The sequence below is a fragment of the Paenibacillus herberti genome, from assembly GCF_002233675.1.
In the GTDB taxonomy this organism is placed as follows: Bacteria; Bacillota; Bacilli; order Paenibacillales; family Paenibacillaceae; genus Paenibacillus_O; species Paenibacillus_O herberti.
This window is the reverse complement of sequence record NZ_NMUQ01000001.1, coordinates 444,680-502,350: the sequence shown is the minus strand read 5'-3', so window position 1 is coordinate 502,350 and position 57,671 is coordinate 444,680. Positions and strand designations below refer to the sequence as shown.

Below are 57,671 nucleotides of genomic sequence, written 5' to 3'. Positions count from 1 at the left end.
GACTCTCGCGATATGATGAGCGTCCTCACCGCTAAGGATGACGCCATTGTCGCCGAACTGTTCCGGCGTTATAAAGTAACGCTGCATATTGGGTCAAACTCCTGTTTTTTAAAAGTCATCCTCCATCATACACGTTTTGAGGCGGGAAATCTATTCGAATACCCCGCATTCGGTATGCAGACGGCATTAAAAAAGCCCGCGCCATGGGAGCGCGGACCCCAGTTCATCCAAAGAATGTCGCCATCAGCCTCTACCTTCGTGATATTCACCGAATGTCACAAAAACAGGAACATTCCAGTCTTAAGAGTAAACAAGAAAGGATGATGGAGAGATGGAAATGGAAAGGTATGAAATCATCATTGTCGGTGGAGGAATCGCCGGCCTGACAGCCGCAGCATTTGCGGCGCGGGAAGGGCGCCGGACTCTGCTTCTGGAACAGCAAAGCCACCTAGGAGGCCGGGCGTCCACCCGGCATGAAAACGGAATTTATTTCAACCTTGGCGCACACGCCTTGTACAACGGATATGCTCATGAGTCGTTTCGAGAGCTGGGGCTCAAGCTCCAAGGAGGAGTCCCTTCCATCGGGGCACGCGGCCTGTGGAAAGGCCGACTACATGTCATGCCAACAAGCCTTGCTTCCCTGCTCCAAACACCGCTTCTTACACGAAAAGGCAAGCTGGAGATGGCGTTCTGGCTGTCGAAACTCGGCAAGCTGGATACCAGCAGACTGAACGGAATTAGCCTCTCCGATTGGATCGAAGCGAATCTGAAGGATCCGCTGCTGCGCCATTTGTTCCACTCCATCATGCGTACGGCGACCTACAGCGCCTTGCCTCACCTGCATGTCGCAGGCCCGGCACTTAAGCAGCTCCAGAGCGCACTCAAAGGCGTTTTTTACCTCGACAAGGGCTGGGGTTCGCTAGTAGAGGAGCTGCGCTCGGTCGCTGCAGCACATGGAGCCGAAATCCGAACCGGTTGGAAGACCGCCGCCGTCCGGCATGAAAACGGCCGGGTTATCGGCGTTGTGAACGACCAGGGAGAAGGCATCCATGCGGACATCGTCCTGCTGGCAGTCGCGCCTGCCACAGCCTGCAAGCTGGTCAACGGATGGGAGCACACAGCTCTGGAAACGTGGAAAAAGCAATCACGCCCCGCAACGGCCGCTTGTCTGGATGTCGGACTCAAGCGGTTGCCCAATCCGGATTGCACCTTCCTATATGGAGTAGATCAAGCAGTGTTCCTGACGGATCAATCCCGCTCGGGCACCCCTCGCGCCGCTGTAATGAGCGATAATGGCGAACACACCATCAGCCTAATCAAGTATCATGGAGATGACAACGATGCAAAGGAAGATGAGCGGGAGCTGGAAAACGTCCTTGACCTCGCTCAGCCCGGCTGGAGATCGGAGCTAGCTGCTCGGCAATATTTACCCCGGATGACGGTCACGCCCGATATTCCTCACATCAACCGGGTTGACTCCAAGCCCGGTCCAGCCGTTCCCGAGATCGGGGGGCTATACGTAGCTGGCGACTGGGCTTCGCATGGAGAGCTGCTGGCCGATGCGGCTGTCGCAAGCGCGCGCAGAGCCGTCCAGCATATCCTTCGCAAAGCACCTTCCATCATACATTAGAAGGAGAAGATGTCTCGTATGGAAGTCCCTTATGAAGGCTACCGGCCGCTTCTGTTTGCCCTTGCTTACCGGATGCTCGGCAGCGTTATGGATGCCGAAGACGTCGTTCAGGACTGCTTCCTCGCTTACAGTGGGATTGGGGACAACGGCAGGATCGCGAATGAGAAGGCATATCTATGCAAAATGGCGACGAACCGTTGTTTCGACCTGCTTCAGTCCTCCGCCCGCCAGCGAGAAGTTTATATCGGTCCTTGGCTTCCTGATCCGCTTCCTGGCGACAGTAACATCCACTCGGATCCGTCCGAATCGGCGGAACGCGCCGAATCGATATCAACAGCCTACCTGCTCCTTCTCCAGCAGCTTGGCGCTACGGAACGGGCCGTCTTTTTGCTGCGCGAGGTGTTCGCCTACTCCTATGACGAAATCGGGGAAATCGTAGGCAAGAGCGCCGCCAACTGCCGGCAAATCTTCCATCGAGCACGCAAAGGCATCCATTACGATCCCGCCCTGCGACCCTCCTACGCTGTCGCCGAGGCAAAACTCGGTGAATTTGTCCACCATATTCTGAGTGGCAACATCCCCCGCCTGCTGGAGCTGCTCACGGACGATGCGATCATGTACAGCGACGGCGGAGGAAAAGTGCTCGCTGCCCGCATTCCAATCCTCGGTCCTTCCAGCATTCTGCAAGTACTGCTTGGCCTGGTCGAGCGGTATGACGGTCAGTACGAAGCTTCGTTTCTTCCCGTCAACGGCATGCCCGGGATGATGTTTAACATGAACGACGGGCTGATCTACGTGTACTCCTTCGAATTCGAAGGTGATCGCATCAAAACGCTGTATGCCGTCGCGAATCCCGATAAGCTTCGGCATCTTCGCAAGGAGTAAACAAATAACCAGAGGGAACATCCTCCGGTTGTTGTGGCAGCCACGTCCATCAAAAAAACAGCGGATGCCTATTTTCAGGCGCCCGCTGTTTTGTCGTATGAGATATAGAGAAGTCCTTATTGGCCTATCAGAAAAACAGCGAGAAAAACGATCTGAGCATGTTATGCAAATCTCCCACCAAACTAAGATACGGCCCAATCGTCGCCCGATTTAGCGCAGGAATGAATACCAGCAGTAGGAAAATGAAGATCCCCCATTGCGAATACTGATCCAGTATGATGCGCGTCCGCTTTGGCAGCAGCTCATATACAATCCGGTAGCCATCAAGCGGCGGCAGCGGAAGCAGATTGAACAGGAACAGCATGCCATTCATGTAAATGAAATATTTGAAGAAAATATTCAGCGCATCAATGACCCGCTCCGGGGCGTCATGCAAAATCCCCGTTGAATTTAAGATATTCACCATCAATACACCAAACGCCATTAGCAGCAGGTTGCTGAGCGGGCCAACAACCGCCACGACGATGTTCATTAAGCGCGGCCGCTTGAAACGCAGCGGGTTGACCGGAACTGGCTTTGCCCAACCAAAACCGGCAATCAGAATCAGCAGCGTACCGAATACGTCCAGATGTACGGCTGGATTCAGCGTGACCCGGCCTAGCTTATAAGCCGTATCATCACCGAATTTATAAGCCGCATAAGCATGGGCAAATTCATGAAGCGTGAATGCGATAATGAGCACAAGTGCTAGAAACGGCAGCTCTTCCAGTGGATAGAGCAGAAAATCATTAAGTCCTTCCATGCTTGCTTATCTCTCCCCTTGAGGCTTCGCCGCAACGAAGGCGATCCACTTGTCTTCGCGAACGCGATCCACAATTTCGAAACCGGAGGCCAGCAGCGCCGAAGCGACCACCTCTTCCTTGTTCTCGTAGATGCCGCTGGCAACGTACATGCCACCCGGTTTCAGCGCTGCATACACATCGTCCAGGAATAACAGGATGATTTCGGCCAAAATATTCGCCACAATCACGTCACAAGGCACATTGACTCCAAGCGGTTCATTCACTGCCCGAGCCGCGAGATCAGCGCGCACTCTGGCTTCAATCGGATTGGAATTGTCGCTCCAGTTGGATGCTTCTCCGCTGCTTATTTTCAGCACGCCGAGCAGATCGCTTTGCAGGACTTGAATCTGGTCCTCAAGGCCGTTCAGCCTTGCATTCTCCAGCGCACTCGATACAGCTACAGGATCAAGATCAACTGCGAGAACATGACCCGCTCCCAGCTTCACCGCACCGATAGCGAGAATGCCGGAGCCCGTTCCAACGTCGATGACCTCGTCGCCTTCGCGAATGACCGACTCCAGCGCACGCAGACAGAGAGATGTCGTCGGATGCGTGCCGGTACCGAATGCCATGCCAGGATCGATTTCCAGAACGATCTCTTCCGCCGACGGCTCGTAAGCTTCCCAGGTCGGCTTAATCGTCATCCGCTCCGTGATGCGGATCGGCTTGAAGTACTGCTTCCACGCTGTCGCCCAGTCATTTTCATCTATCGTTACGACCGTAATCTCATAGTTGCCAACATTAATATCATAGTTCTTCAGCTCTTCAATCCGCGGACGAACTGCGGCAACATGCGCGTCCATATCCTCTTCTTCGGTGAAGTAACCTTTAATGACGGCGTTGCCTTCCGGAATATCGTTCAAGGCCACCTCATACCATTGGCCGAAGCTCAAATCCCGCCGACGGTCCAGCGATCCGGACTCCTCAATTGATACGCCACCCGCACCCTGCTCATGCAAAAAGTTCGAAATCATTTCCACCGCTTCCTCGGTGGTATTAATAGTAAGCTCATGGTATTTCATTAGAAGAAATCGACTCCCCTTTGCCGTTCGTTAACCATCCTTTCTATTCTACAACAGAACGGAGCTAGGACACAAAAACGCATTCCTTACAAGTATTAAATAAATAGATTCATTTCAAAAAGAAGGATAATCCGTTTGGTTCGAGAATAGTATAGTTCTATCATAAAACTATTTATCACTCATTTGATCGCCGTTCACATGACAAGGAGGAACGCTCATGGATTGGAATGTAACAGATCTTATTCCACTGGAAGCCTACCGCGAGAAAAGAAAGAACTCACCGGTTGAACCGGTCTATTACGAAGACCACGTTGGTGTAACCGGCTGGAGACTGTTCGGTTATGAGGAAGTTAAGCTAGCCTTCACTCGTCATGATCTATTTTCCTCCCAAAATCCTGAGCCCTCGGAAGATCCTATTGAGTCAAGTATTCTGCGTACGGACCCGCCGAAACATCGCCAGCTCCGTATGCTCGTGTCCAAAGCATTTACGCCTAAGATTATTGAAGCCATGGAAACTTCCATCCGCTCGCTGACCGAAGAATTATTCGATCGGGCCGAAGCGTCGGGACAAATGGAAGTTATGTCCGAGCTGGCAAGCCCACTGCCGATTTCGGTTATTGCGCGTATGCTCGGGGTACCAAGCGAGGACTTCAATCGTTTCAAGGTCTGGTCGGAGGATCTTGTCGGCAACAACGGCGAGCGTTTTCAGAACTGTCAGCAGGAAATGAGCGTTTATTTCAAAACGATCGCCGACGAGCGGCGCCTTCATCCGCAGGATGATCTTATTACGAGACTTGTTCAAGCTCAAGTCGATGACGAGAAACTGACAGAGCTTGAGCTGATCGGTTTCTGCATTCTGTTGCTCGTCGCGGGCAACGAAACCACGACCAATCTGATCGCGTCCTCCTTCCTCTGCCTGGACAGCATGCCTGAAGTACGCGCCGAGTTGTTGGCGGATCGCTCTCTCATTCCAGTTGCGCTGGAAGAAGTATTCCGTTATTACTCGCCTGTGCAGTTAACTTATCGAACGGTCAAGCAAGATATGGAGCTAAATGGCCATCAGCTTCGTGCAGGCGAACCGGTCTTCCTCCATATTGGCTCGGCTAACCATGACGAGAGCGTGTTCGAGCAGCCGGAAGTTTTTAATTTGCATCGCAACCCAAACCCTCATGTAGGTTTGGGTAGCGGCATTCACTATTGCCTCGGCGCCCAACTCGCCCGCCTGGAGGCTAGGGTTGTACTGGAAACGCTGCTGGAGCGCTTTCCGAATTTCAAGATCGATCATTCAGCTCCTTTGGAGCGGATCGAAAGCAATATGATGTTTGGATTGAAGGGGCTTCAGGTTGTGCTGGCGAGGGATGGGACGGCTGCAAGTCGGTACGCTTGACGAGGATAGTAAAAAGGACCCAAGCGGGTGATTTCGCTTGGGTCCTTAATCATTCAAAATTTAATCATTCAAAATCCACTTTTCCCCGTAATTACTATTACCGGGTTGTGGATCATGAATATTATTTACAACATTAACCCCGCAATACCAAGCTATTACGAGCCTAAGCTTTACCCACAGCACAGGAAATAAATTACAATAAATAGCGATAGCTTTCGAAGACAGTTTGGAAGGCTCGAATGCCGCGCCAGAGCACTTTGGCTCCGGGATCGCCGTCACCTTTGCGTCCCAAAAAGCCGCCGAGTTTGGCCAGTGCCATTACACTTTCGTGCAACGTAGGCGGATTCGGAGGGAGCTTACTAGTCTTATAAGCAATGCGGTGAAGCACCTTCCATTCCTCGTCGTTCATGATTTGAGTACACGGCGCGTCTGGCTGCTGACGAGCCAGATAGGTCAGATGCAGAAGTTGGGCGGCAATAATGGAATAGAACAAGATCAGTTTCTTCAGCCGATCCCCATCACGTGCTTGCATCTTTTCAATTTCACAACCGCTCTTTAAAATGTAATGGAATCGCTCGATCTTCCAGCGTTGGACGTACCACGCCACTTTTTCGCTCGCCTCGTCCATCGTCGTGATCGGGAGGTTGGTGAACAAAAACCATTCGATGGGCGCTTGTCCCTCAAGCGGTGTCGTTTCCACGGCATGAATGATGGTACAGGTGAGCGGTGAATACCCGGCGCGCTTTTGTTTCAAGTGGGCCGGTACCTGTACGGTATCGGTCAAGAAGCGGATTGCCAGAGTCGTTTCCCGAGTGGGCACCCCGCGGCGCGTATCTCGCGGAATGGATACGACAATCTCACCCGCTACCGGCTGCTTGCACACATCGTCCCACATGCGTCCTTCGGCTTCTGTGATGCGGTTTTGCATGGAACGAATCACATACGATTGGTTGTCCGCCTGCAACGTAGACAAGAACTCAAAGAAATCCGCTTCCCGGTCTCCCACATGAATGAGTCGCATGTCCGAAGGGAGACCCTGGGCGCTAGCTTGCGCGGTCTCGGTCCACTTGTAGTTTTCTTTTTCTTCGTAGGGACGACTGACTTTCCGCTCCGCTTTGAGCTTCAGATTACGCGCCCAAATCTTTTGATGGAGGAGGCCCATCGGGAGTCCGGATGGTGTAAGTACCAGTGAAGAATGCACCAGCAATCCTTTGGTTTGCTCACGGTTATACGCCCCAAGTCCGGGCGTCTTCTCCCGACTTCCAAACTTGATTTCGGTCGTGTCTTGCACGCACAAGAAGACAGACTCGCCTGTTTGCTCCATCTGACGTAGGGTTTCCACCCGATAGGCATCCATTACATTTTCTTCGTTTATCTCTGGATTCTGTAACAAACGAGAGATGGCTTTGGCTTCCGCTGCATCCTGACTGACCTCTGCAATGGATGCGCCAGGATTATGGGATAGCGTCTTCATGGTCTGAATGAATCGGTTCAGCGTCCGTCCGCAATGGATGTACATGCGACGAAAAAAGTCAAAGTCCGGTGTAAGTAAAGAGGAAGTTGCTCGTGTATTCGACATTTCATCCGCCTGCCCTTATTTTCTTTTTCACTTATCATACCGACTTTGTCTGCGAGGGGACACCCTTTTATGATTTTCAATTTCCTGGAAATGTTGTGGGTAAAGCTTAGATTACGAGCTTGTTGTTCTTATAATCCACGTAAGAGATCAGAGAGTCAGTCAAGAAAATTGTATAACTTTTTAACAAAAAAAAAGGCTAGGCTCTGAGACATTGAGCCTAAATGGACATGTATAGTGGATAACGGACGAAGGTGGTTAACTCTCCTCGCACCAGAAGAACAGCCTGCCATCCTCCCTCCATGACGATGGCATACACGTGTTGCGGGCTTGGTTTTTCCATTATTTAACCAGAGGAACAATGTGTATATGGACTAAGTTGCAAAGGAGAGCCGCTTTACAGGATTTCACAAAGGTTATTAGCTTGCTACAAGAGCTTCATCGATGCCACTGCCTTAATATGGACATGACTAGGGTTAAGTTCTTACTAGACAAGGCCGATCAATTCATTTGACACTGGTGGGATAAAAAAGACCTTGAAGGTTTTTGAATTGCCTCCAAGGTCGATTATTTAAATACTTGAATTTCTAATTAGAGTCAAGTATTTGTGCATTGCTTTTCTTAATTTCATCAAGCATTTTATTAATACTAAGCATATCGAAAATACCATTATTGCTCCCCATGAGAAAATACAACTTTAGCCAGTATGCCTCATTCGTTGCAAATGCTTCAACAGCACTTCTAATATTTTCTTCAGTTAGGCTTCTAACTACAACATTCGGTGGAGATGGTGGAATATAGTTAATCTCTTCTTTGTCCATATACCAATGGTAATTTTGTGGCGTAGATACAACTATTACATAAGATACGCCGTCCTCGAGAGTTACAACTACATCAATATTATCATTGTTTATGTCCTCTATTTTTTCTAATGAAGTTGGGTATTCAATGTTCATTATTCTCATTCATTCTCACCCCCAAACATTTATTTGTACAGTTCTGTAATTACTTTTATAACCGTTTGTTCATTAGCTTTATTTGATTTACCTAAAATCTCCATCTTCCCATCATTCATTCTATAAAATACTCGAGCTCCATTTTTCCCGCGTAGATAGTTAATATTCCCAAATAAATTTTTACTACCGAGTCCAGGGTTAGTGTTTCCTTCCAAAAATTTGGCTATTAATTCATCCGCTTCCTTTTGAATAGTAGTATCTTTCCCCATTTCTTCAGCAGCTCTAACTAATCGCTTGTCTTTGTTAATTGAAGAAAATATTCCGCAATTTGTATTATGAACCCAAATCCCAATATCCGTTACATAATACGTACGGAAATCAGCAACGGTAAAGTTATATACCGTAACCTTTTCGTCTAGCTTAACGAACTCAACTCTATCAATCGTCAGGTTGTTTCCGTCAGCCTTTTGGAGTTTATCGCCCATCTGAAGCTCATCCGCAAATACCCATCCTTTACCTTCAACCCAGAACGGATGGTTGTCTGTCGTTTCAATGACTTGCTTCCCAACATACAATTTAATTATATCATCACGTTGATTGCGGTAAAGATTCGTTACTTCCTTGTAAGCCAATTCCCCATCAGGGTTATTCTCATCTTTAGCGAGAACCATATCTCCGACTTCAATGTCTTCGATATTCTTCTCCCCTTCGTCTGTCAACACTTTGGTCCCTGCTGCAAAGCAGTTACATGCTTTTAGAAGTTTACCAGCTTTTAACCGACCTAAAGTGGCTAATTCTGCCCCCCACAGCACACCGTCAATAAAATCAGGAAAGCCAGCTTTTATTTGCCCCGCCATGTAGTTTTGTAATTGACGTTTTCTTAACCTTTCCTGGGTTTCCTTATTCAAGCCGTAGTAATAATCATTGTCTCCAGCAAGCCAACGAACATATGAGTAATCATCTTTATAAGACTTCCAGTAATTTGAGAAGTATCTTGAAGCGTTCATGGTAACTCCGTCAGCCTCTGACAGAAAGCCAATTACTTGTTCTTTCCAAATAACAGGTCTACCGATAAAACTAGAATCTTTTCCTAAATAAATGCTGTCAGGTGAGTCACATTCACCAGGTTGGGCATACTTTCCGTTCTGTGATACACAATAGTTCCCAGTAGGGTCAGTAAGGTTTATTGGATTGTTATTTACATATGAATATAAATTTAATGTTAATGGTGATGTACTGTCTCCCTCGTAAGTATCCGCGCTCGTAAATCGCCCCGCGTTGCTATCGTACCAGCGTGCTTTATAATCCATTAGCCCCGTTTTAGGATCGACTGTTTGACCGGTATATCCAATGGTATTGTACTCCGCCGTCATCGGCGTCATGAGACTGCCGAAAGCGTCATACCGGTACTGCTCCAGCGTTTCGCCGTTGCGGTCCGTCAGATGAGTAACGCTGCCCAAATGATCGTTTAAATAATACGTATAATCTCCGCGCAACATCCCCCTTACCGGAGCTTCGCTTTGTTTGATCGGCGATTCCTCGTCAAGCACGTTCCATCCGTTATAACGGTACGATTTGCGCGACAGCACCTGGCCGTTCGCTTCGTAATACTGTGCAATCGGCTCCAAATCCTCGCCGTATTCCTTCATGATCGTCAATCCGTCATTAAGGTAATACATTTGATCCTCTAGCAAAACCGGCTCTTCTAATAAAGCGTCCTTTTGAGAAACGGGTTCGCCGTAGGTGCTTTCCGTTACTCTCTCCGCCTCAAGCAGCCCAGGCTGCTGACGCGGGTCGGGATAACTTTCTTTACGACCGATTTTTTGCTGGAAAGCATCGTACTCGTAATCGACCTTGGAACCATCCGCATATAATGCCTGCTCCAACATGTCGTTACTGTTATACGAATATTGAATTAGCCCCTGCTTGCCTCTCTCTTGAATCAGGTTGCCGTTTGCATCATAGGTAAACGACTCTTCCCCAGCGCTCAGCATACGTCCGGCTGCGTCATAGTCGTAAGCGATCGTTTTGCCGTCCGCGGACATCGTGCTGCGATTGCCGTCCGTATCGTATGTGTAGCTGACCTCGCTAGCCGGATCAACCATGGAATCACGGTAAGAGAATTCAGAACCGTTGCGGTACTGCTGCTTAAATGGCAGATCATACGTGTCCAAAATATCCGCATCTTTGGCCTTCGGATATTGAACCTGCTTAATCCGGTTCAACATGTCGTAGCCATACGTTGTTATGGCTCCGTCTTCTTCTTTTTTCTCTACGATGTTGCCGGCTGCATCATATTTATAGTCCAATCGGCTTTGTGTACGCTCGCCCTTATGGTCAATGCTGACCAGCTGCAGATTTTCGTTGTACGCATATTCAGACTGAATTCCATTTGGACGGTCGACCTTAGTCATCGCTCCGCGCGGGTCGTATTCAAACGTCGTCTTGAAGCCGTCCGGATCGGTGAATTCCTTAATCTGATTGAGCAGATCGTAGACGTACTCCTGCGTATTCCCTTCGGGATCGGTTACTTTGGTGCGGTTGCCCCGCTCGTCGTATTGAAAACGAACCGTTTTGTCCCAGGTCGCATTCTGCATGCTGGAAACCCGGCCCATGGAATCGTAGTCAAACAATTGCTTGTTTTTTGTTGTAGACGCTTCATTCAACTGGCCGAGCGAATCGTAACGATAGGAAAAAACCTCGCCGTCCGGCATTCTTTTTTCGGTCATGAGTCCGCGTAAATCATAGTCGTAAGTCGTGCGTTTGCCTAGAGCATCCACACTTTCGGACATCATGCCCGTCTCGTCGTAACGGTAGATGCGTGTTTCGTTTTCGGCATTGGTCTTTTCCGTCAATCGGCCAAACGCATCGTAGCTCCAGGTAGTGACAGCTTCGCTGCCCGTTTTCATTTCTATTAGATTGCCGACAGAGTCGTAGCGGTAAACGGTTTTTTCAGCCAAAGCATTGTGAACTTCCTTCAAGCGGCCCAACAGATCGTATACGTACTCCGTTCTGTTTTTATTGGCATCCGTATAGGTTTTAATCCTTCCCATAGCGTCATAGGTAAAGGTTTCCACTCCGCCTTTAGGATCGGTTGTCGTGTGCACCCGGCCCATTTCGTCATAAGTAAACTTGATCTCGACTTTCAGCTCGTCTTTGTATCCGGTGACAAGTCCAGCGGAATTGCGCGTGTACTCCTCTGTATTGCCGTTCGGGTCGGTCGACTTTACCAGCAATCCGCGGGGATCATAGTCGGACTGCCATACGCCCCCTCCCGGTTCCTTCACCGTTTTCATCCGACCGGCTTTATCGTACGTGTAAGTCGTCTTATTACCGTCGGGAGAAGTGACTACCTCAACCCGTCCCAACTTGTCATACTCGTAAAAGGTGGAATGACCCTCGTCATTGGTCATACGAGTCAGGTTTCCGTTGCCATCATACTGGAATTCCGACTCTGCTCCCGCAGGGTCCTTCATCCATACGGGCAAATTTCTCGCGTCATAACGGATTTCCGTGACGGCCCCGTTAGAATCTTTTTGCCAAGTCAGATTGCCGTTTCCGTCATATCGGTACTCGGTCTTGTATTCCGTTCCGGTATTGGAATCCTTATTTTTTTCCTGAAGAACTCTTCCGTTTGAATCATTATGAAATTATACACTTATATTATTCAAAGCGAGTATTTTTTAGATTTCAATTCAAAACGAATCTTCATTTAAATCTATAAATGAGCAAATTCACTTCCAGTAAACTGTAAAACAAAAAAGAAGAGAGACAAAGCATTCTCCTTGTGGTAAAAAGTAGTCACCACAACTGATTTTCACCAAGGAGAAATTGCTATGTCTCATACTGCCATCCTACCCGATCATGCCGCGCTTCGCAATTACTTGTTACAACACCGGTTACCGCTGTATTTTTCTAAGCCGGTCGTGGCACATATCGAGACATACATGGCGGCGGCTGCAGCGAAAGGTTTTCGTGGCAAGGTAGTGGATCTAGCCGAGTATAGTAGCTGCCACCGTACGACACTTGGGCATTTTCTGGCCGAAGGCAAGTGGGATGAAGCGGTGTTGCAAAACAAAGTCAAGGTCGAATCACTTCGGTACGTGGTTCAAATAGCCAAGCAGACAGCAGAGCCGCTGTTTGTTATTCATGATGATACGATCTCCAAGAAGACAAAGCCTTCGTCACAGGCGCAATCTCCGATGGAGCAGACCGGGTTTCATCATTCTCACTTGGAAGGAAAAGTGGTTTGGGGCCATCAAGTTCAAGCGACGGTGGTCCAAAGTAACGACACTTCTTTGATCCATTCCATTGACTTGTACGACAAAACGAAAACGAATCCCGACGGCACGGTGTATACAAAAATAGATCATGTGTGCGATATAGCCGCTACGCTGCCTCTTCCGCCTCATGGCGGTTACGTGCTTGTGGATTCTTGGTTCACTTGCTCTCGCGTAATCGACAGCTACGCCTCTGCTGGCTACCATCTTATTGGTGGTCTTAAAACCAATCGGATTATCTACCCGCAAGGGATCCGTATCTCCCTAAAGGATTTTTCCGCCCATATCCGCAAAGAAGACGTTCGCCTTGTGACCGTGAACGGAACTTCATACTGGACATACCGATATGAAGGCGCCTTGAACGATATTGAAAATGCTGCCGTTCTGCTGTGCTGGCCGGAGCAAGCGTTTGGTGTGCCTAAAGCGCTACGCGCTTTTTTGTGCACGGATGTTTCCTTGGATACGGAAACGATTTCCATGTATTACAGCAAGCGTTGGCCCATTGAGATTTTTTTCCGCCAGTCCAAAAACAATCTTGGCTTCGATACCTACCAGGTTCGTTCAGCAACGGCATTTACCCGCCTGTGGGCGTTGCTGGCTTGGACACATTTGTACTGTACTACAGGGTTAGGGCAACCCTGCCCTTTTGGCGAAGGATTGCGTACGGTTCGGAAGCAAGTCCAACTGGACCGACTTCAGTTTGTCTACGATTGCGGCAAGAACGGTATTCCATTTCACGTAGTTCGTGAACAGTTCAAGTTGGCTTGACCTATTTTGGGATTTTTTGTATCCGTTTTTGCTCATTTATAATTTAAATATTACTTTTCCTTTTCAAAACAAAAATCCTCCCCCTAATGGGAGAGGAGAATAAATTATAGCCGGCATACTATTAATCAAATATTGGTATTAAGTGAACCGTTAAAAAGATATACGAAGCTCTCCGCTGAGATGTTTCCAGCCTTGCAGCTAAAGCTGATTCTGCCGCAACAGTACAAACGGGTTCGGCCCCAAACCTTTACCCGAAGGCATTGCCCCAGGAACCCCTTCCGCTTCCAGCAGCGGACGGACGATTTGCTTCACCGGCCATGACTTGCTCTCAAAAATAACTTCGCGAAGCAGCTCACGATCAGCTTGCGGCAGATCAACGGCATCCAGCGCATTTCTCCATGCACTCTCCGTTATTTCCCACAGCTCCCGGATCGGGATCTCGTAAGCTTCCGACAGCGATTCCATAATCGAAGCGAGATTGACCTGCGTGCCTAACGATTGGACATAAAAAATCAGTTTTTCAAGCGTCTCGTTGTACAGGCTGTTGGAGTAACCGGGACGAATATGATAACGAGGATCACCAATTCCATGTTTATCGAGATAAGGCTGATGCAGCCGTACGGAATCATGATCGCGAAGCAGCAGTGCGATTGGCCGATCGCCTGACAGGACGAGGCAGCAGTTTTGCCCGTGAATCTCAGGCACGACACCGACCTTGAATAGCCTCATGACAACGTCATAGAATAGAGCTGCCGCTTCCGCATAGAAGCTTAGAACCGATTCGCGGGTAATATTGCCTCCCAGAAGCTCGGTCAGAAAATGTCCCTCCTCCCGCAGCACGCCTAGAGAGGACATCGGAACAATCCGATAACCCGCTTGCAGCGCTTCACGCGGCAACATGCGAATCTGCGCGGCCAAGTGGCGAGGATGGTCGTCGAACAGTCCCATCGACTCCGGCATATAACCCCACCAGTTGTTCTCCTCGCACAGATAGATCTTGTCCGCTAGTGTCTCATCGCTGGCGATGGCTTGACGGAGCATTCGCTCTCCCGCCAACCCGTTCAATAGCTTGACGACTGGCAAATAACGCGCCGCACCAAGCGACAGAACGCTGAGCGGCAGCTTGAGCATCAGCTCCGATTGTTCCGAAGCCGCAAACGAACGAACCGATGATGTTGCTCGGAAGCTTCCTGTCTGGACATCAAGAACAACGAGAGTTCCATCCGTAAGCTCCCTTTGGAAATCAGGAATGATTTTATGCTCCAGCTGCCATGGATGAACGGGGAGTACAGTATAGCTAGCTTCAGAAAGCTTCTTCTGGGCTAGCTCTGACTCTACTTCCGCTCTTTCCCTGCCGTCCAAAATATCAAGCAGTTCGAGTTCCTCCAACTCACTTCCCCTGACGATACACTCATTCTTGATTGCAACCCATCTCATTGCGGTCGGCTGGCCGAATTCCGACATATAGGAAGCATAATCCTCGTCTGCTAAGCCGATTTTGGCTTTAGCCAGTGGATGGAAAGGGCGGTCGCGTAGGGAAGCGATCATTTCTCCCTTGAGCATCCATTCATGACCGTTGCTAGGCTTGAAGCGGAGCGGGACCGCCGATTGCTCCATGCTCAGCTGCAGCTGGCGCACCGCCACATCGAGTCCATCCAGAAAATCATTCACTCCCTGCGCGGCATAAGCCTCATCGGACAACATGCTGCGCAACACGACTTGGCATAGCTCGCGAGGTGAATAAACCTCCTGCCAACCCCGATCTCCATTAATATAAATCGGAGCGGAAGACACCCACTGATACTGCTGCCTCAGACTTGGTTCAATCAGAAATCTAATTTCCCCATCGTATGCCAGCGTCCCGGTTCGCCCGGCGAATAGCTGCCCCAGCTCCGGACGCTCCGCTAGTGGGATTACCGTAGTTTCATCGAACCGGAAAAACTGCTCGAACAGCAGAGCGTCCATCAGATCCTTCATGATCTGCCGCTGCGCTTTGCTGCCCTCCACAGGAATTATCGATGTCTGCATAGTCATTTCCTTCCGTAATGTAATGGAATTCAGGATGCGGGTGGCCTAAAAAATCATGATGGGATATCGTCCAGCAGTAAGCACCGGATTTGACAAAAACGACAACGTCACCAGCCCGAAGCCGCTCCACCGGAGCATCCGTATGTAGTCGGTCCTTCGGCGTGCACAGCTCGCCGGCAATCGTCACTTTATCCCCATGCACAGACGGTCGGGCGAATGGATACGACCAACGTTCCGAATCCACAATGTGAAACGGATGATCATGCCCCCATGAGGCCGGAAGGCGGTTATGATGTGTGCCACCGCGAACAACGGCAAAATACTGGCCATGCGATCGTTTAATATCGACCACCTCAACCGCGTAATAGCCGTAATCCGCAACGATAAATCTGCCGGGCTCAAAAAATAGCTCCGTGTCTCCTAGTCTCGCTTCGACACCGCGTTCCTTTAATAAAGCACTGAACCGCGCCCATTCAAACCCCGGTGTGCCATCGTAGGTTACACCGAAGCCGCCTCCCGCGTTGATGACGCGAACATCAAGGCCGCGCGCTCTCCACTCCTCCGCCTTCGCCAAATATAGATCAACCATATCGGCATGCAGCTCGGCGTTCACATTATTGGACAAGGAGTGGAAATGGAACCCCCTGCACTCCACGAATTCATTGTCCGAAGCGCCGAGGATTTTCATCGCTTCATCCAGATACGACTCATCGAGGCCGAACGGGGTCGGCCGGCCGCCCATGACGATTTTCGTCTGCGGTAGCTGTCCGGAACTCAAGTTAACCCGCAGCAGCACCTTAACCGGCCGCTTCAAGCGCGTCGTTATGCCGATCAGCTTGCGCAGCTCAAGCAGACTCTCCACATGAATATAAGCCACGCCGAGTTCCACGGCGGCCTCCAGCTCGGTATCCTTTTTGCCCGGACCTCCGAACAGGATCGGCACCTGCGCCGACACCTCTCTCACCCGCCGAAGCTCACCGATTGAAGCGACCTCGAAGCCAGCCACAACTGGTAGTAGCGCCTCGATAATCCGCTTGTCGGGATTAGCCTTGATCGCATAAAACAGCTTGCCTTGCCGGGGCAAACCAGGCAGCAGCGATGCGGCATGCCGCCGGATGCCTGCCAAATCGTACACATATGCGCACACAGGCTCATCGCTTGCCGCCTGCCACTCATGAATCCAGCGCTCTATTTGGCGATTCATTGTTTTACCTCCGTTGCGCTACTATAGTCAGCCCGCTTTTGCCGATAGGCCCGAAACGCCGTATTCCTGTCGTCGCCAAGCACAAAAATGCGCACGCCCCGCTCCGCCCACTGTCTGTGACCGTCCACGCTGCGCGACACAGTCGCATAGGGAACGCCGCAGGCGCCGGAAGCGGAGAAAACCACCTCAAGCGCTTTTAACACATCAGGATGCTCCGTCTGCCAAGGCACCGAGAGCGATTGCGATAGATCAGCCGCTCCCTCCAGCACAAAATCGATATGAGGCAGACTCAAAATCTCCATGCTGCGGCGGACTCCCTCCACACTCTCAATCATTGGAATGATCATCAGCTCTTCGTTTGCTTCCGCGATGTAGTCCACTAGCGAATGTTTCGCAAACGACGCCGGACGCCCGCTATTCAGACTGCGCATACCGATCGGATGATAAAAGGCGTGGCGCACTGCCTCTTCGACCTGCTCCTTAGCCTCCACGCTTGGAATGACAATGCCTTGAGCGCCACAGTCCAGCGCCTTGAGAATCTCGATGCGATCCACTTTGGAGATTCGAACCAGCGGCGTTAAATCATGCAGCTCAGCAGCACGCACCATCTCTTCCACGGTTTCCATATTCGTAGTGGCATGCTCGCAGTCGATGATGACAAAGTCAAATTCAGCCTGGGCAATCATCTCAATGATGATGGGATGCGGGATCGAGACGAACAAGCCATATACCGCTCGCCCTTCCCGCAGCTTGGCTTTAAGCTTGTTAGTTCTCATCCTTGGATCGCTTCCCTCGCCAGCCGCAGCGGATTGAGCGCACTCCGGAAATACAGCTCGCCATCGCCATAAATGCGCCGCTTCGTCATTTCCTCAATCAGCGCATCATCCGCGAACAGATCGAACATCTCGTACCGCTCCGCATATTCGGGATGCTGACGCTGGTAATCCAGAATGACTTCCGTGCATGTTTTCCAGAACTCGCCCTCACTCAGGCCGAAGTCTTCCAGTGCCCAGCAAATATCCGTCATGCAAATGAAGAAGAAAGCGTCGAACGTATAATCACGGACATCGTTCACGGATTCCGTCTGCAGGAACGAGTAACGGTTGAACTTGCGATGCGTTTCCGGCTCGGGATGCAGCTGAGGCTGCCACTCCGGGTGCAGCAGCTTGCTTGGAACGTAACGCACTCCATCATGCAGATCCTTCAAAATAATCCGTTTCGGCAGCAGATCCTCCACAACAAGAATGATATTCTGCGCGTGGGATTCCAGAGCGATGCCGTGGCCGTACAGCAGATGGACGATCGGCACAACGACGGTGCGAATCAGCTCGCGGCTCCATTTGGAGACACCATGCCGCTGGATCGCTTCCTGTAGGAACGGCTCGCCGTTCCTCTGGCGGAGCAGCAGCGCGTTGAGCGGCCAAGCCTCCTCGCTAGGCTGCAAATATTGGGACACATTTTGCCGAAAAATCGCTCCCAATGTTCCGTAAGCGGTGCGGTACTGCAATCCCGGCAAAGAATCGTAGCGGAACGATACACCTGCCTCCTCCTTCAGCAAGCGGAAGCCCGCCCCCTGGAGAACGGCATCGCTACTCACGATCCGCTCCAACCATTCGCTGACGAGCGGCGCGTTCTGCGTTGTATGATGCGCCAGAATGCGGCTCGTCGATGTGTTCGTAATGCTCAGCGCAAGCTTGATGTAAGGAGCCTCCGTGTTCGCACGGCTTGCCAGCGTGCGGATCGACTGCTGCGCCCGGTATTTGCCTTCCGCCGCGCCGAGCGGCACGATGTCCCCGTTTTCCAGCTGCTCCGCGAATACGTTCGGCAGTTTATTTTCCAGCTGCCAAGGATGCACCGGAACGTACACATACGTCTTGTCCGCATCCCCACGCTCGCTCAGCGTTTGGTGGAACCGGCGCATATCCTCCCGGCTCAAATGTTGGCTGTACAGCCCTTCCAGTGACAGTCCCGGCGAGAGTGACACATCGATCAATGATTGGTTGACGGCAACCCATGTCAGCTCAACCTCGCGGTTGAACTCGGGGCCGTACGCCTCATTGTCCGCCAGGCTGAAGCCAAGCCGCGATTTATAACTCGGATGGTAAGGATGTCCATCCGCCATATAACTTTCCAGCGCTTCATAATGCCGCTCGGAATGCGGAATCTGTTCGGGCTGCGCCGCGCGAGATTGGCTGTCTTTAACGAGCGTCTCCGTAAGCTCGTGGAGAAACGCGTTCAGTTGAGCGCCGTCCAAGCGGTTTTGCAGCACCTCTTCCAAAAAGGGATACAGACTGAATCCCGTTTCACCCTCACGGCGGATGGAATGCGGCACAAGCCGGACGCGGCCGAATGATTCCTTGACGGAAGCCTCGAACGTATACCGAACCGGCGAGCCGTCCTCCTTCCGGCCGAGCAGCATCCATTCTCCATCCGCCTGCTGCGCTTCCAGAATACCTTCAAACATGAGCGCCTGCAGCGATTGGCGCATCACTCTTTCCGCGACCTCTTGCAGGGCACTAATCTCTGATTTAGACAAGCTGCTTGTCTGTAACATCCACTACACTCCCTACACGTTTCATTAAATTATCCACCGGAACATAAGTCGGCGTTTCGCTCACGCCAGCCAGACAGCTCGCCATATTTCTCTTCGCCAGGAACGATTCGGCCGTCAGCAGATGCCGGACATACTCGTTGCCGCTACGCGCAAGCTCCTGTCCAAGAACATCTTGCACAATCGACCAGAAGCGCTCTTCCTTGCACTCGGCCACTGTAGCCATCGCATGGATGAAGGAGCCAAGATGATTGATAATAAAATAATAACTCGTGCGCGCCCAGGCCTGTTCCTTGGAATAGAACAATGGCCCCTCCGCCGGTAAACCGACCTTATCCCGATTGACGCTGACGCCTTCCAGATCGCGAATAATAAATGTATGAGGCATCTCATCCTTCACCGTAAGCAGCGTGTTTTGCAGATGGGCTTCAAAATGAATGCCTTTCTCATCCGCTATGCGAACGATCGGCAGTAGTGAGATTTCCAAATAACGGCGGAACCAATCCTCCGCGTGGTCAACTTGCAATAGAGAAGCAAGCAGCGGCTGCTCTTCTCCCGCCGCCGTCTCAATCAAGCTGGACATCACATAGGTGGACGTCAGATCAAACTCCACCGGACGGTATGCAATCGTGAACAGAGCGGTCAGCTCATCCCGCCCCATACGACAGCTCGCAACCCCTTCCTCGTAAGCGATAGCCGTATGCTTTTCGTTCTCGAAGCATCTGCTCCGCAGCAAAAAGGCAGCTGCATCCATCGTCCGGCGCATTTGCTCCCGCGAGTTCGTTCGGCGCATATTCGTAATCTGAACATCCAGGGAAAGCTTGATGTTGCAGCTTAGCTCGGGGACATAAACCGTGCGGACAGACGAGGTTGGATAACATAACGGGCCGCAGTTTCCGAGCAGCACAATTTTGCTTTCCCCTATATAATCTTGAACTTCTTCCATTGATTGCACATGTTCATACTGCCATGGATGGATGGGCAGCAATTTATACAAATGCACGGAATCCTGAAGCATGATTAGCGCCTGATCGCGGGCTTCCCGAGGGGGCTCGATGCGCCGCTCCTCCGCTACCCACTCCTCCTCGAACACATCATGCCGCACCGCTACATAACAAAGCTGGAATGAGGCTCGAAGCTCCGGGCAATAGTGCCGAACATCGGCTTCGGAGAAGCCTAACGTGTTTTTCGGAAAAGGATGGAAAGGGTGCCCGTGAAGTAACGATTGCTCGGAGGTTCTATAATCGCTCATCCGTGGTAAATCAACTTGCTCCATGAATAACGCCAAATTCCGTTTACTGCCCGCGACATTGCGGAAAAACTGCTCCTGCAGCTCCGTCGTCAGCATAGGCAACTCTTTGCCAAGCTCCTTTGTTATCCATAACGCCAGGTCTGCGCTGTCCAGCTCCTGCCCGGTACTGGCTGTATAACTCTCGTACCGATGCTCACCGATTGCCGACCAGCGGGCTAGCTTGCCCGAAACGACAACTCCGCTAGCAGGAAAGGAAATCGCGTAATGATGCGATGATTCGGTAAAACTTGATTCCTGGCGGAACTCTCTGGCATAACAGTTCAGCAACGTCCTGCATGTATGTTGGTTAGCCCATTTCTGGGCCTCAAGCTGCCTGTTCCCCAGCAACGTCATTCACCCTCTTTAGTTTAATAACCCGCAGCAGAGGCAGCGTCAGTAGCAGCAACGCTCCAAGCAGCAGACATTCTTCCTTTAGAGCCGTCCACCCGGCATTGTTGGCAAGCTGTCCCGCATCAATCAGCATCCCTTTGCGGTAATCGTAATAAACAGCGAGCAGCATGACCGTAAAGGAAGAGGCCAGCCGCTGGATCGTGTTCGCCAACGCCGAACCTTCATGCAAATCCTCTTCCGGCAAAGCAGCAAAGCCGATCGTCGTAAGCGACATTTCCGAAAGCCCATTGCCGATGCCTCTCAGCGCCATTAATGCCATAACTAAAACAAGCGGAGCCGTTTGCGGCAAAAAGGCGAAGGAAACGATGGAAAGGGCGACAAAAAAGATGCCGTATCCGATAAATACCCGCGATTTGCCGGCATCGACCAGGCTGCCTCCGATCCAGGCGAACAAGCTTGTCGCGATGGCGGTCGGAATGAACATCGCTCCTGCTGCTGCTGGCGACAAATTCAGCGCTTCTTGGAAAAAGAGCGGCAGCACAAAGATTACGCCGAACATAACGGCATCCTGTACCGCTGCCACGACGAGCGCTGCCGTATAGACGGGATAGCGTTTCAGCAATCCAAAACGAATTAGCGGCTCTTCCTTTTTACTCTCCACTCTTAGAAATTGGATGCCTGCTGCTGCGCCGAGCAATAACAAAGCTGCCGCCCCCCAAGCCGGCACGCCGGGCTGAGATACGAACTGAATGCCCAAGCTAAACGCGGCGACGCCCAGGACGAGCAGGGTAACGTTCTGCCAATGAATAGTTTTGCGGCGTACTGGAGGATAAGCGCTGATCTTGAAGCTGCACCAGACAAACGCTGCGACTGCAAACGGAACATTGATCCAGAATAAGGCGCTCAAGTCGCCATATTGAATAATGACTCCTCCAAGCGTCGGCCCGATCGCGGGCGCAATCGTAAGCAGCATGCCCCAAGCTCCAACGACCCTGCCTCTTGCCTCATTGCCGTAATAGTCGAACAACAAAACAAGCGACAAAGGGATCATCAGCCCAGCTGCAATGCCATGCAGTACGCGCACCAGCATCGCGATCTCAAAGTAATGGCTGAACACCGCTCCTAATACGGAAGTCAGCCCATATAGAGCCAGGCCGAACAAATAGGTTCTTTTGCGACCGAACCGATCGACGAATAGCGAAGTGAGCGGCATCGTGATGGTCATCGCCAATATATAAAGAGCCATTAACCAGCCGCCCAGCGAGGTTGAAATGCCATACAAGGTAACCAAGCTCGGCAGCAGGATATTGAAGGCGCTATTGGTCAACACAAGCGAAAAAGCGCCAAGCAGAACAGCGAATAGGATCGAATGCTTTTTCATTAATAGCTGCAGCCCTTAGTGAGCAACTCGGCTCTCCTCGACGGCCTCCATGACCGACTTTTCAAAAATGGATAATACCTCCGCCGTTTCGCTGGCCGTGATCGTAAGCGGTGGCAAGAAGCGCAGCACAGCCGAATGTCTGCCGCCGGATTCGATAATAAGTCCATTCGCAAAACATCTGTCCTGGATTTTGGAAGCAAGCTGTCCGTTCGGTAAATAATGTCCCAGACGATCAACTTTTCCACGCGGGTCAACGAGCTCCACGCCAATCATCAGCCCTCTGCCGCGCACATCGCCGATCTCTTCATACTTCTCTTGCAGCCGGTTAAGAGTTTCAAAAAACTGTTTACTGCGTTCGTTTACATTATCCAGAACCCGGTTTTCCCTAATATAAGCAAGCGTAGCCAGACCCGTTGCCATACCAAGCTGATTGCCCCTGAAGGTTCCTGTATGCGCCCCCGGTTGCCACTGATCCAACTCTTCTTTATAAATGACAACCGACATCGGCAAACTGCCGCCAATCGCTTTGGAGCATACAATAACATCAGGCACGATGCCGGCATGCTCAAATGAAAACATTTTGCCGGTCCGGCCAATGCCCGTCTGAACCTCGTCAATAATGAGCGGAATGCCTCTCTCGGCCGTTATCCGCCGCAATTCCTTGAGCCATTGGATATCCGCCGGAATCGAACCGCCCTCGCCTTGAACCGTCTCCACGATGACACCGCAAGGCTCGGCAATGCCGCTCTCGACATCATTCAGTAGATTCTCGATATATTGAGCGCTGATCTCGGCCGTCTTGCCGTTGCCAACACCGAATGGGCAGCGGTACTCATAAGGGAATGGAAGGAAATGAACATTAGGCAGCAAGCTTTGCAGATTGGCTTTTTTACTCAAATTGCCGCTCATGGAGAGAGTCGCTTGAGTGGAACCGTGATAGGCGCCCTGGAAGGCCAAAATTGCCCCGCCCTTTGTAGCGTTTTTAACGAGTTTGATTGCAGCCTCGACAGCGTCAGCTCCTGTAGGACCGCAAAACTGAATTTTAGCGGTATGTTTGAGCTCATCAGGCAGAATCGCAAAAATCTCGTTCATGAATTCCACCTTAAGCGGTGTGGCCAAATCCAGCGTATGTAACGGAATTTGCTGATCCAGCGTCTTTTTGATTGCTTCGACGACGACATCATGATTATGACCAAGCGCCAAAGTACCGGCTCCAGCCAAGCAATCGTAGTAGGACTTTCCATCCATATCCGTAATTATCATACCTTTGGCCTTATGGATGACCAGCGGAAAACGGCGAGGATACGATCTTGCCTGGGACTCCCTTTCGCCTTGCAGTTGCAGGTAGTCTTGCTGAGTGCTGATAGACATCATATTTGAACGCTCCTTTTAATCTCTGAATAAATAGTTCAAGTAGAGCTTGACCACATCGTTAGAATCATGATCAAGAAAAAGATAGGGATCAACCATATCCGGCAATGCATTCACTTCAAGGATTCCGCCATTGGCTTCATCTAGCGGCGAAGCAATGTCCTGGCAACGAATATCAATTCCAGCGACATCCAGCTGTAATGCCGCGGCAGCTTCAACCGCTGCGTGCAGGATAGCCGGGCTGCTTTCCTTTGAGCGATCGATCACAATCTCGCTTATCGTATCCACCGAAATGCTGCTTGCTCCATATAGCTCCCAGCGCTCTTCCCGCTGCAGCACACTCCAAGGGGTCAAGCCTCTCGTTTTCAAGTGGGCTTGGAACGACTTCGAATCGCAATCAAACGGCTGAAAGGAACTTTTTTCCCCGTCACTGTTTCTTCTCAGCTGCGCGGTGTTCAATCTATCGATGAGCTGCCGGATCGTTGATTCCCCGTCTCCGACGATGAAGGCTGGCACATATTCCAAAACACCAGCGGCCTGCCCGCCTATGACTAGAATCCGGTAATCCAACCCCGACACGTATTGCTGGAGCATCACTCTATCGCTGTATCCAAGAGAATTTGTTATCGCTGCTTCCAACTCGTCGCTGCCCGTGACGCGAAGCGTAACACCCACACTGTTGCTCGCATCCAGTGGTTTAACCACGATGGAGCGATGTCTCTCCAAAAAACGGGTAGCTGCATCATTGAATTCAGAAACAACAAGATAATTCGGAACAGACAATCCTCTTCTTCTGAGCAGCAGATTGGAAGCTTCCTTGTTTTTAGCCAGCAGCCCCGACATTAACGTCATTTGATGGGATCGGGTTTTATTGATAATTAGATGTTTGTCCCTGTAGGTAAGCTCTAGGAACTCTTCGCTTCCAGAAATTAAAGGCTTGCAGCCTATGCCCATTTCTACAGCTTTTTTATGAATGAGCCGATTCTGCGCATTCTGATAGCGGTAATTCATTAAAACTGCTCCTCCCGGGAACTAAGTATATTAATAACCCTCCTTTTAATTGATAATGATACTCAGTATCAATTACCTCATTCAGCATAATGAGCTATCCCTAAATTGTCAACAGAGGAATTAAAATGAAATAAAAAAGCCTTGTTTCCAAAAAGAAACAGGGCCTCCCTATACTTGTATGTGTTGTATGAATCAAATTACGCTCTCAGGAATGAGCTCATGTTTTATTTTGGGACATGATGAGCAATAATCCTCGGGTTCATCCGAAGCCTGATAGTAATAACAGCATGTTTTTCGAATGCGAATTGGTTTTTCCGACCCAACTGTTGCGACTTTAGGACCATAAAAAGTAGCAAGCGGATTTTTCTTTTCGCCGAACAAATGGGCGGGAGCTTGGACAAGATAGCTTAAATCCTCGCGCAGGCGAGCCTGCTGCTCCTCCTGGAGTCCCTCCAAAAACTTATTCTCATAGAGCCAAAACACATAAATAGCTGTATTTTCCCAGAGAACGGCCTTGGACATAGGAACAAAACGGGAAATCGCATCCCATACCCGGCTTAGATTATGCTCAAATATATGGTTAATTACCCCATCACGCCATTGTTGCCGCGCGTTCGGTTGGGGGCTAGTGACTTCCATATTGGCTAGTCGAGCTTTGGGCAGCCATGCGTGACCCTGTCTCTCGGATTCGATATGGCAGTTCTCAAGACAGTAATCCAAGCCCTTATCAAACACACTCATCGCGTAAAGCGATGAAGCAACAACGAGATAGCTATACCTTTTACCAAATAGAGAAGCGTTGGCCATTAATGTCTCGGCCTCGAATATTTCACCGGTCTTAGTCAGATATTCTAGGCATTTGTCCCGGTTCAGCAAGTCCATGGAAGGAATAGAAAAAGTCCTGTCCTGCGATGTCTCCAGTGTTAACCGGTACTCTCGCATCAACAGCTCCATCTCTTGCTGCTCATAGTTGAAGGCCATTTGTTTACCCCGTTCTCTATTCAGATATCGTTCTTCCCTTGCCATGAGGAACACATAGCGGTGTTCCATACAGAGGATCCATGATTACATCCGCTTTAAGATTGAAGACAGCTTTAATCATATCTGAAGTCACCACTTCTTCAGGCTTGCCTTCGATATAAACCGCCTGCTTGTGAAGGGCAACTACATGATGGGCATAACGACAGGCAAGATTCAGATCATGTAGTACAACTACAATCGTCCGACCTTCCTCCTCATTAAGCTGGTAAAGCAAATCAAGCACCTCGATCTGGTGCGTCAAATCTAAATATGTTGTCGGCTCATCCAAAAGCACGATCTCCGTACCCTGTGCAAGCACCATCGCGATCCAGGCCCGTTGACGTTGTCCGCCAGAAAGAGAGTCCACTGGACGCTCGGCCATCTCGGTGAGCCCGGTTTTGCTCAGAGCATTCCATACCTCGCGCTCATCATCCTTGGACCATTGCTGCAGCCAGGTTTGATAAGGATATCTGCCCTGTTTCACCAGTTGAAGCACCGTCAGCCCTTCAGGTGCGGTCGGACCTTGCGGCAATAACGCCATTCGTTGCGCAACCGTCTTCGTCGGCAATGAAGCGATGCTGTCTCCCTCGAGCAGCACGCTGCCCGCCTGCGGCTTAAGCAAACGGGCCATCGTCCTCAGCAAAGTGGACTTGCCGCATCCGTTGCTGCCGATCAACGCCGTAATTTTCCCTTTATCAATGGACAAATTGAGATCTTCAAATACGTATTGATTCCCGTACATTACTGACAAACCGCGAGTTTCAAGAGCGTTCAATATGCTCAACTCCTTTATCTCCATCCAGAATAAGGTAGTGCCTCTATCTTGTCAATGATAATGAGAATTGTTATCAAAAAAATGATTGATAATCGCTGCCGCATCTTCTACTATATTTAAGATGCTAATATATGCCAACAGATCATACTAGGAGGAGTCATCTTGAAACGAGTTTATACCCTTACCATTGTCGCCATTGCGGCAGTGTCGCTGATAGCAGGCTGCAGCGCATCCTCATCATCCGACCGCTATGCGAGTACAGACAAGTCGTCGACCGCGACTGCTGAAACATCGAACGAACAATCTCCCTCTGTAGAAAGCACCCCGCCGGATGCTCTAACGAGTCCCGCACCATCTCCGTCAGCAAGCCCTGCAGCGGAAGCTCAATCTGGCACGACAACCTCACCTACAACTTCACCGACGTCGTCTCCCTCTACCGAGCCTTCGGCATCCCCTACTGCTAAACCGAATGAAAAACCGAGTCCGCCCCCAAAAGCTGCAGATGCCAAAAAAAGCAACGAGTCCATAACAAAAGCAGCAACGGGTTCAATTATGAAAAAAGATGCCGCCCCTTCCTCTTCCGATAAAAAAAAGCATGAAACATTAAACAAGTCCATTGAAGAAGCTCGTTCACTGATCAAGCAATTGAAGCAGGATGCCGAGGACGGCGACGATGTTAAAGCAAAAGAAACATCCGCTCAACTAATAAAAGCCTGGGACAGCATGAAATCGGATGTCAATGAAGCCAGCTCCGAGATGCATGACTTCATTGGGACAAAGATGGACGGGTTCGATTCTATTCAAAAAGCAGAGACCGTTGACCATAAAGCACTTCTGCAGCTAGATTATGAGCTTTATCAAGCGTTCCGACAATTGGCTGAACAAGTCGCTCAATAATGAAGTCCCTCTCTTCCATTATTTATAAATTTAAATGTTGACAATCTTATACAATGTAGGTTATAACGATAATGATAATCGTTATCAATAAAAGCCATACACTCACTCATCTTGAAAGGTGGATTCTTGTTTTTATGATAAAGTCCCGTTTTCGCGCTATTGCTTTATCTCTTTCCTTCCTCGTCGCTGCCGTCTCCGTCCCTGTAAGTGCATCAGCTGCTGCTGCTCCAATCAAAGTTACTGTTGACAGCAAGCAAGTAAGCTTCGATGTCCAGCCGAAAGTAATCAACGGCACGACAATGGTGCCTTACAGCGCAGTTGTATCAAAGCTCGGCGCTAAACTCAGCTTCAACTCGCAAAATAAAACACTCAAAGTAACTCGGGGCAACGCCACGATTCAACTGAAAATCAACAGCAGCCAAGCTACTGTAAACGGCAAAACCGTGGCCCTGAGTGCCAAAGTCGTTGAACAAAACGGCCGTACTCTCGTACCGCTCCGCTTCCTTGGTGAAGCATTCGGCCTGTGGGTGAACTGGAACGCGAGCAACAAAACCGTGGCCATTGATACAAAGAGAACCATTTCCCATGCAATGGGCAACACAACGCTGACCGCGGTACCAAAACGTGTCGTCGTGTTGGTCAACGGCATGATTGATATCTCGCTCACGCTTGGCGTCAAACCAGTAGGAGCAGTTGAGTCTTGGGTACAAGCTCCTTGGTATGATTACCTCAAAAAAGACATGACCGGCGCGAAAAGCCTCGGCAGCGAACTGCAGCCTAATCTCGAAGCCATTGTCGCTCTGAAGCCTGACCTGATTATCGGAGCCAAAACGCGCCATGAGAAAATTTATGGCCAACTGTCCAAAATCGCTCCTACACTGTACGTAGATCAACTCTTTGAATGGAAAGACAACATGGCTGTCGCAGCCAAAGCTTTCAACAAAGAAGACACCGCTCAATCGTTCATGAACGATTGGAACAAAAAGGTCGCGACCTTTAAAGCAAAGGTTGGTAGTGACGCCAAAAAAGAAGTATCCATTGTCCGCTTCTCTGATGACAACAGCGCCCGTGTATACGTCACCGGCTTCGCTGGAAGCATTCTGAGCGAACTTGGCCTGAGCCGTCCAAAAGCTCAAACCGAGGCAGGAAAGATCTTTATCGATATTGATTCCCAAGAACAAATTCCGCTTATGAACGGAGACATCATTTTCGACATTACGTCTGACAACCGTAGTGGTGATGAATTCAAAGTCCAGGAAGCATGGCAGAAAAATGCATTGTGGAGCAAGCTCACAGCTGTTAAAGACAAAAAATACTATAAAGTTAATGACGTAACATGGAGCTTGTCCGGCGGCGCCACTGCAGCAAAAATGGTATTAGATGATCTGTTCTTCTACTACGATATCTAATAATTGAATCACATAAAGATGCGCAAAAGAATGGGCGGTAATGAGCCCATTCTTTTGTATGTCACGGAACTGGGGCGGTATATATGGAAAGCTTATCCCTATCTAATACGTCAAAAGGCGTAGGTCTGGTTGTCGGATTACTGCTCCTTATCGCATGCATATTCATAAGCATGGCCTATGGAACGACACCGATCCGCTTGTCTGATGTCTTCTACTCCTTTACCCGCTACGATGAAAACTCAGATGCTCACATTATCGTGCAAACATCGCGAGTTCCAAGAGCCTTCATTGCGGCTGCGGTTGGAGCTTGTCTTGCCGTATGTGGCACTCTTATTCAAGGACTGACGAGGAATCCACTCGCCGATCCCAATATTCTAGGCATTAATTTCGGAGCTTCCTTTTTTATCGTGTTTGCTGTAACCGTGTTATCCATCTCCTCTCTTCCGGTATTGACCGCAGTTTCCTTTGTCGGCGCTGCATTAGGTGCCGCCGCAGTATATGCACTTGGCTCGCTTGGAAGAGATGGCTTGACGCCATTAAAAATCATTTTAGCGGGGGCCGCGTTAGGAGCCCTGTTCTCCTCGTTCACGCAAGGACTTCTTGTACTCAACGAGCAAGGGCTGAATGATGTCATCTTCTGGCTTACTGGCTCTGTCGCCGGAAGGTCTTTCGAAATGCTGCAAGCGGTATTGCCAATTATGGCAATCGGATGGATCGGCGCATTCGCCGTTGCTCGTCACATGAATGTGCTGACAATGGGAGAAGACACCGCACAAGGGCTTGGCCAACGAACCGTTGTTGTTAAGCTGATTGTAGGCTTGATTATTGTGGCACTTGCTGGAAGCTCCGTCGCCATCGCAGGACCGGTCGGATTCATTGGTTTGATTATCCCTGCCTTCGCGCGTTTCTTCTCGGGAAGCGACTATCGCTGGATGATTCCCTACAGCGCCGTGCTTGGCGCAATTCTCGTTCTACTAGCTGATATAGCTGCACGCTTCGTCATTCAGCCGGAGGAACTTCCTGTAGGCGTCATGACCGCTATTATCGGTATTCCCGCCTTTATTCTCATCGCCCGCAAAGGGGGGCTTAAATCATGAAGCAATTCAGGCCGGTTCGTTTTGAACGTGTCCCCGTTTCATTTGTACTCCATAAAAAAGCTCTGACGACAACCATTGTCCTAGCTATAGCTTGTATCGTTGCGATGCTGTTAAGCACCTCACTCGGGGATATGCGCATCCATCCTTTGGATGTGTTAAAGGTGATTTTTGGCGGCGGTACTGCGGAACATCAACTCGTCGTTGAAACGCTTCGTTTACCGCGTATTGTAGCCGCTTTTCTCGTTGGTACTGCGCTCGCTGTTTCGGGGGGCATCCTGCAAGGAATTATTCGAAATCCGCTTGCATCGCCGGATATTATCGGCATCACCAGCGGAGCCTCGCTGGCCGCTGTTCTATTCATCAGCTTACTCGGAAATATGGTCAGCATCGTCTGGCTGCCGGTAGCCGCAATGATCGGGGCTGGCTGCACAGCTATTCTCGTCTACACTCTTGCCTGGAAAAAGGGTGTAACTGCCATTCGGCTCGTGCTTGTCGGGATTGGCATTAATTTTTTGTTAGGCTCAGCCGTGAAGGTTATTCTGCTTAAAAGTCCTATCTATACGGCCTCGCAGGCGTATGTTTGGTTGACTGGATCTGTTTATGGCACCGATTGGGGAATCGTCATGCTCATCCTCCCATGGGTAGCCTTCTTCATCCCTCTTTCTCTTATCTTCGCAAAAAATGTAAATATTCTTCAGCTTGGAGATGATATGGCTGCAGGTGCGGGAAGCGCCATCCAGCGCCAGCGCTTTACCTTGCTCATGATAAGCGTCGCTCTCGCGGGCGCGGCAGTGTCGGTGGGCGGAGCCATTTCCTTTGTCGGGCTGATTGCTCCCCATATTACACGCAAGCTCGTCGGCTCTTCATTCGGCGGCATGCTGCCGATATCGGCCTTGATTGGCGGGCTGATCGTCGTTCTCGCAGATACGATCGCTCGGACGGTCTTTCTCCCCTTCGATGTTCCCGTTGGAGTGTTTACTGCCGGCGTCGGCGCTCCCTTTTTCATCTATCTGCTCTATCGCAATCGCCATGCTTAATAAGGCTGACAACAACAAAACAGCTGCCGACTCCTGTAAAGGAAGTCGACAGCTGTTTTTTGTAGCAACTGTTATCAGTCGCCGCGGAAAGCTTTTTTCATCCGATCAAAAATGCTTTCGTGATGCTCCTCGGAATCCGTTCCGACGGAAGTACTGCCGCCGAGACCGCCAAACTGGCGGAGCAGATCCTTCTGCTCATCCGTCAGCGAAGTCGGAGTGACGATAGTCACTTTGACATGCTGGTCGCCATTGCCATAGCCACGAAGCTTAGGCACACCTTTGCCTTTGAGACGGAAATACGTGCTGGTCTGCGTACCTGCAGGAATCTTCAGCTTAACCTTTTCCGTCAGCGTTGGAATCTCGATCTCGTCTCCAAGCGCAGCTTGTGCAAACGTGAGCGGAACCTCGCAGTAGATGTCGTCGTTTTCGCGGTCGAAGAACTCATGCGACTTGACGCGAAGAACGATGTACAAGTCGCCGTTCGGGCCGCCGCGTGTACCGCCCTCTCCCTCGCCGTTCAGGCGAATTTGAGCGCCCTCGTCGACGCCAGCCGGGATGCGCACGGTGATGCGACGCTGCTTTTTGACTTTGCCGGCGCCATGGCAATTGCTGCACTTGTCCTTGATAATCTTGCCCGTACCGCTGCAGTTCGTACAAGCGCGACGATTGACCATACGGCCAAAAGGCGTGTTCTGTACAACTTCTTGCTGTCCAGTTCCCCGACAGACGGAGCAATTTTCCGGTTTCGTGCCTGGTTTGGCGCCAGAACCGTTACAAGGATCGCAGTTCTCGGTACGCGGAATTGTAATTTCGGTCTCTTTGCCGAATACCGCTTCCTTGAACTCAATTGTCATCGTATATTGCAGATCATTGCCCCGTTGCGGGGCATTAGGATCACGCCGGCCTCCACCGCCAAAGAACATATCAAAAATGTCCCCGAAACCACCAGCGTCTTGGCCTCCGCCTCCGCCGAACTGGTTCGGATCCACATGTCCGTACTGATCGTAGATACCGCGTTTCTGGTCGTCGCTCAAGGTGTCATAGGCTTCTTTGACTTCCTTGAACTTGCTCTCCGCATCGGCTCCCTTGTTGACATCGGGATGATACTGGCGAGCTAGCTTGCGGTATGCTTTCTTGATGTCCTCTGCCGAAGCACCCTTTTCTAACTCAAGCACCTCGTAAAAATCGCGTTTATCCGCCAACCTCTGTCACCCCCATGAAAATACCGGTCTACATGCAACAACCGCCCTCTCCCTCCTGACGCCCCGGCGGAAAGCCGGAGCGCTGCTCGGAATAAGGCGGAGCTGCTTAGGTCTCGCTATATATCTATCGTACCTTTTTTACTTCTTATCGTCCACGACTTCATAGTCGGCATCCACAACATTGTCGCGTCCGCCCGCGTTGCCACCGGCTTCGCCAGCACCGCCCTGCTCAGCTTGAGCCGCTTGCTCATAAAGCTTAACGGACAGCTGCTGTACGATTTCGGTCAGCTCGTCAGTTGCTTTTTTGATCGCTTCCAGATCATCACCAGCAACGGCAGTTTGCAGAGATTCCTTCGCTGTGTTCGCTTTTTCGATCTCACCTGCGTCTACTTTGTCGCCCAGGTCTTTCACCGTTTTATCAACGGAGTAGATCAGCTGGTCAGCATTGTTTTTAGCCTCGACGAGATCCTTGCGATTACGGTCTTCCTCAGCATGCAGCTCGGCGTCCTTCATCATGCGCTCAACTTCTTCATCGCTGAGGCCGCTGGACGATGTGATCGTAATTTTTTGGCTTTTGCCAGTGCCTTTGTCCAGAGCGCTAACGTTAACGATACCGTTGGCGTCAAGGTCGAACGACACTTCGATTTGCGGGATACCGCGTGGTGCCGGAGGAATGTCTCCCAGCATGAAGCGTCCCAGCGTTTTGTTGTCGCGAGCCATCGAGCGTTCGCCCTGCAGCACGTGGATTTCTACGCTTGTTTGGTTGTCCGCATACGTCGAGAATACCTGGGATTTGCTCGTCGGAATCGTTGTATTGCGCTCGATCATTTTAGTGAACACGCCGCCAGCTGTCTCGATACCGAGGGACAACGGAGTTACGTCGAGCAGGACAACGTCCTTAACATCGCCAGTCAAAACGCCGGCTTGCACAGCAGCGCCGAGAGCAACGACCTCATCCGGGTTAACGCCTTTATGCGGCTCTTTGCCGGTCAGCTTTTTGATCGCTTCCTGTACGGCAGGAATACGGGTGGAACCGCCAACCAGAACGACCTTCGTGATTTCACTTGTGGACAGGCCGGAATCGCTGAGCGCCTGGCGTGTCGGTCCAAGCGTGCGCTCTACAAGTGGAGCAGCCAGCTCTTCGAATTTGGCGCGAGTCAGGTTAAGCTCCAAATGCTGAGGTACTCCGTCAACCATCGTGATGAACGGCAGGCTGATCGTTGTTGTCATAACGCCGGACAGCTCTTTTTTGGCTTTCTCAGCCGCGTCTTTCAGACGTTGCACAGCAGCTTTATCTTTGGACAGATCGGAGCCATGCTCCTTCTTGAACTCGGATACGATATGATCGATGATAACTTGGTCGAAGTCATCGCCGCCAAGGCTGTTATCACCGCTCGTCGCTTTAACTTCGAAGAAGCCGTCGCCAAGCTCTAGGATGGACACGTCGAACGTGCCGCCGCCAAGGTCATAGACCAGAATCGTTTGATCTTCGGATTTCTCCAGACCGTAAGCAAGAGCAGCTGCCGTTGGCTCGTTGACGATACGCAGCACTTCCAGACCCGCGATTTTACCCGCATCCTTCGTCGCTTGACGCTGGGAGTCATTGAAGTAAGCCGGAACTGTAATAACCGCTTGAGTTACCGTTTGGCCAAGGTAAGCCTCAGCGTCGGATTTCAGCTTTTGCAGGATGATGGCGGAAATCTCTTGTGGTGTGTAATCCTTGCTGTCGATCGTTTCTTTGTGATTCGTGCCCATATGGCGCTTGATCGACATGATCGTGCGATCTGGATTCGTGATTGCTTGACGTTTCGCCGTCTCGCCTACAACGCGCTCTCCGTCTTTCTTAAAGCCTACAACGGAAGGAGTCGTGCGGTTACCCTCCGGATTCGGAATAACGACAGCTTCGCCGCCCTCCATTACTGCTACGCAGGAGTTGGTCGTTCCAAGGTCAATGCCAATTACTTTACTCATCGTATAGTCCTCCCTAAATTAACCGTAATTGTTCCTATAAGTATAACCTGTGTATCTTAAAAGCAGCTTAAGCGTTTCAGCCGCTTACTTTGACCATTGCTGGACGAAGCACTTTGTCTTTAAGCGTGTAACCCTTCTGAAGCTCTTCTACGACAGTGCCTTCCTCATGCTCATCCGACTCCACCGACATAACCGCTTGATGGAATTCAGGATTGAAGGATTGACCGACCGTATCCATCGCCTTCAGCCCTTCCTGCTCCAGCACGCCCTGCAATTGGCGGAAGATCATGTCAACGCCCTTGGCGAGCGATTCAGAATCACCGGTACCAGAAGCGGCAGCCATCGCACGCTCGAAGTTATCAACGATCGGCAGCAATTGGGTCAGCAGCTTCGAGGAAGCGTATTGGCCCAGCTCTTCTTTTTCCTTTTGGGTGCGGCGACGGAAGTTATCAAAATCCGCTTGCGCGCGTAAAAAGCGCTGCTGATTATCCTCAGCCTGACGGACCAGCTCCGCATAACGCGGATCTTCCTCGTTCTCAGATGCCTGATCTTCGCTGTCGACGCTCTGGGACGCGTCTTGTACCGCTTCTAACGGCTCGCCGCTTGCAGCAGCAGTAGCCTGATCGACTGTTTCCGGATCCGGGGAGAGAATATCCTCCGCTTCCGTGTGTTGGTTCTGCTCATCTATCGTATTCTTTTTGAAGTCCAAGCATGCTCACCTCCCATAAATGGTTGCCTGGCGCATGGAATAAATGTAGCAAGCCAGCAGCGGTAAACCGCCCATCAGCCTTGATTCCATGCGTCGCGGGTTCTCGATTCAGTGTCCGGGACGCAGCAACTTGAGGTTGCTGCCGAACACGCCGAGCAGGCTAATAACCCGTCCGTAATCCATCCTTGTCGGCCCCAGAATACCGATCGTGCCCAATTGCTGGCCATCAATCGTATATGAAGCCGTAATGAGGCTGCAGCTCGCAATCGCTTCATGGTCGTTCTCTGTGCCGATTCTCACCTGCAGCCCTGACGGCATAGCGGAGAACAGGCGCAACATCGCCGGCGTTTCCTCCAACAAGCTGAAGATGGTCTTCACCTTGTCTACGTCCTTGAATTCCGGCTGTGTTAAAATGTTCGTCGTCCCCGACATGAACAATCTACTGTCGCTCTCCGGTGTCAGCGCCTGCTCAATCAGTCTCAGCAGTCCTTCGCATTGATCCGCATAACGGCCCATCTCTTCGCCCGCCTCAGAGAAGAGACGAGACTTAAGACGAGTTAACGGCACCCCGCTCAGCTTCTCATTGAGAAAACGCACCGCCTGTTCGATATCGCTCATATCCAGATCCTGCGGGATCGTGACCGTGCGATTCTCGACATGACCCGTGTTGGTGACCACGATTGCCACAGCTTTGTCTCCGCCGAGCGGCACAAGCTGAAAATGCTTCAACGCCTGATTGACGGAGTCTGGCCCCAGTACAATCGAAGTGTAGTTGGTCAGGTTGGAAATAATCATTGCTGCATGTTGGATGACCTGCTCCGCTTCCATCATCTGACTCGAAAGAAAGGAGCGAATCGCTTGCAGCTCACTCTCCGTCGCAGCTTCCTGCTTCATTAGATGATCGACAAAATATCGATAGCCCCTCGTAGACGGTACTCTGCCTGCAGAAGTATGAGGCTGCTCAAGGAAGCCTAGCTCCTCCAGATCCGCCATTTCATTGCGAATAGTAGCGGGACTGAAGGAAACATCTCCCCGCTTGGATATGCTCCGAGAACCTACAGGTTCGGCAGAACGGATATAGTCATTGATGATTGCGCCAAGAATAAGCTGCTGCCTTTCTGTCAACATCCGTAACCTTCCTCCTCTGCATGTCTCCGGCGCATAAGTCTGCCGGGATTGCGATTATTCATTAGCACTCCACTGTATCGAGTGCTAACATTCATTACAAAAATACCAAACCTGCTTGACGATTGTCAAGTCGGTTTGGCGTTTGAAGCGAAGATTGGGCGTACACATAAAAAAGGCAGCCGATCTTCAGATTCGACAGCCGCTTGAGTTGAATTGCATACACTCGTTTATCCGAGTGGGTGCTTGTCATATATATCGCAGTACGGCGATTTCGTCGCAGGCATGTTGCTTCGGACAGTTGACACAGTCGGTCCAGACCTTTTCCGGAAAAATCTCCTTATCAACGACAGAAAATCCGTTGCGCTCGAAAAACCGCACCTCATACGTAAGCGCCATGATCTTGGGAATACGCTGCTCCTTGGCCTGCTGGATAAGCTGCTCTACAAGCTTGCTGCCGATGCCACAGCCCTTATAGCCCTCGCTAATGCCAAGAGAGCGGATCTCAACCAAATCCAATCCGAGCCGTGTCAGAGAGCCGCAACCGACGATCTCTCCGTCAATCTCCGCGATGACGAACGTATCAATCTGCCGGAGGAGAACGTCCTTGGACCTCGGCAGCATGATCCCTTTCTCGGCGTAGCCCTTGATCAGCTCATACAAAGTATCAACATCGCCGCTCTTCGCTTGGCGGCATAGTGCTTCTTTCACAAGCATACGTTTCTCCTCCCCTCGGCAACCCTCAGCAATATGAATAAATATACAACATTGCGAATTAATGCTCAAGAGGAATTTCCGATGGAGGATCGGATTAGATGGGAAATTCTGTATCACTCTCTCCGATTACGCTATGCTTGATTAAAATGGGGAAAGGGTGACAGAACTGTTGAAAGAACGCTACCGAGCAGCAATCATTCTGACCATCACTGGTATTTTGTCTATTTTATGTGCGATAAGACTCGTGCATCTTTGGTGGGAGTCTAGTCGGCCCCGAGTCGGTCCTATCGGCAACGGATACCCCGTCATATCCAATTCGGTATGGGTTTCAGCATGGTTTGCTCTGATTATTAGCCTTGCGGCCTTTGCAAGATGGTTATGGCTGTTTCGTCAGCTACCTCAGCCCCCTGAGACAAATGAAATAGTCGAATCCTTAAGCAATAAAAGTGCTGAAGAATTGGACAACAGTTAGGTATAATGCAAAGAACCTGCAGTCAACTGACTGCAGGTTCTTTGTTCTAATGTTAGGTCGATATCGCTTGCCTTACTTAAGGGTGATTTGACCTTGCTCAGTTCCCCAGAAACCTGTTTGTACATTTAATGTGTAGTCTTTAAGAGTTTCCGGAATTTCAAAAGCTACATTTCCCGTTTGAGCCAAGCCTGGATTTATTCCATCATACAAGAAGAATCCTTCTGCACCTAATAGAGTTGTAGGTGAATATTCAATGTCATCCTTCAGAAGTTTGAAGAAAGACGAATCAGTGCTTATAGTTTCCTTGCCTTTATTGGAAACAGTGACATTGACGACAAGGTACACGCTTCCTTCCGAATCCGGACTGAAGGAGAAGTACTCTCCATTTTTAATTTCCTTGGTTGTTTTAATTTTATTTACTTTGAAAACAACATCCCCAACTTGAAGCTCTTCTCCAATTTTGGCCAGCTGAGGTTTCTCCTCTACTTCTTCTTTGGCAGGTGATGAAACGGCTTCGGTCGATGTGCCGCTTTCCGTGTTTTCCGTGGTAGTAGCCGGTTTGTCATTGTTTGAGGAAATCACGCTTACCACAATAACGAGTAAAAGCAATCCAACAAAACCTAAGCAGCCAAGCTTAAACACCTTTTTCATTTTAAAAGACCCTCCCTATTTCACGAATATAGGCTCATTGGATCAGGACTAAAGAACCTATTTCTGATCTTTTTTTACTATCGGATACTTGATAAGTAAAGTTTAGAGGGTTTTTGGATTATTTTACATAGAAGAGACACATGCCCATTGATGAGGCATGAGAAGGATTACACAGTCAGGGTAAGAACAACAAAAAAAGCTAGCCCGGGGACGCCAGACTAGCTTGCAGATCGGTTCCTTAATGATTAAAACGAAGCTTTCCACTGCTGTTCCAGCCAGGCGTCAAATCCGTCGCCTTTGTCGCCTTCAAGCACGTCGTATACATCCAGCCTCATCTTTTTAAGCTTTTCCTTGAACTCCACATATTCATGTCCTTGAGCCAGGCTCTTGCGGATGCGGACGATGATCTTCGGCAGTCCCTTCACCTGTACAGAGTCTTTACGGGCAGGAGACTCAGCGTGCTCACCGAGTTTAGTCAACTGACGATAAGCTTCCTCACGCACCGTGTACACAGGATCTTCAGCGAGCAAGCGACGCAGAATGGCGGCAGACTGAGGCGCCCTGAGCGCACCTAACTCCTTGGCAGCGTTCAGTCTAGCACGCCAGTCGGAAGTACGGCTTGCCGCGCGTTTCAGCTCGACTACAGGATCAATCGCAACCTCTTCAGCTGCGGGTATTTCTTGATTAGGGTTTGTTTTCAAGGGGAACTATCTCCTTCGACTCTAAGAAATAACTGCTTTATCCAGAACGCCGATGAACGCCCCGAATACTTCATTGCCAAGCAACACGCCTTGCGGCGTCAAACGATAACCACGGCCAGGACGCAGCAGCGTACCTCCTGGCAGCAAACCATGCTCGCCTTCGTCCAGCTGGAGCAGCAGCCCCTCCTGGAGCAGCGGCTCCAGTTGTTCGCCGAAGACTTCCTCGATCGTGTGACCAGGGAACTGACGTTCGAAGTCAGCGCAACGCACCCCATCCATCAGCCGCAGGCCTACCATCATGAAATCCTCCATCGCCTCCGCCTCGCTGATCGTCTCTCCCGAGAGACGGGGCAGCTGCTGCAGCGCGGAATCGATATACGCCTGTACGCCTTTGATGTTCACATGGCGATGGCGTTTCAGATAACCATGTGCACCGGCGCCGAGACCGTAGTACGGCTCGTTACGCCAGTAGGTAGAGTTGTGTTTGCTCTCATAACCGGGCTTCGCAAAGTTGCTGATTTCGTAATGCTCGTATCCCGCTTCCTGCAGACGGCCGATGAGATGCAGATACATCTCCAGGTCTTCGTCTTCCGTTGGCAGGGGGAGCTCATTGCGTTCGTACATATGGTGGAACAAAGTGTTCTCCTCCACCTTGAGGCTGTAGAGCGAGTAATGCGGCAAATTCAGTGCAAGCGCCTTGTCGACGCTGTCGGACAACATGGCTACAGTCTGCTTAGGCAGGCCGAACATCAAGTCAATCGACATATTCGTAAAGCCTGCAGCCCGCGCATTTTCCAAACTGCGATAAACATCATCTACATTATGGATACGACCGATTCGCTCTAGCAACCCGTTGTCGAACGACTGGACACCGAAGCTCAGTCGATTGACGCCGCCTGCGAACATGACCGCCAGCTTGTCAGGATCGGTCGTGCCGGGATTGGCCTCCATCGTGAACTCGGTTCCCTCATGCAGGGGCCAATGCTTCCTCACTGCAGCCAGGAATCGTTCCATCTGCGGTGGTGTGAGCACCGTAGGTGTTCCTCCGCCCACGAACACAGTATCGATGCGCTGGGCAGGAGTTTGAGCCAGCGTAAGCTCCATCTCCTTCTCCAAAGCGGTGAGATACTCGTCTACCGGTTGGCCTTTGAGAATATAGGAGTTGAAGTCGCAGTAATGGCACTTATTCGTGCAAAACGGGATATGAATGTAAAGCGCTCTAGGCGCGTGCTGCACCATATGGCAGCCCTCCTCGCAAGGAGCCTCCGTTCAACCGGGCATTAGCAATCGCGCTGCACCCGCAGGAGGTCCTCAAATGCCGCTGGAGGAGGGCCGCAGCCCTCCCCCAGCATTTGTAATCTTAATCCTCGTCGATTTTCAGAACGGCCATGAACGCTTCCTGAGGCACCTCGACATTACCGACCTGCTTCATCCGCTTCTTGCCTTCCTTCTGCTTCTCGAGCAGCTTGCGCTTCCGGCTGATGTCACCGCCGTAACACTTGGCAAGTACGTTTTTGCGCATCGCCTTAACGGTCTCACGAGCAATAACCTTCTGCCCAATGGACGCCTGGATCGGCACCTCGAACATCTGACGCGGAATCAGCTCCTTGAGCTTCTCGCAGATGATCCGACCACGCTGGTAAGCTCGATCGCGATGCACGATGACCGAGAGAGCATCAACCGGCTCGCTGTTCAGCATGATATCCATCTTCACCAGCTTGGACTGGCGGTAACCGTTCAGCTCATAGTCGAAGGAAGCATAACCCTTCGTGCTGGACTTAAGCTGATCGAAGAAGTCATACACGATCTCCGACAGCGGAATGTTGTACGTAATCGTCACGCGGTTCGTATCCAGATACTCCATGTTGACGAACTCGCCGCGTTTGTTCTGACACAGCTCCATAACCGTACCAACATAATCGTTAGGTACGATGACGCCTGCCTTGACGTATGGCTCCTCGACATGCTCGATCTTGCCGACCTCCGGGTAGTTGGACGGATTGTCGATGTGCAGGATTTCGCCACTCGTCAGCGTAACTTTGTAAATAACGCTCGGAGCTGTCGTAATGAGCGGAATGTTAAACTCGCGCTCGATTCTCTCCTGGATAACGTCCATATGGAGCAGGCCGAGGAATCCGCAGCGGAAACCAAAGCCGAGCGCTGTCGATGATTCCGGCTCGAACGTCAGGGAAGCGTCGTTCAGTTGCAGCTTCTCAAGCGCTTCACGCAAATCGTTGTAATCCGTGTTCTCGATCGGATACAGGCCGCAGTATACCATCGGATTGATTTTGCGATAGCCCGGCAACGCCTCAGACGCCTGGCGCTTGGCCTCGGTAACAGTATCACCGACGCGGGTATCTTTAACGTTCTTGATACCGGCTACGATGAAACCGACATCGCCAACAGCCAACTCGTCCACGATCGACATGCGCGGCTTAAACGCTCCAACCTCGATGACTTCGAATTCAGCTCCAGTTGCCATGAAGTGAATTTTCTTGCCAGCCTTAATGCTACCGTCTACAACGCGAACATAAACGATAACGCCTTTGTAGGGATCGTAGTGGGAATCGAAAATAAGCGCCTTCAGCGGCTCATCCGGGTCTCCGGTTGGAGCTGGAACCTTCTTAATAACTTGCTCCAGAATCTCCTTGATGCCGATACCAGCCTTGGCAGAAGCGAGAACTGCATCGCTGGCGTCCAAGCCGATTACATCCTCAACTTCCTGCTTAACGCGCTCCGGCTCGGCGCTCGGCAGATCGATTTTGTTGATGACTGGTATTATCTCCAGATTGTTGTCCAACGCCAAATACACATTGGCCAGCGTCTGTGCTTCGATCCCCTGTGCCGCATCTACGACGAGCAAAGCTCCCTCACAGGCCGCAAGACTGCGGGATACTTCATACGTAAAATCGACATGTCCTGGGGTATCAATCAGGTTGAGGATATATTCCTCGCCATCATCGGCCTTGTAGGACAGGCGTACAGCCTGCAGTTTAATCGTAATACCGCGCTCCCGCTCGAGATCCATCTGATCGAGCACCTGGGACTGCATTTCACGGGAAGTTAGCGCGCCGGTATGCTCAAGAATCCGGTCAGCCAGCGTGGACTTTCCGTGGTCGATATGCGCGATAATGGAAAAATTCCGTATCTTCTTTTGGCGGTCGCGTACGTCTGCCATGCTTTGCTATCCACACCCCTCAATATGACTAACCTTTATTATACCTTTTTGGGATGAGGGGGGCAATGAGAACCGCCAGCGACTACTGTGTCATGGAGTCAAACAGCGTCACGATGAAGCGGATTCCTGAACTCGACACACTTTGCAGCATGCCTGCTGTACCGTCTGCCAACCGGTTCACGCCTGTTTCGCCGTCGGGGTCTTCTATGCCAGGCAGCCGGGTGGAATACCCGCTGTTCGCATAACTATCTGCAGCTTCGCCTTGAAGATTGTTGCTCTCCCCATTGCTGGTGTACACCGATTCCTCATCACCGAGAAAGGCTTCCACCGCAGGCTCTTTTTCCTGTGGGGCTATGCCATATTTGCTCTGGAGCCGCTTCAGTTCAGCTTCATACTTTAACTGCTGCAGCTCAGCCTTCTGTATTTCCAGCTCACGAGCCGCTTCAGCATAACGGCCAACCTTGGCCGGCTCGCTGCCCTCCACCGGTCCATAAACCCGACTGATGCCGCCCGCCGTCATTTCCATGCCGAACAGCAGTACCGCCGCCAGCGCAGCTCCTACAATCGTCCATTTCAGCGGGCTTTTTCTCATGCTTGGTTCCTCCTTAATATTGGGGGAAATTGGATCGCCGGAAATTACCGAATGCGTCCATTCCTCTTGTTATGCCTTCTGGTCCTCAAAATACAGATCTGCAATCACACTGGCCAAAATCTCCGTAGTCCGGTAGCATTCCTCCAAAGTATTGTCCACGCCTCCCATCTCGACCAGAATGCTGTTGGCGGAGAGAGACTGATTGTACTCGCCATTGTTCCTGCCGCCATTAGAGGATTTCCCTAAAATCCCTCTGGACAAGCCGGGGTATTTCTTTTCCAGACGCTCATCAATCGCCTCGGCGAATGCTTCATTTTGCTTCCAGTTCGGATTGCCCTTACCGATGACGAAAAAGACTTTAGCGTAGTCCTTGCCATCGAATGCTATAGTTGTCAACTTTCGCTTCTGCGAGTCCCGGTGGATATCGATAAAATAGCGGAGATCCTTGTTTGTGCTCATTGCTTCCGTAACCGTCTTTTTAGAGTATTTATAACTCAAAGGCCAGTCATATCCAGGAATCGCGGTGGGATAATCGACGCTGGAGTGAAGCGCTCCAATACCCATGCTTTCCAGTTGCTCTGCCAACTTCTTCCCTACCTGACCAACATTGATTTTGTCTGACTGGGGATCGCTTTTGCCGTCAGCTAGCTCCGGTGCGAATGACTCCCTAGAATGTGTCTGGTAAATAAAAACGCCTTTACGCCCCTGTCCGCCAGCCTCGCTTGAAGGCTTGTCCGGCGAATTGCTTCCACTGCCGGCTCCGTTCTCTCCGGCCGGCGCATCCGGAACTTCCCCGACCGGGCCTACACCTTCGCCTATGCCCTCCGCTCCGGCATCATGGCCATCAGGCTCCTCTGATCCAAGCTGACCCGGCGCGGGCTCCTCTTCCCCCTGAGGCGGCTTCTGCCCGCCTTCCGCTTCCTGGAGCGGCAGAACTGGACTTCCAGGAGCCGGCATGCCAGGCAAACCGGCCGCCAGCAGGCTGCGCGGATTGGAGGGATTGACTTCCGTCAGCTTTTCCAGAACGTAGCCGCTAAGCTGACGGTCTGAGAAACGGCTGTCTGCAGGGTTGCGGAACGAAGGCATTTCCATTCCTAGCATATCCGCGAAAAACGCGGTTGAAACCACGGATGCAAGTCCTTTTAGCGAGCTTGCCCCTTGATGTTCCCTCACCATGGAAAAAGCTCCCGCAAATACGAACACCATCATCGAGCATAAACTCATGACGGCAAAGGTTCTCCCTGCGGTCAAAAAGCGCCGGATGCGCAAGCTGCCTATGTTTGCCTGAATAAAGGTTCGTTTCATTGTTGTCCTCCTGAAGCCGCACGGATTTCGCCGGTGACGATTCACGGTCTGCTACTAATCTATGAGCGCTGGAGAACTGATAGAACGAAGATAGCAAAAAGAAAGAGAATAGGAGGGCCGCTAGATTTCGATGGTATCATTTCGTCATTTTGAGCTGTATGGCCCGTATGGCTGGTCATAACAATGCAAAAAGGCATGAACCCGGTACAGTACCGAGGCCATGCCCAACAAGTTTTGTACATAATGTCTGCCTTCATGCGGTACTGCTCTACCTTTTTAAAGGAATACCTTTTAGTGAGTATACGCCGCTACATTGTTCGTATCGATAGCTTCATGCAGTGCCGCATTCAATCCGCTGGCGATGACATTGGCAATATCTTCGATGAACTGGTCGATTTCTTTTGGCGTGACCAAGAGATCATGTTTCAGTGGAGAGAGAACCTCTTTGACGAGCGCCAGCCTCTCCTGCTCCGCCAGTTGGTCGACCAGCCCCATCAGCTGGCTCGTATCTCCTTGCTCCTTCTGGAAATGCTTCTTCATCATATCAAAGGCACTATTCACTAGTGTAGAGGCATACACAACCGTTGGAACACCAATTGCTACGACAGGAACGCCGAGTATTTCCTTCGTCAGCCCCTTGCGCTTGTTGCCTATGCCAGAGCCAGGATGAATGCCTGTGTCCGCAATTTGAATAGTTGTGTTAACCCTCTCCAGCGAGCGCGAAGCCAGCGCGTCAATGGCGATGACAAGATCGGGACGTGTTTTTTCGATGATGCCCTGCACGATTTCACTCGACTCAATACCCGTAATACCAAGTACGCCCGGTGCAACCGCACTGACCGCTCGATATCCCGGTGCAACCTGATCCGGCATTAACTCAAAAAACTGTCTCGTTACCATCGTGTTTTCCACGACAAGCGGTCCCAGAGCATCCGGCGTCACATTCCAGTTGCCCAAGCCGACGATTAGAACCCCGGCATCCGTTGCTACACCGATTTGCTGCAGGAAGCGTTCGAACTCCTTAGCAAAGCTCGTCGCCACCTTATCTCCAAGCTCCGAGTCATGCGTGCGCAGCTCCGGCACCTCGAACGTCACATAATTGCCGATAATTTTGCCGATTGCACGCGAGCCTGCTTCGTTCTGCACCTGCAACCGGGTAATCGTAATACCGTCTTCTTCATGTGACTCCGAAACAACGCCCGGAATCGGCCCTCCATTGCTCTGCTCCGCCATTTCCTTCGCTTCCAGCGCTAGGTCGGTATGCACGGCATACAGGCTCAAATCGATATCATGGGTCATACGCTACAGCTCCTCTGCCCGGTTTTCCCTTAGTGTGTTAAATATGTCGTTTTCTTATTCTGCGGACGTTCCCTCATCCTTCCTGAATGGTTGCAATTTGGACATGTGCATGATAAGATACTTTAAGTTGTGTTGCAGTACGGGGTGTTACCCCTTGTAGGAGGTGAATCTCAAGTGCCAAACATCAAATCCGCTATTAAACGCGTGAAAACGAACGAAAAACGCCGCGCTTTGAACGCTTCCCAAAAATCGGCGCTCCGCACGGCTGTAAAGTCTGCTGATGTCGCTATTGCTGGTACCGATGCAGAAGTAGCGAAGGCTGCCCTGATCGTCGCTACGAAGAAGCTGGACAAAGCCGTTACTAAAGGCCTGATCCATAAAAACGCAGCAGCCCGCAAAAAATCCCGCCTGGCCAAAAAGCTGAACGTCCTGACGTCCCAAGCTTAATGTCCGCTTAGGCTGAATAACCCCGCTCCTTCCCGGAGCGGGGTTATTTGTTTTTACTGGCTCATTTAAGCCCACTTTACAATACTTTAAATTGTATTTTCCTCCGTCTGAACTTACACTGGCCTTGACACCACGAGGATAGTTTCGATACCAGACATACTGGAGGAATCTTTGACAATGAGGAAAAAACATCTCGCTCTTATTCTTAGCTTGCCTTTATCCACACTCAGCTTCATGCAAATTGTCTCGGCCGCACCCATGCCCATGCAAAAAGAAGAACGCGGAAAATGGCTGGCTGGAGAATATCATGTTCATACGTATCAGTCTGATGATGCCCAGTATTCCCTCACAAATGTGATGGATCTCGGCTTCAATAAATATGGCCTGGATTGGATGGCGACCTCCGATCATCTGCGCATGGAGAAACGGGATGACGAGGGTAAAGAAATTCCTGGCGGGCCCATCCCGTTGTCCAAAGGCATGGCCGACTATGGGATTCCCAAAATCAATGCGTTGCAAGATGCTGGGAAATACCCAGGGAAAATTATGTTTACCAGCTTCGAGTGGGACATTCCTACCTATGAACATGCTGGCGTCGGCCTCATGACGGACAAGCCTAACTCTCCTGAACTGCTGAAAGCCGTTAGCGAGTTTGAATATTTGTTCACTAACCGTGAAGCCAAATACTTCGATCCTGCGGACATCACCAAGTGGGAAGCTAAAAACAGCCGTGCCTTTACCACTCCCGCGGATGCACGCAAAGCGTTCAAATGGCTTGAAGCCAATATGCGCAACAACAGCTTCCTTATCTTCAACCATCCTTCTCGCAAAACGGTATATACGATTACTGACTTCCGCGATTTCAATAACATCGCTCCGAATGTAGCTTTCGGCTTCGAGGGCATGGTTGGCAATCAAATGGAGCCCGATCGGGGCGGCTTGAACCTTGAGACGCCACAAAACCGCACCTACGGCGGCTCGGATTACATGCTTGCCAAGCTCGGTGGAGCTTGGGATGCACTGCTCGGCGAAGGCCGTCATTTCTGGAATTTCTCGAATTCCGATGCTCATTTTTATATTAGCGACAATCGTCTCTACTCCAGTGGATACGCGCCTGGCCAATACTCCAAAAACTACACCTACGTCAAAGGCAACGATATGCAAGACGTTATGGAAGGCATGCGCTCCGGCAAATCCTTCTCCGTGTTCGGCGATCTAATCAACGAGTTGGATTTCAAGGCTGGCAAAGGCGGCCAAAGGGCTGAAATGGGTGAGACGCTGAAAGCGAAGCGCGGCGATATCATCACGCTCAAAATCCGTTTCAAAAGTCCAAAGTTGAACAATAACGGCGATCCTGTGAAGGTCGATCACATCGATCTAATCTCCGGCGTTGTCAAAGGCAAGGCTCAGCCGGGTACGGATGTTTACAACAACGAAACCAACGGCTCCACAAAGGTGCTCAAACGCTTCACGAGCAAGGACTGGAGGGCCACCAAGGACGGCTATTATGAAATGAGCTATCCTGTGAAGGTAACGGAGAAAGATATGTACTTCCGTTTGCGCGGCACTAACCTCGGTGTCAATGTAGAGGGAGAAACGTTGAATGGAGAGCCGCTCGTGGACGTAAAATCCTCAACCGAGGATAATGAGGCACGCTTCAAGGAGATTAATGAGCGGAACTACAATGATCTGTGGTTCTACTCCAACCCGATTTTCGTCGATGCTAAGTCAAGACAAGACGAGAAGGGACATGGGAGAAACTAAATTTAGAAGGCAGCCTTGGATGATTTTCACCCAGGCTGCCTTTTTTTGATTTGGCCGGCTTATTCCCGTCTGCTCCCAACTGACCCGGAGAGGCTACCAGACGCACTTCCTGCTGCGACCGCATCTGCTCCCATCGAAAGGAAAAACAGCTGGAGGCCGAGCTCTTTTTCCACCTGACCCGTCTTCATCTTAAAGTCCAGATCCGCTAACGCCGCCAAATGTTTACCAAGCACAGCCGTTTCGAAGCGCCGGGCCTTCTCTGCAGCTAGCTTGACCGCGTAAGGATGCAGCCCGAGCTGGCCTGCCATTTGCTGCGGCGAGTACCGATGCCTCTCCAGCTCCTTGATCTGAAGCATGATACGCAGTTGCCGAGCTATGAGAGCCGCGATACGAATCGGCTCCTCCTTGCGCAGCAGCAGCTCGCGATAGAGCCCCAGCGTGCGGTCCATGCGCAGCTCTGCAATTGCATCAATCAGCGCAAATACATCCTCTTCCACACTGGCCGCCGTCTGCCGGGATACATCCTCTTTAGCGATGACGCCGCCTTCACCGGCATATAAGCAAAGCTTATCCACTTCCTGAGCTAGCAATTGCATGCCCGTGCCGAGCCGAGCGACGAGCAGCTGTGCAGCATCTTCATCCAGCGTACGCTTCTGGTCCAATGCCCGTCTCACTGCCCATGTAGCCAGCTCTCCCTCGGTCAACTCCGGAAAGGCAACGATTAGGTTACGTTCTTTGAGCAGCTTGACGATCTTGCGACGCTCATCCAGCTTGTCCGCCTGTACCAGGAACAAAATAACACTCGTCTCGGAAGGCTGTTCCATATAAGATAAGAACCGTTCCACTTTATGGTCCAGCTTTCCATTTTCCTTGGCCGCAGCGCATAGTACCGCGCTATCTCGCACGACAATCAGCTTGCGCGGCACAAAAAACGGCAGCGTCTCCGCTTCCGCTACAATTTCTTCCAGCGCCGTCTCCGACGTGTCGAAGCGGACCATGCCCAGCTCCTTCTCCTCTGGAGCCAAAAGCTTATCTGTCAGCATGGCGGCGAATTGCCCCATCCGATAACGGTCTTTGCCGAATGCCGCATACACCGGGGCGATTCGGCCGGCGCGAATTTCTTTCATCGCATCCCTTGCCTGCATCACGCTTCATCCTCCCTGCTTGTTGTCCCATCATAGGACAGATTCCCTGCTACAGCAAGCCGCTGCAAGACCAAAACAAGGGATGCCCCCGTCCGAAGACGAAGACATCCCTTGCCGCGAGGATCGGAACATCTATATAAACATCGCACAGAAGGGATCCTAGGTACCCTTCGCCGATGGTCATACGATGCCAGGGGCCGCGTCCGCCCCGGTGCATACCGCTTAAGACAGTATACGCAAATACCCGCTAATTTGTGCTTATCAACCCTCTGTTTTTTCGAAGGACCCATCCTCCACATCGATCTTATACGTCAAGACCTGGCCTGCCTTTGCCTGCACGGCTACCGTCAGATAACGGCTGTCACCGCTCCATGCCGGTTCCGTGATGGCCCCCTCGAAAGTATGGTCGAATTGCTTGCCGCCGTCCTCTTTTTGAATGACTACCCAGCCCTGGCTGATGGAATAGCTGTATTGGCCGTCCGGCGAGTAGGTCACCTCAGGCACCGCCATCAATCCTCTTTGGTTGGCAATACCATCCGGAGAGGGTGAAGTGAAGCCAGGTGTAGCTGACCAGCCGCCCGGAGCATCGTTGTTGAAACCGCCGCTGCCCGGCGACGGATAAGTCGTGGAGCCCTTACCGCCTCCCGATGGAACAGATGGACCGATCCTATTATTGTTTATTTCGTTCTGTCCCTTAGCTGAATCACCCGAAAGCGAGCGCTCAGGATCGGTTGCCGTAGGTACAGTACCTCCCTGCTGGAGCGGATCTGCCGAAGACTCAGGAGCATCCGCGATACGCTTCTGCATATTGCTGGCTTGTGCTGCGCTGCTTTCTTCCTCTACAGCCTTTTTATTAAATATTCCCGCTTGGGAGGTCTCCGATCCTCCATCCATCGCGAGCTGTTTATCTAGGCTCGTCGAGCCCCAAGGCACCGCCAGCAGGATGATGACGGCTGCCGCTGCAGCTGCCGTAGAGCCCGTCCAGATGCGGGCGCGCTTGCTAAAGCGGGAAGCGCCACTGCGCCGGACGGAGCGAGCTTCAGCAGGGGACTCTGATTCCTCCTCGGCAGCGGCTTCTTCTGACTCGTTCAACGAAAGAGATACGCCCTCAAGTGATGCCGCCTTAGCGTCTCGAAGGTCGTCGATCTCGGCCAGCTGCGGTAAAATGGAGTCCACCAGGCTAAACGGAGGAACAATCTTCGGCAGCTCTTCGAGATCGCTGGACAACCGCTTCAGCCTCTCGAACAGTTCCTGATCATCCGGGCATTCGTTGAGATGCTCCATTAAAAGCAAGCGCTCATGCTCGTCAAGATCGCCGTCTAGATATCGATTCATATAATCTACCACCTCTTGACAAGTCATCCTCGGACACCACCCTTCTGATAATCATGGAGCAGAGTCTGCAGTTGCTGTCTGGCTCGGAACAAGTAGGATTTTACTGTATTCAGCGGAAGATCAAGCGAATCCGCGATCTCGTTATAAGAGAAATCCTGTAAGTAACGAAGCACAACAACAGCTCTGTGGTGATCCGGCAGCTTGTCGATTGCCTCTCGAATATCCTTGGCCGCATAAGCGGACAAGACTTCTTCCTCCACGTCCTGCTTTTCCCGGAAGACCATGTCATGCTCTTCTATGGAAACAACCGGCTTCGTGCGGCGGAATTTATCAATGCAAATATTCGTGACGATCCGCTGGATCCATGTTTTGAACTGCGCCTTCTCTTCGTAGGAGTTAATCTTGGTATAAATTCGAATAAGTGCTTCCTGCGAAGCGTCCAACGCGTCCTGTTCATTACCCAGAATATAATAGGCGGTCCGATAAACGTGATTCTCTATGTCGCGCAATAGGGACACGAGAGCGTCGCGATCGCCCTGTTGAGCGGCTCGTATGAGACCAGGCTCTACCACGAAGGTTCCCCCTCTCTTGCACCGTCACTGACGCAGCCAGGCTGCGGAAAGTTGCGGGTGCGATTAAATAAATATAAAAAAGTTAGTAATAGAATATTTTTCCGAAATTCGCAAAAGAAGTGGCAGAATCCTTCTGCCATCAACCTCAGACCATCCTCCCTACATTAGCAAAAAAAGCTTCCGGCGTATAGACACCGAAAGCGGGGAAGGTTGGAAGAAAAATGTACAACTGATCTTATGAAGTCAATCCGGCCTTTCCCCCTTATTAAACTCCGGCCTTTGCTTCAATGTCGTTCTTTGCTCATGTTATACTAATAACAAAAAGGCTGGAGCTGATTTTCCTATGGCGGATTTGCTCGACCCGAAAAATGATTTTGTGTTCAAACGGATTTTTGGCAGCGAAGAAAATAAAGATGTGCTGCTCGCATTTCTGAATCGAACGTTTGCAGAATCAGGCGAAGCCCCGCTAACGGAAATTGTGCTACTGAATCCTTACACCGACAAAGATGCTCCACTCGATAAACAATCTATTTTTGATATCTGGGCTCGAACGACAGAGGGCAAACTAATCAATGTTGAGATGCAGCTGTTTAACAAATATGACATTGAAAAACGTACTCTTTTTTATTGGAGCAAACGATATTCCAGCCAGCTTCAAGAAGGACAATCCTATACAGAGCTAAAGAAGTGCGTAACCATAAACATTTTAAATTACTCGTTTATTGCAAATAATCGATATCATAATATTTTTCATTTAAGGGAAGATGAAACCGGGCTCGAGCTGACGGACGATATCGAAGTTCATTTTATGGAATTGTCCAAGTTGAATGAAGAATCTATTTCACTCGAAGGCGGCCTTATTAATTGGTTACTGTTTTTGAAAGGAGCCGACAAGGCTAATTGGGAGGTATTGAAAATGAATGAGCCCACCTTGAAAAAGGCAATGGACACGCTGGAGTTTTTGAGCCAGGATCACGAAGCACGTAGAAAATATGAGGAGCGTCAAAAGTATTTGCATGACGAAGCTTCCATGATTCAATGGGCTACGGAGAAGGGCATGGCAGAGGGCATCGAAAAAGGCATCGAGAAGGGCATGGCAGAGGGAGAAAAGAAAAAAGCGATTGAAATTGCGTTGAATATGTTGAAAATGGGACTGGATACTTCCGTCATTGCCGCAGCAAGCGGCTTAAGCGAGGCTCAGATCACAGACTTGCGTAACCGTTCATAAATATTAAATAAAATGGTGTCCCACCGAGGGGACACCATTTTATTTTGCCGAGCTTTTGAACATCCAGCTGAGCACAACGACTATTATCAGCCCTGCCAAGCCACCTGAAGTATTCAAAATCAGGTCATCTACATCAAACTGCCCAATCGAGAACAATAGCTGTGCACTCTCCAGCGCCAAGCTTGTGCCGAAGCAAAGCACCGCTCCTGCAAGTAATGGGAAATTTCTTTTGAACGTCAGCAAACCCATCAGAAACCCAAACGGAACAAAGATGGCTATATTGCCGAACAAGTTGGTATATCCATTAACAGACCCATACCTGAGATCACTTTTCATTTGTCGGAATGGCTCCAGATTGCCCGCTTGCATTCGATCCTTCACGAGATGAGGGTCGCTCAAGCTAGTTTGAAGCTGGTTCCAGAGGAATCCACTATCACTGGAGCCAAACTTGAACAATATAGCTTTAATGAGAAAACAAGCATACAGCAGGATCAGAAAACGGGCCGAGTAAGCTACCCACCGACTGCGGATGAGAACAGGGGCTTTCCTAGATCCGCCTCTTGTTTCCGCGTCGTGACTTTGCACAAAAAGTGAATTCGAAAGGCTGCCAGAGGCGCTGTTATTCATGCCGTTTATATTTTTCATCTGGTTGCGCCTCCTTCCATGGATATCGTAACGATGATGCCATCCCTATTGTTGCCCGAAAGTTCGTAGCTCCGGTTTATCGGCAGCGGAATTTCGGTCTGCACTTGTACCTCATAATATTCAATTTGATAGGTTTTACCATCCACCGTTGTCTTAATAGACTTCGTTTGCTTGAGATAGTCTAGGTACTCTTCAAGCACCATATCCTGCTGCTGCATGACGGCGCTGTGGGGCAATCCAACGTAGCGGAAGTGCCAGGGCTCGTACTGTATACCTGTAACATCCGTTTTCCCTTCCGGGTAGCGCAAAATAAAACCATATTTCCAGGCGTTCTCCTGCAGCCAGCGGCCTTCCTTCGTGACGTTCATCTTGCCCGATAAGGACCCGATGTCTACCGATAACCCAAGATTATGTTCGCTCCGTCCGGCGGGCATTGCAAGCTCCGTCCCCTGCTCCACATACAGCTTCTCTTGCTCCGCAAGAGTTCGATAACCGCTGTTGATAATAAAATCCCCCACGCCGTCCTTGCGCGCAGCTTCCATCATCTCCAAAAGGGGCTCCGCTGTTCGCTCTGAAATCCGGAGGTCCTGGTCGGCCATTGCAATAGTTGTCTTTTTGAAACGTTCAGCAAGCATAATGTTATCCTTCGTAACGCTTTCGGACACCGGATTGTCTAAGTTCACGAGAACCAGATTCCCTTGATGAACCTGCTCCTGTTTAACCTTCGTCTGCCGTTTCTGAAGCTCGGACTTGTTGGCCCCTGTAAGCGGCTGACCGCTCGTCTCCCAAGGCTTGCCCATCAAAACTCCATATGTCAGCAATGCCGTGATCGCGATCCAAATCAAGCGTTTGTCCATAGCTTCCATCCTCCTGCTATCGTCCTTCGATAAAATAAGAGTATAGAAAAAAGCTAAAAACAATCTCAGGGTAAACTTAAACTTTTTTTAAAGTTTTGCAGCGGAAGCCGCTCCGGAGCCATCCTCCTTCAACCGCATCCGCAAAGGCAACCTCACCTCAAAGCAAGTTCGGATAACATCGCTGTAAGCCGAAATCGTGCCCTGATGCCGCTCCACAATGTTTTTGGCGATAAATAAACCGATTCCAGTGCCACCGGAATCACTCTGACGAGCCTTGTCTCCGGTATAAAACATTTCGAACAGATGCGGCTGATCCTCTGGTGAAATACTACTGCCGTAATTAATGAATTGAACAACTGCTTCTTCGCCTTCAAGCAAGCAGCGGATCTCGACATATCGGCCATCCCGGCCGTAACGTGCGGCATTCATAGCCAAGTTCTCGAAGACGCGTGCTAACAGCTCACCATTGCCCTGAACCCGCAGCGGCTGGAACAAATCAAGCCTGGCAGTCAGACCATTTTTATCAAAGACCGGATACATCTCCTCGCTCAATTGGGCAAGTAGCTCCGCCAAATCCAGCTCTTCCGCCTCAATCGGCAGCAGCCCGTAATTCAACTGCGTCACCTCAAAAAGCTCGTTGATAAGCGTCTCCAGCCGATGTGCTTTGGCGTAGGCAATGGTCGTATAATGGCGGGACTTTTCCGGCGAAAGATCCTTATCATTCAGCACATAATCCAAGTAGCCGATTACAGAGGTGAGCGGAGTCCGCAAATCATGGGCCAGATTCAGCACGAGCTGATCCTTGCTGCTCTCGGCGAAATCGCCTCTTTCTACCGCCTGCTTGAGCTTCTCGCTTGTGAGGTTGATATCCTCGGCAATCGACTGAAACTCATCACGAGAGCGGATCTCGATGCGGCTGGTGAAATCACCTTCAGCTAGCCGCCTAATGCTTGCAGATATTTTTTTGAAATAGGAGACATACGGTGCCATAAGCAAGTAGAAAAAAGCTATCGTCAGCGGTACGTAGATAATTAAAAAGAAATTCAAATCACCTATGCTACGAATAAAATGACGCAAGTTCGCTAACGTATCATCTTCATATCGAACATCGGACAAATAATAAAATTGCAGCGCCTTGTAAAGAGCGTAGGTCACAATGCCAGAAAAAAGCATACTGAGTCCAAGCAGCAAAATCATGCGGGCACGAAAACTTCTCATTCCTTTAGACATTAAACTTGTACCCCACTCCCCAGACGGTTTTAATCCACTTATCCTTGTCATCACCAAGCTTGCGGCGAAGAGTTCGGATATGCACCATCACGGTGTTTCCTCCCTCGTAATAATCCTCTTTCCAAACCTGCTGGAACAGATTTTCCGCACTGAACACCTTTTTGGGATGGCTCGCGAGTAAATAAAGGATGTCGAACTCCTTCGGCGTCAGTTCAAGGGGCTCACCGTACAAAACAGCACTCCGCTGCTCAGGGTTAAGCGCCAGCCCCGCTGCTTCGACCATCATGTTGTCCGGCACCTTGGACTGCTGAGCCAACAGCATCGTGCGTCGCAACTGGGCGTTCACTCTTGCAACCAGCTCCATTGGGTTGAATGGTTTTGTCATATAATCATCTGCACCGATAACGAGTCCCGAAATCTTGTCGAAGTCGGATGTCTTGGCACTCAGCATAATGATCGGCATCGGATGCTCGCTGCGGATGCGCCGCGTTACCTCCATCCCATCCATTCCCGGCATCATAATATCCAGGATGGCCAGATCGATCGTGTGGAGCTGGATAGCTCGCAGAGCCTCTTCGCCATTCGCAGCCTTCACCACTCGAAAACCTTCTTTGTTCAGATGCAGCTCAACCAGGTCTGCAATCTCGGTCTCGTCGTCCGCGACGAGGATCGTTGTCTTTTTTATCAAGGAGTTCACCACCTCTCTCTGTTCTACCAGAATCGGCGGTAAAAGGAAAATACATACGGAAAGACAAAAACAACTCCCGGCAGGCCGGGAGCTGGAGCCCCATATATCCATTACGGCATGGCCCGATGCGATGACCGTGCTGGCCGTGTTGAAAACAAAAAAAGTCCTCCCCCGCACAAGTGCAGAGGAGGAGACAAAAGGTTATGGTTGCAGCCCGGTCCTAATCCGCGCCCACTCTCACATAAACGCTCTGGGAAAAGGGTGATAGGGCTGCAACACCGCGAACTTGCGTCCTCGGTAACGACTAGTATACAGCAGCCCGGACTGCGAAACCTTATGAAGTGGCAGGCAAGGGAGGGAAATGTTTCTGAAAGCGGCCATTAGCCGTCAATTGGATTTATTTATTTTAGATAAAATACTTCGCGCATAGGTACGATCGGCTGCGGCTCATTGAAATCGAACGAGCCCTCCACCATCGTGGAAGTAATCGCATTCCAACGTCCGCAGGCTTCGCTTTCCGCAATGATCCGGAATGCTCCTTCAACATCATCACATTCGAAGCAGTAGAAGAACTGATTGCCCTGCTGAAAAATCGAGTAGTTGCGGATTCCCGCTCTGGAGTGCTCCTCCATAATTTCTTGCCAAGGGTTAAGATGCATTTCTACATATTCTTCCAGGCGCTCCGGCTTGACCTTCCAGGTCCAGGCATACTTGTTGCTCGTCGTCATTTTTTGATCTCCTCTCGGTTAAATCAGTTTGAACAACTGGCTGAAAAACTCGATGTCATACCATGCTTACTTCGGAATGGCTTCAATCGTGGAACCGCTTACGAAACTATTGCCGCGAATAGCAACAACAACTTCATTAGGATCATTTCTTAACAGATAGTCGAAACTTCAAGCTGTCGAAAGGAAAAAACTGGTGGTCTAAATTCGAGCATCATCATAGCATGTTTCATTAAAGCTGTGAAGCTACAAAAGGTATGAAATTGGCTTAAAGGGGCTAGATTATAGCCTTAATCGGCTATATACCAGGAAAAAAAGTTGCCTGCCCTTGGAAGGGCAGGCAACTTTGTGTGACCTAACAAGGTATTTGTTAGGCAGGTGGGGTATGGCTAGGTTTATAAATCTTCGTCCTAGCGTCGATAAATCTCGGAGACCTTAAAGCACCGCAGGTAATTTTTCTGTTGTGAGTGCACAATCAACTTGATCGAGAACTCTCATCACCAGTTGCAATATCTTTATAGATTCACACTGTTATCTCCAGCCATGATGTTCAAAAAATTTATAAGGTAATCTGGATTCAATTTTGCCTGCAAGTCTAGAAAAAAATTCGAGTAGGAATAAAACTACTACAGTATTATCTATTTTCTCTCGCTCGAAGAAACAGCTCATTATTCAAAAGTAATAACCATATGAGAATCCTTGGTCTGATTTACTACATCTCTAATAATTTGTTCCTTCATGTTCTCATCGATACTTTCACTTTCAAATGGAGATTCCCAGTTTCCAATACTTTTTTTGAACGCAACAAATCCACCAACTATCATTTCCCCATTAATTTTAACGATCTTATCATCGATCTCTACCTTGATATACGACATAGTACCTGTAATTTTCATTTTATCTATCCCTCTCAAATATTATCTTTTTAATTCCATCTTCTGGATCAATAATAGTGATTTTTGTAATTTCAGGGTTTTTGATCAATCGAGGCAATTCTATATTCTCCCATATGTTACCTATTCTAAGTTCCTTCCCAACTACAGCTCTTACCTCACCTTTGACCTGGCGCGCATATTCTGCTGAAACATCTTCCCAAGCTTGAATTGAACCTGGGTTATTAAAATCCCATTCCGGCATTGTAATACTATTATCTTTAATTGTAGATTCTAATGTGACCCCTGAATTAGATCTAGCAATTTCTTCTGCAACATCTGCTCCTCCTTTACCATTTGTACGTCCTGACCAGAAGAATGCTGTGTCCGGTTCAGTTTTTAATAACAGAGAAATCTCTTTTATGTTTATTATCGTATAACCCGTTCCCTCAATCCCTCTAAGCCCTTCCACCTTAGCAAATCCTACCTGCTCTTGCGGACTTGCCGCAACAATAGGTTTTGTACCTGGGGTGTTGAAGTTAGACTCAACTGCTGGTTTAACGTTAATCTTTTTCAATACCCCTGAGACGATCCGGCCTCCCGCATGCCCAGCTACATCCCCGGCTCCTGCAAGCGCCGAGTCCATAGCCACATTTCCCAATCGCTTGCCCATACTCTGGCTGCCATCTTGGCGAAAATCTGTCGCGGCATCAGACAACTCGGCTGTGCTGCTGTAAATCGCCCCCGAGGTCGTCGTTCGCACTGCAGTGGGGCTCAGTTTACCCAACCACGTTGGTGACCCTATTTTGACGTACCTGAAAGGTAACAGAAATCCAATTCCCTCTCCAGCCAGTTCGCCCGCTCTCTTCCCATAGCGATCATCCAGTGGATCCACATAGCCTTCCGGCATCGGCCCCATAATCTTTTTAGCTATCGTGCTTGGTAATCCAACCGCCGCGGTTTCAATGGAATTAACCAGCATATTTGATCCGCCTGTAACAAGATTCGCCATAAATGGATTGCCGATTCCGCTTTGCACGCGTCGTCTATGATCGGCTTCTTCTTTTGCATCCTGCTTCATTCCTTGCACGATTTCATTATAGCGCTTGTCCTGCTCCGCTTTCGAGAGCTTCACCCAATACGTATGACTCAACCGTTCCTGGACTTCTGGATCATCCCGGTTCAAAATATCTGCTTGCGATACACTGTTATAAGGATCTAGCGCTCTTAACTCAGGCTGTTTGCCAGGCGATCGAACTTCCCTCGGCTGTTCCAAAACGCCTGCAGCAGTCTTCCATGGCAGCTGGCCTTGAATGCTTTCTAGCTCCCCCCGCGCCCAATCCCGCACCTTGCCCTCCTGTGCGCCTAGACTCAGCAGCAAACGGTATTTCGGATCGTCTCCGAGCGGAACCGGCTGCCCGGTGTAGGACGGATCGAAGTCGCAAGCCTCTACCGCCGGCTTCTGAAAATAC

At 50.4% G+C, this 57,671-nt stretch carries 48 protein-coding genes and 1 pseudogene (1 of these 49 cut by a window edge); 11 read left to right on the top strand and 38 right to left on the bottom strand.

The annotated features are described in order from the left end of the window. Window positions 1–87 carry the beginning of an RsmE family RNA methyltransferase gene (locus tag CGZ75_RS02350; protein WP_089522692.1) on the bottom strand. It extends 699 nt beyond the left edge of the window, so 87 of the gene's 786 nt are visible here — the first part of the coding sequence; it begins with the start codon at window positions 85–87; its stop codon lies beyond the left edge, outside the window. Window positions 88–331: 244 nt separating this feature from the next. Between CGZ75_RS02350 and CGZ75_RS02345 the strand changes: the two genes are divergently transcribed. Both CGZ75_RS02345 and CGZ75_RS02340 read left to right on the top strand, forming a co-directional pair. Further along, window positions 332–1,630 (top strand): phytoene desaturase family protein, encoded by a 1,299-nt coding sequence (locus tag CGZ75_RS02345; protein ID WP_245850671.1) that lies wholly within the window; start codon window positions 332–334, stop codon window positions 1,628–1,630. A 9-nt stretch (window positions 1,631–1,639) separates the two neighbouring features. Beyond that, window positions 1,640–2,515: an RNA polymerase sigma-70 factor gene (locus CGZ75_RS02340; RefSeq protein WP_089522691.1), complete on the top strand. Its 876-nt coding sequence runs from the start codon at window positions 1,640–1,642 to the stop codon at window positions 2,513–2,515. A gap of 127 nt (window positions 2,516–2,642) precedes the next feature. Here CGZ75_RS02340 and CGZ75_RS02335 read toward each other — a convergent pair whose 3' ends face one another. Together CGZ75_RS02335 and prmA are read right to left on the bottom strand one after the other, a co-directional pair. Further along, complete coding sequence (locus CGZ75_RS02335) at window positions 2,643–3,317, bottom strand: site-2 protease family protein (RefSeq protein ID WP_089522690.1); 675 nt, start codon at window positions 3,315–3,317, stop codon at window positions 2,643–2,645. A gap of 6 nt (window positions 3,318–3,323) precedes the next feature. After that, the gene (gene prmA, locus CGZ75_RS02330; protein WP_089522689.1) at window positions 3,324–4,379 is read right to left on the bottom strand and encodes a 50S ribosomal protein L11 methyltransferase; all 1,056 of its coding nucleotides are present in this window, start codon (window positions 4,377–4,379) and stop codon (window positions 3,324–3,326) included. 217 nt (window positions 4,380–4,596) lie between these two features. Between prmA and CGZ75_RS02325 the strand changes: the two genes are divergently transcribed. Continuing rightward, entirely contained in the window at window positions 4,597–5,766 is a 1,170-nt protein-coding gene (locus CGZ75_RS02325; RefSeq protein ID WP_089522688.1) for a cytochrome P450, read from the top strand. Window positions 5,767–5,959: 193 nt separating this feature from the next. Here the strand turns inward: CGZ75_RS02325 and CGZ75_RS02320 are convergent, their stop codons facing one another. From CGZ75_RS02320 to CGZ75_RS25550, 3 genes are all read right to left on the bottom strand, one after another. After that, window positions 5,960–7,345, bottom strand: a complete 1,386-nt coding sequence (locus CGZ75_RS02320; RefSeq protein ID WP_245850669.1) for an IS4 family transposase — start codon at window positions 7,343–7,345, stop codon at window positions 5,960–5,962. Window positions 7,346–7,929: 584 nt separating this feature from the next. Continuing rightward, the gene (locus CGZ75_RS02315) at window positions 7,930–8,307 is read right to left on the bottom strand and encodes a hypothetical protein (RefSeq protein WP_089522687.1); all 378 of its coding nucleotides are present in this window, start codon (window positions 8,305–8,307) and stop codon (window positions 7,930–7,932) included. Between the two features lie 20 nt (window positions 8,308–8,327). After that, window positions 8,328–11,786 carry a polymorphic toxin-type HINT domain-containing protein gene (locus CGZ75_RS25550; RefSeq protein ID WP_217900043.1) on the bottom strand — a complete coding sequence of 1,153 codons (3,459 nt, stop codon included), beginning with the start codon at window positions 11,784–11,786 and terminating at the stop codon, window positions 8,328–8,330. 348 nt (window positions 11,787–12,134) lie between these two features. On the opposite strand from CGZ75_RS25550, the gene CGZ75_RS02305 reads away from it, so the two are divergent. Further along, window positions 12,135–13,346: an IS701 family transposase gene (locus CGZ75_RS02305; RefSeq protein WP_089522685.1), complete on the top strand. Its 1,212-nt coding sequence runs from the start codon at window positions 12,135–12,137 to the stop codon at window positions 13,344–13,346. A 198-nt stretch (window positions 13,347–13,544) separates the two neighbouring features. On the opposite strand, the gene CGZ75_RS02300 is transcribed toward CGZ75_RS02305, so the two are convergent. The 10 genes from CGZ75_RS02300 to CGZ75_RS02255 all read right to left on the bottom strand — a co-directional run bounded on the left by CGZ75_RS02300 (window position 13,545) and on the right by CGZ75_RS02255 (window position 26,329). Beyond that, window positions 13,545–15,374, bottom strand: coding sequence for an IucA/IucC family protein (locus tag CGZ75_RS02300; RefSeq protein WP_089522684.1), 1,830 nt, complete (start codon window positions 15,372–15,374; stop codon window positions 13,545–13,547). After that, window positions 15,271–16,578 (bottom strand): type III PLP-dependent enzyme, encoded by a 1,308-nt coding sequence (locus tag CGZ75_RS02295; RefSeq protein ID WP_089522683.1) that lies wholly within the window; start codon window positions 16,576–16,578, stop codon window positions 15,271–15,273. The genes CGZ75_RS02300 and CGZ75_RS02295 overlap by 104 nt, the downstream gene beginning before the upstream one ends. Further along, window positions 16,575–17,354, bottom strand: coding sequence for an HpcH/HpaI aldolase family protein (locus CGZ75_RS02290; protein WP_089522682.1), 780 nt, complete (start codon window positions 17,352–17,354; stop codon window positions 16,575–16,577). Before CGZ75_RS02290 ends, CGZ75_RS02295 begins: the two co-directional genes overlap by 4 nt. Next, complete coding sequence (locus tag CGZ75_RS02285; RefSeq protein ID WP_089522681.1) at window positions 17,351–19,132, bottom strand: IucA/IucC family protein; 1,782 nt, start codon at window positions 19,130–19,132, stop codon at window positions 17,351–17,353. Before CGZ75_RS02285 ends, CGZ75_RS02290 begins: the two co-directional genes overlap by 4 nt. Beyond that, entirely contained in the window at window positions 19,107–20,774 is a 1,668-nt protein-coding gene (locus CGZ75_RS02280) for an IucA/IucC family protein (RefSeq protein ID WP_089522680.1), read from the bottom strand. The genes CGZ75_RS02285 and CGZ75_RS02280 overlap by 26 nt, the downstream gene beginning before the upstream one ends. Then, complete coding sequence (locus CGZ75_RS02275; RefSeq protein ID WP_089522679.1) at window positions 20,746–22,152, bottom strand: MFS transporter; 1,407 nt, start codon at window positions 22,150–22,152, stop codon at window positions 20,746–20,748. Before CGZ75_RS02275 ends, CGZ75_RS02280 begins: the two co-directional genes overlap by 29 nt. 15 nt (window positions 22,153–22,167) lie before the next feature. Further along, on the bottom strand, window positions 22,168–23,526 hold the full coding sequence (locus CGZ75_RS02270) for a diaminobutyrate--2-oxoglutarate transaminase (protein WP_089522678.1): 1,359 nt from the start codon (window positions 23,524–23,526) through the stop codon (window positions 22,168–22,170). 15 nt (window positions 23,527–23,541) lie between these two features. Continuing rightward, the gene (locus CGZ75_RS02265; RefSeq protein WP_089522677.1) at window positions 23,542–24,534 is read right to left on the bottom strand and encodes an ATP-grasp domain-containing protein; all 993 of its coding nucleotides are present in this window, start codon (window positions 24,532–24,534) and stop codon (window positions 23,542–23,544) included. A gap of 192 nt (window positions 24,535–24,726) precedes the next feature. Beyond that, complete coding sequence (locus CGZ75_RS02260; protein ID WP_245850668.1) at window positions 24,727–25,515, bottom strand: IucA/IucC family C-terminal-domain containing protein; 789 nt, start codon at window positions 25,513–25,515, stop codon at window positions 24,727–24,729. 16 nt (window positions 25,516–25,531) lie between these two features. Continuing rightward, on the bottom strand, window positions 25,532–26,329 hold the full coding sequence (locus tag CGZ75_RS02255) for an ABC transporter ATP-binding protein (protein WP_089522676.1): 798 nt from the start codon (window positions 26,327–26,329) through the stop codon (window positions 25,532–25,534). 162 nt (window positions 26,330–26,491) lie between these two features. On the opposite strand from CGZ75_RS02255, the gene CGZ75_RS02250 reads away from it, so the two are divergent. From CGZ75_RS02250 to CGZ75_RS02235, 4 genes are all read left to right on the top strand, one after another. Next, on the top strand, window positions 26,492–27,226 hold the full coding sequence (locus CGZ75_RS02250; RefSeq protein WP_089522675.1) for a hypothetical protein: 735 nt from the start codon (window positions 26,492–26,494) through the stop codon (window positions 27,224–27,226). Window positions 27,227–27,360: 134 nt separating this feature from the next. Continuing rightward, window positions 27,361–28,635 (top strand): stalk domain-containing protein, encoded by a 1,275-nt coding sequence (locus CGZ75_RS02245; protein WP_176444647.1) that lies wholly within the window; start codon window positions 27,361–27,363, stop codon window positions 28,633–28,635. A gap of 83 nt (window positions 28,636–28,718) precedes the next feature. Further along, complete coding sequence (locus tag CGZ75_RS02240; RefSeq protein WP_089522673.1) at window positions 28,719–29,732, top strand: FecCD family ABC transporter permease; 1,014 nt, start codon at window positions 28,719–28,721, stop codon at window positions 29,730–29,732. Beyond that, window positions 29,729–30,769 (top strand): FecCD family ABC transporter permease, encoded by a 1,041-nt coding sequence (locus CGZ75_RS02235; protein ID WP_089522672.1) that lies wholly within the window; start codon window positions 29,729–29,731, stop codon window positions 30,767–30,769. Before CGZ75_RS02240 ends, CGZ75_RS02235 begins: the two co-directional genes overlap by 4 nt. A 74-nt stretch (window positions 30,770–30,843) precedes the next feature. Here the strand turns inward: CGZ75_RS02235 and dnaJ are convergent, their stop codons facing one another. From dnaJ to gpr, 12 genes are all read right to left on the bottom strand, one after another. Further along, entirely contained in the window at window positions 30,844–31,971 is a 1,128-nt protein-coding gene (gene dnaJ, locus CGZ75_RS02230) for a molecular chaperone DnaJ (RefSeq protein ID WP_089522671.1), read from the bottom strand. Window positions 31,972–32,109: 138 nt separating this feature from the next. Continuing rightward, window positions 32,110–33,942, bottom strand: coding sequence for a molecular chaperone DnaK (gene dnaK / locus CGZ75_RS02225; RefSeq protein WP_089522670.1), 1,833 nt, complete (start codon window positions 33,940–33,942; stop codon window positions 32,110–32,112). 76 nt (window positions 33,943–34,018) lie between these two features. Beyond that, window positions 34,019–34,651 (bottom strand): nucleotide exchange factor GrpE, encoded by a 633-nt coding sequence (gene grpE / locus CGZ75_RS02220; protein ID WP_245850667.1) that lies wholly within the window; start codon window positions 34,649–34,651, stop codon window positions 34,019–34,021. A gap of 108 nt (window positions 34,652–34,759) precedes the next feature. Beyond that, entirely contained in the window at window positions 34,760–35,779 is a 1,020-nt protein-coding gene (gene hrcA, locus CGZ75_RS02215) for a heat-inducible transcriptional repressor HrcA (RefSeq protein ID WP_089522669.1), read from the bottom strand. A gap of 246 nt (window positions 35,780–36,025) precedes the next feature. Beyond that, complete coding sequence (locus CGZ75_RS02210; protein WP_089522668.1) at window positions 36,026–36,493, bottom strand: N-acetyltransferase; 468 nt, start codon at window positions 36,491–36,493, stop codon at window positions 36,026–36,028. A gap of 544 nt (window positions 36,494–37,037) precedes the next feature. Continuing rightward, complete coding sequence (locus tag CGZ75_RS02205; protein ID WP_089522667.1) at window positions 37,038–37,616, bottom strand: DUF4352 domain-containing protein; 579 nt, start codon at window positions 37,614–37,616, stop codon at window positions 37,038–37,040. Window positions 37,617–37,861: 245 nt separating this feature from the next. After that, on the bottom strand, window positions 37,862–38,293 hold the full coding sequence (locus CGZ75_RS02200) for a HEAT repeat domain-containing protein (RefSeq protein ID WP_089524511.1): 432 nt from the start codon (window positions 38,291–38,293) through the stop codon (window positions 37,862–37,864). 45 nt (window positions 38,294–38,338) lie between these two features. Then, the gene (gene hemW, locus CGZ75_RS02195; protein WP_089522666.1) at window positions 38,339–39,556 is read right to left on the bottom strand and encodes a radical SAM family heme chaperone HemW; all 1,218 of its coding nucleotides are present in this window, start codon (window positions 39,554–39,556) and stop codon (window positions 38,339–38,341) included. A 121-nt stretch (window positions 39,557–39,677) separates the two neighbouring features. After that, window positions 39,678–41,495 (bottom strand): translation elongation factor 4, encoded by a 1,818-nt coding sequence (lepA, locus tag CGZ75_RS02190; protein ID WP_089522665.1) that lies wholly within the window; start codon window positions 41,493–41,495, stop codon window positions 39,678–39,680. Window positions 41,496–41,577: 82 nt separating this feature from the next. After that, window positions 41,578–42,087, bottom strand: coding sequence for a hypothetical protein (locus CGZ75_RS02185; protein WP_089522664.1), 510 nt, complete (start codon window positions 42,085–42,087; stop codon window positions 41,578–41,580). A 69-nt stretch (window positions 42,088–42,156) separates the two neighbouring features. After that, a complete protein-coding gene (gene spoIIP / locus CGZ75_RS02180; RefSeq protein ID WP_089522663.1) occupies window positions 42,157–43,392 on the bottom strand; it encodes a stage II sporulation protein P in 1,236 nt (411 codons plus the stop codon). 291 nt (window positions 43,393–43,683) lie between these two features. After that, window positions 43,684–44,691: a GPR endopeptidase gene (gene gpr / locus CGZ75_RS02175; RefSeq protein ID WP_089522662.1), complete on the bottom strand. Its 1,008-nt coding sequence runs from the start codon at window positions 44,689–44,691 to the stop codon at window positions 43,684–43,686. 174 nt (window positions 44,692–44,865) lie between these two features. Here gpr and rpsT point away from each other — a divergent pair, with 174 nt between their 5' ends. Together rpsT and CGZ75_RS02165 are read left to right on the top strand one after the other, a co-directional pair. After that, window positions 44,866–45,138 (top strand): 30S ribosomal protein S20, encoded by a 273-nt coding sequence (rpsT, locus tag CGZ75_RS02170; protein WP_089522661.1) that lies wholly within the window; start codon window positions 44,866–44,868, stop codon window positions 45,136–45,138. Window positions 45,139–45,315: 177 nt separating this feature from the next. After that, window positions 45,316–46,902: an S-layer protein gene (locus CGZ75_RS02165; protein ID WP_089522660.1), complete on the top strand. Its 1,587-nt coding sequence runs from the start codon at window positions 45,316–45,318 to the stop codon at window positions 46,900–46,902. A 59-nt stretch (window positions 46,903–46,961) separates the two neighbouring features. Here the strand turns inward: CGZ75_RS02165 and holA are convergent, their stop codons facing one another. The 3 genes from holA to CGZ75_RS02150 form a co-directional block, all read right to left on the bottom strand. Next, window positions 46,962–48,047, bottom strand: coding sequence for a DNA polymerase III subunit delta (gene holA / locus CGZ75_RS02160; RefSeq protein ID WP_089522659.1), 1,086 nt, complete (start codon window positions 48,045–48,047; stop codon window positions 46,962–46,964). Between the two features lie 261 nt (window positions 48,048–48,308). Continuing rightward, window positions 48,309–49,409, bottom strand: a complete 1,101-nt coding sequence (locus tag CGZ75_RS02155; RefSeq protein WP_089522658.1) for an anti-sigma factor family protein — start codon at window positions 49,407–49,409, stop codon at window positions 48,309–48,311. After that, the gene (locus CGZ75_RS02150; protein ID WP_028597116.1) at window positions 49,406–49,954 is read right to left on the bottom strand and encodes an RNA polymerase sigma factor; all 549 of its coding nucleotides are present in this window, start codon (window positions 49,952–49,954) and stop codon (window positions 49,406–49,408) included. The genes CGZ75_RS02155 and CGZ75_RS02150 overlap by 4 nt, the downstream gene beginning before the upstream one ends. Window positions 49,955–50,297: 343 nt before the next feature. Here CGZ75_RS02150 and CGZ75_RS02145 point away from each other — a divergent pair, with 343 nt between their 5' ends. Continuing rightward, on the top strand, window positions 50,298–51,182 hold the full coding sequence (locus tag CGZ75_RS02145) for an Rpn family recombination-promoting nuclease/putative transposase (protein WP_089522657.1): 885 nt from the start codon (window positions 50,298–50,300) through the stop codon (window positions 51,180–51,182). Window positions 51,183–51,221: 39 nt separating this feature from the next. Here CGZ75_RS02145 and CGZ75_RS02140 read toward each other — a convergent pair whose 3' ends face one another. From CGZ75_RS02140 to CGZ75_RS25700, 7 genes and pseudogenes are all read right to left on the bottom strand, one after another. Next, window positions 51,222–51,827 (bottom strand): VanZ family protein, encoded by a 606-nt coding sequence (locus CGZ75_RS02140; protein WP_089522656.1) that lies wholly within the window; start codon window positions 51,825–51,827, stop codon window positions 51,222–51,224. Next, complete coding sequence (locus tag CGZ75_RS02135; RefSeq protein WP_176444645.1) at window positions 51,824–52,684, bottom strand: M15 family metallopeptidase; 861 nt, start codon at window positions 52,682–52,684, stop codon at window positions 51,824–51,826. Before CGZ75_RS02135 ends, CGZ75_RS02140 begins: the two co-directional genes overlap by 4 nt. 87 nt (window positions 52,685–52,771) lie before the next feature. After that, window positions 52,772–53,914, bottom strand: a complete 1,143-nt coding sequence (locus tag CGZ75_RS02130) for a sensor histidine kinase (protein WP_089522654.1) — start codon at window positions 53,912–53,914, stop codon at window positions 52,772–52,774. Then, window positions 53,907–54,599, bottom strand: a complete 693-nt coding sequence (locus CGZ75_RS02125) for a response regulator transcription factor (protein ID WP_089524510.1) — start codon at window positions 54,597–54,599, stop codon at window positions 53,907–53,909. Before CGZ75_RS02125 ends, CGZ75_RS02130 begins: the two co-directional genes overlap by 8 nt. Before the next feature lie 404 nt (window positions 54,600–55,003). After that, window positions 55,004–55,330 (bottom strand): L-rhamnose mutarotase, encoded by a 327-nt coding sequence (locus CGZ75_RS02120; RefSeq protein ID WP_089522653.1) that lies wholly within the window; start codon window positions 55,328–55,330, stop codon window positions 55,004–55,006. A gap of 665 nt (window positions 55,331–55,995) precedes the next feature. After that, window positions 55,996–56,223 (bottom strand): Imm74 family immunity protein, encoded by a 228-nt coding sequence (locus CGZ75_RS02115; RefSeq protein ID WP_089522652.1) that lies wholly within the window; start codon window positions 56,221–56,223, stop codon window positions 55,996–55,998. A gap of 1 nt (window position 56,224) precedes the next feature. Continuing rightward, a pseudogene (locus tag CGZ75_RS25700) lies at window positions 56,225–57,671 on the bottom strand (hypothetical protein); the annotation flags it as partial.

Excerpts from the sequence above, each read along its gene's own strand:
- CGZ75_RS02320 (WP_245850669.1), bottom strand. The coding sequence starts at position 7,345 with ATGTCGAATACACGAGCAACTTCCTCTTTACTTACACCGGACTTTGAC.
- CGZ75_RS02245 (WP_176444647.1), top strand. The coding sequence starts at position 27,361 with ATGATAAAGTCCCGTTTTCGCGCTATTGCTTTATCTCTTTCCTTCCTC.
- CGZ75_RS02340 (WP_089522691.1), top strand. The coding sequence starts at position 1,640 with ATGTCTCGTATGGAAGTCCCTTATGAAGGCTACCGGCCGCTTCTGTTT.
- CGZ75_RS02270 (WP_089522678.1), bottom strand. The coding sequence starts at position 23,526 with ATGATGTCTATCAGCACTCAGCAAGACTACCTGCAACTGCAAGGCGAA.
- lepA (WP_089522665.1), bottom strand. The coding sequence starts at position 41,495 with ATGGCAGACGTACGCGACCGCCAAAAGAAGATACGGAATTTTTCCATT.
- dnaK (WP_089522670.1), bottom strand. The coding sequence starts at position 33,942 with ATGAGTAAAGTAATTGGCATTGACCTTGGAACGACCAACTCCTGCGTA.
- CGZ75_RS02345 (WP_245850671.1), top strand. The coding sequence starts at position 332 with ATGGAAATGGAAAGGTATGAAATCATCATTGTCGGTGGAGGAATCGCC.
- CGZ75_RS02265 (WP_089522677.1), bottom strand. The coding sequence starts at position 24,534 with ATGAATTACCGCTATCAGAATGCGCAGAATCGGCTCATTCATAAAAAA.
- CGZ75_RS02240 (WP_089522673.1), top strand. The coding sequence starts at position 28,719 with ATGGAAAGCTTATCCCTATCTAATACGTCAAAAGGCGTAGGTCTGGTT.
- CGZ75_RS02135 (WP_176444645.1), bottom strand. The coding sequence starts at position 52,684 with ATGGACAAACGCTTGATTTGGATCGCGATCACGGCATTGCTGACATAT.
- CGZ75_RS02260 (WP_245850668.1), bottom strand. The coding sequence starts at position 25,515 with ATGGCCTTCAACTATGAGCAGCAAGAGATGGAGCTGTTGATGCGAGAG.
- CGZ75_RS02290 (WP_089522682.1), bottom strand. The coding sequence starts at position 17,354 with ATGAGAACTAACAAGCTTAAAGCCAAGCTGCGGGAAGGGCGAGCGGTA.
- CGZ75_RS02165 (WP_089522660.1), top strand. The coding sequence starts at position 45,316 with ATGAGGAAAAAACATCTCGCTCTTATTCTTAGCTTGCCTTTATCCACA.
- CGZ75_RS02335 (WP_089522690.1), bottom strand. The coding sequence starts at position 3,317 with ATGGAAGGACTTAATGATTTTCTGCTCTATCCACTGGAAGAGCTGCCG.
- CGZ75_RS02155 (WP_089522658.1), bottom strand. The coding sequence starts at position 49,409 with ATGACTTGTCAAGAGGTGGTAGATTATATGAATCGATATCTAGACGGC.
- CGZ75_RS02140 (WP_089522656.1), bottom strand. The coding sequence starts at position 51,827 with ATGAAAAATATAAACGGCATGAATAACAGCGCCTCTGGCAGCCTTTCG.
- CGZ75_RS02300 (WP_089522684.1), bottom strand. The coding sequence starts at position 15,374 with ATGCAGACATCGATAATTCCTGTGGAGGGCAGCAAAGCGCAGCGGCAG.
- prmA (WP_089522689.1), bottom strand. The coding sequence starts at position 4,379 with ATGAAATACCATGAGCTTACTATTAATACCACCGAGGAAGCGGTGGAA.
- CGZ75_RS02285 (WP_089522681.1), bottom strand. The coding sequence starts at position 19,132 with ATGTTACAGACAAGCAGCTTGTCTAAATCAGAGATTAGTGCCCTGCAA.
- CGZ75_RS02315 (WP_089522687.1), bottom strand. The coding sequence starts at position 8,307 with ATGAGAATAATGAACATTGAATACCCAACTTCATTAGAAAAAATAGAG.
- CGZ75_RS02210 (WP_089522668.1), bottom strand. The coding sequence starts at position 36,493 with ATGCTTGTGAAAGAAGCACTATGCCGCCAAGCGAAGAGCGGCGATGTT.
- hemW (WP_089522666.1), bottom strand. The coding sequence starts at position 39,556 with ATGGTGCAGCACGCGCCTAGAGCGCTTTACATTCATATCCCGTTTTGC.
- holA (WP_089522659.1), bottom strand. The coding sequence starts at position 48,047 with ATGCAGGCAAGGGATGCGATGAAAGAAATTCGCGCCGGCCGAATCGCC.
- CGZ75_RS02275 (WP_089522679.1), bottom strand. The coding sequence starts at position 22,152 with ATGAAAAAGCATTCGATCCTATTCGCTGTTCTGCTTGGCGCTTTTTCG.
- CGZ75_RS02145 (WP_089522657.1), top strand. The coding sequence starts at position 50,298 with ATGGCGGATTTGCTCGACCCGAAAAATGATTTTGTGTTCAAACGGATT.
- CGZ75_RS02325 (WP_089522688.1), top strand. The coding sequence starts at position 4,597 with ATGGATTGGAATGTAACAGATCTTATTCCACTGGAAGCCTACCGCGAG.
- CGZ75_RS02295 (WP_089522683.1), bottom strand. The coding sequence starts at position 16,578 with ATGAATCGCCAAATAGAGCGCTGGATTCATGAGTGGCAGGCGGCAAGC.
- CGZ75_RS02120 (WP_089522653.1), bottom strand. The coding sequence starts at position 55,330 with ATGACGACGAGCAACAAGTATGCCTGGACCTGGAAGGTCAAGCCGGAG.
- CGZ75_RS02205 (WP_089522667.1), bottom strand. The coding sequence starts at position 37,616 with ATGAAAAAGGTGTTTAAGCTTGGCTGCTTAGGTTTTGTTGGATTGCTT.
- CGZ75_RS02185 (WP_089522664.1), bottom strand. The coding sequence starts at position 42,087 with ATGAGAAAAAGCCCGCTGAAATGGACGATTGTAGGAGCTGCGCTGGCG.
- CGZ75_RS02115 (WP_089522652.1), bottom strand. The coding sequence starts at position 56,223 with ATGAAAATTACAGGTACTATGTCGTATATCAAGGTAGAGATCGATGAT.
- hrcA (WP_089522669.1), bottom strand. The coding sequence starts at position 35,779 with ATGTTGACAGAAAGGCAGCAGCTTATTCTTGGCGCAATCATCAATGAC.
- CGZ75_RS02130 (WP_089522654.1), bottom strand. The coding sequence starts at position 53,914 with ATGTCTAAAGGAATGAGAAGTTTTCGTGCCCGCATGATTTTGCTGCTT.
- gpr (WP_089522662.1), bottom strand. The coding sequence starts at position 44,691 with ATGACCCATGATATCGATTTGAGCCTGTATGCCGTGCATACCGACCTA.
- CGZ75_RS02305 (WP_089522685.1), top strand. The coding sequence starts at position 12,135 with ATGTCTCATACTGCCATCCTACCCGATCATGCCGCGCTTCGCAATTAC.
- CGZ75_RS02280 (WP_089522680.1), bottom strand. The coding sequence starts at position 20,774 with ATGACGTTGCTGGGGAACAGGCAGCTTGAGGCCCAGAAATGGGCTAAC.
- spoIIP (WP_089522663.1), bottom strand. The coding sequence starts at position 43,392 with ATGAAACGAACCTTTATTCAGGCAAACATAGGCAGCTTGCGCATCCGG.
- CGZ75_RS02235 (WP_089522672.1), top strand. The coding sequence starts at position 29,729 with ATGAAGCAATTCAGGCCGGTTCGTTTTGAACGTGTCCCCGTTTCATTT.